Source organism: Paenibacillus sp. WLX2291, assembly GCF_046603665.1.
In the GTDB taxonomy this organism is placed as follows: Bacteria; Bacillota; Bacilli; order Paenibacillales; family Paenibacillaceae; genus Saccharibacillus.
Map to the genome: position 1 here is coordinate 634,384 of NZ_CP176755.1, position 57,671 is coordinate 692,054.

At 48.3% G+C, this 57,671-nt stretch carries 53 protein-coding genes (2 of these 53 only partly in view); 37 read left to right on the top strand and 16 right to left on the bottom strand.

The window, feature by feature from the left end; translation table 11 throughout:
- The 3 genes from ACDE64_RS02630 to ACDE64_RS02640 all read left to right on the top strand — a co-directional run.
- A protein-coding gene (locus tag ACDE64_RS02630; RefSeq protein WP_411348930.1) for a GNAT family N-acetyltransferase crosses the window boundary here: on the top strand, positions 1-160 show its 3' end. The gene continues 1,049 nt to the left of window position 1, outside the view; 160 of the gene's 1,209 nt are visible here — the last part of the coding sequence; its start codon lies beyond the left edge, outside the window; the stop codon is at positions 158-160.
- 36 nt (positions 161-196) lie between these two features.
- Positions 197-1,090, top strand: coding sequence for an SDR family oxidoreductase (locus ACDE64_RS02635; RefSeq protein ID WP_411350217.1), 894 nt, complete (start codon positions 197-199; stop codon positions 1,088-1,090).
- Between the two features lie 540 nt (positions 1,091-1,630).
- Entirely contained in the window at positions 1,631-2,881 is a 1,251-nt protein-coding gene (locus ACDE64_RS02640) for an alpha/beta hydrolase fold domain-containing protein (protein ID WP_411348931.1), read from the top strand.
- A gap of 428 nt (positions 2,882-3,309) precedes the next feature.
- On the opposite strand, the gene ACDE64_RS02645 is transcribed toward ACDE64_RS02640, so the two are convergent.
- The gene (locus ACDE64_RS02645; RefSeq protein ID WP_411348932.1) at positions 3,310-4,464 is read right to left on the bottom strand and encodes an alpha/beta hydrolase; all 1,155 of its coding nucleotides are present in this window, start codon (positions 4,462-4,464) and stop codon (positions 3,310-3,312) included.
- Positions 4,465-4,802: 338 nt separating this feature from the next.
- Between ACDE64_RS02645 and ACDE64_RS02650 the strand changes: the two genes are divergently transcribed.
- Positions 4,803-5,546, top strand: a complete 744-nt coding sequence (locus ACDE64_RS02650) for an IclR family transcriptional regulator (RefSeq protein WP_411345015.1) — start codon at positions 4,803-4,805, stop codon at positions 5,544-5,546.
- A gap of 191 nt (positions 5,547-5,737) precedes the next feature.
- A complete protein-coding gene (locus ACDE64_RS02655; RefSeq protein ID WP_411348933.1) occupies positions 5,738-6,343 on the top strand; it encodes a hypothetical protein in 606 nt (201 codons plus the stop codon).
- 158 nt (positions 6,344-6,501) lie between these two features.
- On the opposite strand, the gene acnA is transcribed toward ACDE64_RS02655, so the two are convergent.
- Both acnA and ACDE64_RS02665 read right to left on the bottom strand, forming a co-directional pair.
- Positions 6,502-9,231 (bottom strand): aconitate hydratase AcnA, encoded by a 2,730-nt coding sequence (acnA, locus tag ACDE64_RS02660; RefSeq protein WP_411348934.1) that lies wholly within the window; start codon positions 9,229-9,231, stop codon positions 6,502-6,504.
- A gap of 497 nt (positions 9,232-9,728) precedes the next feature.
- Positions 9,729-10,109 carry a DUF3139 domain-containing protein gene (locus ACDE64_RS02665; protein WP_411348935.1) on the bottom strand — a complete coding sequence of 127 codons (381 nt, stop codon included), beginning with the start codon at positions 10,107-10,109 and terminating at the stop codon, positions 9,729-9,731.
- A 272-nt stretch (positions 10,110-10,381) separates the two neighbouring features.
- Here ACDE64_RS02665 and ACDE64_RS02670 point away from each other — a divergent pair, with 272 nt between their 5' ends.
- The 5 genes from ACDE64_RS02670 to ACDE64_RS02690 all read left to right on the top strand — a co-directional run bounded on the left by ACDE64_RS02670 (position 10,382) and on the right by ACDE64_RS02690 (position 15,405).
- A complete protein-coding gene (locus ACDE64_RS02670; RefSeq protein ID WP_411348936.1) occupies positions 10,382-11,620 on the top strand; it encodes an MFS transporter in 1,239 nt (412 codons plus the stop codon).
- A gap of 186 nt (positions 11,621-11,806) precedes the next feature.
- A complete protein-coding gene (locus tag ACDE64_RS02675) occupies positions 11,807-12,901 on the top strand; it encodes a D-alanine--D-alanine ligase (RefSeq protein ID WP_411348937.1) in 1,095 nt (364 codons plus the stop codon).
- 194 nt (positions 12,902-13,095) lie between these two features.
- The gene (locus tag ACDE64_RS02680; RefSeq protein WP_367062625.1) at positions 13,096-13,422 is read left to right on the top strand and encodes a hypothetical protein; all 327 of its coding nucleotides are present in this window, start codon (positions 13,096-13,098) and stop codon (positions 13,420-13,422) included.
- Entirely contained in the window at positions 13,422-14,423 is a 1,002-nt protein-coding gene (gene uvsE, locus ACDE64_RS02685) for a UV DNA damage repair endonuclease UvsE (RefSeq protein WP_411348938.1), read from the top strand. Before ACDE64_RS02680 ends, uvsE begins: the two co-directional genes overlap by 1 nt.
- 130 nt (positions 14,424-14,553) lie before the next feature.
- Positions 14,554-15,405: an inositol monophosphatase family protein gene (locus ACDE64_RS02690; RefSeq protein ID WP_411348939.1), complete on the top strand. Its 852-nt coding sequence runs from the start codon at positions 14,554-14,556 to the stop codon at positions 15,403-15,405.
- Here ACDE64_RS02690 and ACDE64_RS02695 read toward each other — a convergent pair.
- Entirely contained in the window at positions 15,402-15,599 is a 198-nt protein-coding gene (locus ACDE64_RS02695) for a hypothetical protein (protein ID WP_411348940.1), read from the bottom strand. The two genes, ACDE64_RS02690 and ACDE64_RS02695, sit on opposite strands and share 4 nt — an antisense overlap.
- 482 nt (positions 15,600-16,081) lie before the next feature.
- Between ACDE64_RS02695 and ACDE64_RS02700 the strand changes: the two genes are divergently transcribed.
- The 4 genes from ACDE64_RS02700 to ACDE64_RS02715 all read left to right on the top strand — a co-directional run bounded on the left by ACDE64_RS02700 (position 16,082) and on the right by ACDE64_RS02715 (position 21,396).
- On the top strand, positions 16,082-16,390 hold the full coding sequence (locus ACDE64_RS02700; protein WP_411345026.1) for a hypothetical protein: 309 nt from the start codon (positions 16,082-16,084) through the stop codon (positions 16,388-16,390).
- Positions 16,391-16,427: 37 nt separating this feature from the next.
- Complete coding sequence (locus ACDE64_RS02705; RefSeq protein WP_411348941.1) at positions 16,428-17,810, top strand: stalk domain-containing protein; 1,383 nt, start codon at positions 16,428-16,430, stop codon at positions 17,808-17,810.
- 276 nt (positions 17,811-18,086) lie between these two features.
- Positions 18,087-19,868, top strand: a complete 1,782-nt coding sequence (locus ACDE64_RS02710; protein WP_411350218.1) for a sensor histidine kinase — start codon at positions 18,087-18,089, stop codon at positions 19,866-19,868.
- Complete coding sequence (locus ACDE64_RS02715) at positions 19,843-21,396, top strand: response regulator (protein WP_411348942.1); 1,554 nt, start codon at positions 19,843-19,845, stop codon at positions 21,394-21,396. The genes ACDE64_RS02710 and ACDE64_RS02715 overlap by 26 nt, the downstream gene beginning before the upstream one ends.
- Positions 21,397-21,525: 129 nt before the next feature.
- On the opposite strand, the gene ACDE64_RS02720 is transcribed toward ACDE64_RS02715, so the two are convergent.
- Both ACDE64_RS02720 and ACDE64_RS02725 read right to left on the bottom strand, forming a co-directional pair.
- The gene (locus ACDE64_RS02720) at positions 21,526-22,941 is read right to left on the bottom strand and encodes a DUF4179 domain-containing protein (RefSeq protein WP_411348943.1); all 1,416 of its coding nucleotides are present in this window, start codon (positions 22,939-22,941) and stop codon (positions 21,526-21,528) included.
- Positions 22,928-23,461, bottom strand: a complete 534-nt coding sequence (locus ACDE64_RS02725; protein WP_411348944.1) for a sigma-70 family RNA polymerase sigma factor — start codon at positions 23,459-23,461, stop codon at positions 22,928-22,930. Before ACDE64_RS02725 ends, ACDE64_RS02720 begins: the two co-directional genes overlap by 14 nt.
- Before the next feature lie 445 nt (positions 23,462-23,906).
- On the opposite strand from ACDE64_RS02725, the gene ACDE64_RS02730 reads away from it, so the two are divergent.
- The 5 genes from ACDE64_RS02730 (at position 23,907) to ACDE64_RS02750 (ending at position 29,888) form a co-directional block, all read left to right on the top strand.
- Positions 23,907-25,208, top strand: a complete 1,302-nt coding sequence (locus ACDE64_RS02730; protein WP_411345029.1) for an ABC transporter substrate-binding protein — start codon at positions 23,907-23,909, stop codon at positions 25,206-25,208.
- A 306-nt stretch (positions 25,209-25,514) separates the two neighbouring features.
- A complete protein-coding gene (locus ACDE64_RS02735) occupies positions 25,515-26,417 on the top strand; it encodes a carbohydrate ABC transporter permease (protein ID WP_411345030.1) in 903 nt (300 codons plus the stop codon).
- Between the two features lie 3 nt (positions 26,418-26,420).
- Entirely contained in the window at positions 26,421-27,323 is a 903-nt protein-coding gene (locus ACDE64_RS02740; RefSeq protein ID WP_411345031.1) for a carbohydrate ABC transporter permease, read from the top strand.
- 152 nt (positions 27,324-27,475) lie between these two features.
- Positions 27,476-28,651, top strand: coding sequence for a rhamnogalacturonan acetylesterase (locus tag ACDE64_RS02745; protein ID WP_411350219.1), 1,176 nt, complete (start codon positions 27,476-27,478; stop codon positions 28,649-28,651).
- Between the two features lie 97 nt (positions 28,652-28,748).
- Positions 28,749-29,888, top strand: a complete 1,140-nt coding sequence (locus ACDE64_RS02750) for a glycoside hydrolase family 88 protein (protein ID WP_411346678.1) — start codon at positions 28,749-28,751, stop codon at positions 29,886-29,888.
- A 237-nt stretch (positions 29,889-30,125) separates the two neighbouring features.
- On the opposite strand, the gene ACDE64_RS02755 is transcribed toward ACDE64_RS02750, so the two are convergent.
- Together ACDE64_RS02755 and ACDE64_RS02760 are read right to left on the bottom strand one after the other, a co-directional pair.
- Positions 30,126-31,274: a hypothetical protein gene (locus ACDE64_RS02755; RefSeq protein WP_411348945.1), complete on the bottom strand. Its 1,149-nt coding sequence runs from the start codon at positions 31,272-31,274 to the stop codon at positions 30,126-30,128.
- Between the two features lie 124 nt (positions 31,275-31,398).
- Positions 31,399-32,373, bottom strand: coding sequence for a DMT family transporter (locus ACDE64_RS02760; RefSeq protein WP_411348947.1), 975 nt, complete (start codon positions 32,371-32,373; stop codon positions 31,399-31,401).
- 256 nt (positions 32,374-32,629) lie between these two features.
- Here ACDE64_RS02760 and ACDE64_RS02765 point away from each other — a divergent pair, with 256 nt between their 5' ends.
- The 3 genes from ACDE64_RS02765 (at position 32,630) to ACDE64_RS02775 (ending at position 35,466) form a co-directional block, all read left to right on the top strand.
- Positions 32,630-33,988, top strand: coding sequence for a PLP-dependent aminotransferase family protein (locus ACDE64_RS02765; protein WP_411348948.1), 1,359 nt, complete (start codon positions 32,630-32,632; stop codon positions 33,986-33,988).
- Positions 33,989-34,195: 207 nt separating this feature from the next.
- Positions 34,196-34,783: a TetR/AcrR family transcriptional regulator gene (locus ACDE64_RS02770; protein WP_411348949.1), complete on the top strand. Its 588-nt coding sequence runs from the start codon at positions 34,196-34,198 to the stop codon at positions 34,781-34,783.
- 74 nt (positions 34,784-34,857) lie between these two features.
- Complete coding sequence (locus tag ACDE64_RS02775) at positions 34,858-35,466, top strand: YjgB family protein (protein ID WP_411345036.1); 609 nt, start codon at positions 34,858-34,860, stop codon at positions 35,464-35,466.
- Positions 35,467-35,611: 145 nt separating this feature from the next.
- Here ACDE64_RS02775 and ACDE64_RS02780 read toward each other — a convergent pair whose 3' ends face one another.
- From ACDE64_RS02780 to ACDE64_RS02790, 3 genes are all read right to left on the bottom strand, one after another.
- On the bottom strand, positions 35,612-36,196 hold the full coding sequence (locus tag ACDE64_RS02780) for a LysE family translocator (RefSeq protein ID WP_411348950.1): 585 nt from the start codon (positions 36,194-36,196) through the stop codon (positions 35,612-35,614).
- 240 nt (positions 36,197-36,436) lie between these two features.
- Positions 36,437-37,759, bottom strand: a complete 1,323-nt coding sequence (locus ACDE64_RS02785) for a glutamate-1-semialdehyde 2,1-aminomutase (RefSeq protein ID WP_411348951.1) — start codon at positions 37,757-37,759, stop codon at positions 36,437-36,439.
- 421 nt (positions 37,760-38,180) lie between these two features.
- Entirely contained in the window at positions 38,181-39,347 is a 1,167-nt protein-coding gene (locus tag ACDE64_RS02790; protein ID WP_411348952.1) for an LCP family protein, read from the bottom strand.
- A 373-nt stretch (positions 39,348-39,720) separates the two neighbouring features.
- On the opposite strand from ACDE64_RS02790, the gene ACDE64_RS02795 reads away from it, so the two are divergent.
- The 5 genes from ACDE64_RS02795 to ACDE64_RS02815 all read left to right on the top strand — a co-directional run bounded on the left by ACDE64_RS02795 (position 39,721) and on the right by ACDE64_RS02815 (position 45,094).
- Entirely contained in the window at positions 39,721-40,746 is a 1,026-nt protein-coding gene (locus ACDE64_RS02795; RefSeq protein WP_411348953.1) for an ATP-binding cassette domain-containing protein, read from the top strand.
- Positions 40,739-41,533, top strand: coding sequence for an ABC transporter permease (locus ACDE64_RS02800; protein WP_411348954.1), 795 nt, complete (start codon positions 40,739-40,741; stop codon positions 41,531-41,533). Before ACDE64_RS02795 ends, ACDE64_RS02800 begins: the two co-directional genes overlap by 8 nt.
- A gap of 10 nt (positions 41,534-41,543) precedes the next feature.
- Complete coding sequence (locus ACDE64_RS02805) at positions 41,544-42,332, top strand: ABC transporter permease (protein WP_411350220.1); 789 nt, start codon at positions 41,544-41,546, stop codon at positions 42,330-42,332.
- A gap of 438 nt (positions 42,333-42,770) precedes the next feature.
- Positions 42,771-43,523: a hypothetical protein gene (locus ACDE64_RS02810; RefSeq protein WP_411348955.1), complete on the top strand. Its 753-nt coding sequence runs from the start codon at positions 42,771-42,773 to the stop codon at positions 43,521-43,523.
- 50 nt (positions 43,524-43,573) lie between these two features.
- Positions 43,574-45,094, top strand: a complete 1,521-nt coding sequence (locus tag ACDE64_RS02815; RefSeq protein ID WP_411348956.1) for a hypothetical protein — start codon at positions 43,574-43,576, stop codon at positions 45,092-45,094.
- Positions 45,095-45,236: 142 nt separating this feature from the next.
- Here ACDE64_RS02815 and ACDE64_RS02820 read toward each other — a convergent pair whose 3' ends face one another.
- Positions 45,237-45,785 carry a GNAT family N-acetyltransferase gene (locus tag ACDE64_RS02820; RefSeq protein WP_411348957.1) on the bottom strand — a complete coding sequence of 183 codons (549 nt, stop codon included), beginning with the start codon at positions 45,783-45,785 and terminating at the stop codon, positions 45,237-45,239.
- Between the two features lie 439 nt (positions 45,786-46,224).
- Here ACDE64_RS02820 and ACDE64_RS02825 point away from each other — a divergent pair, with 439 nt between their 5' ends.
- Together ACDE64_RS02825 and bcp are read left to right on the top strand one after the other, a co-directional pair.
- Complete coding sequence (locus tag ACDE64_RS02825; RefSeq protein WP_411348958.1) at positions 46,225-46,644, top strand: universal stress protein; 420 nt, start codon at positions 46,225-46,227, stop codon at positions 46,642-46,644.
- A gap of 127 nt (positions 46,645-46,771) precedes the next feature.
- Positions 46,772-47,245, top strand: coding sequence for a thioredoxin-dependent thiol peroxidase (gene bcp, locus ACDE64_RS02830; RefSeq protein ID WP_411348959.1), 474 nt, complete (start codon positions 46,772-46,774; stop codon positions 47,243-47,245).
- A gap of 236 nt (positions 47,246-47,481) precedes the next feature.
- Here bcp and ACDE64_RS02835 read toward each other — a convergent pair whose 3' ends face one another.
- From ACDE64_RS02835 to ACDE64_RS02845, 3 genes are all read right to left on the bottom strand, one after another.
- Positions 47,482-48,915, bottom strand: a complete 1,434-nt coding sequence (locus ACDE64_RS02835) for a stalk domain-containing protein (RefSeq protein WP_411348960.1) — start codon at positions 48,913-48,915, stop codon at positions 47,482-47,484.
- Positions 48,916-49,078: 163 nt separating this feature from the next.
- On the bottom strand, positions 49,079-49,732 hold the full coding sequence (locus ACDE64_RS02840; protein WP_411348961.1) for a DedA family protein: 654 nt from the start codon (positions 49,730-49,732) through the stop codon (positions 49,079-49,081).
- 268 nt (positions 49,733-50,000) lie between these two features.
- Positions 50,001-50,669 (bottom strand): alpha/beta hydrolase, encoded by a 669-nt coding sequence (locus tag ACDE64_RS02845; RefSeq protein ID WP_411348962.1) that lies wholly within the window; start codon positions 50,667-50,669, stop codon positions 50,001-50,003.
- Positions 50,670-51,055: 386 nt separating this feature from the next.
- Here ACDE64_RS02845 and guaA point away from each other — a divergent pair, with 386 nt between their 5' ends.
- From guaA to ACDE64_RS02875, 6 genes are all read left to right on the top strand, one after another.
- Entirely contained in the window at positions 51,056-52,594 is a 1,539-nt protein-coding gene (guaA, locus tag ACDE64_RS02850) for a glutamine-hydrolyzing GMP synthase (protein ID WP_411348963.1), read from the top strand.
- A gap of 77 nt (positions 52,595-52,671) precedes the next feature.
- Positions 52,672-53,145, top strand: coding sequence for an SRPBCC family protein (locus ACDE64_RS02855; protein ID WP_411348964.1), 474 nt, complete (start codon positions 52,672-52,674; stop codon positions 53,143-53,145).
- Between the two features lie 222 nt (positions 53,146-53,367).
- Positions 53,368-54,021 (top strand): restriction endonuclease, encoded by a 654-nt coding sequence (locus ACDE64_RS02860; RefSeq protein ID WP_411350221.1) that lies wholly within the window; start codon positions 53,368-53,370, stop codon positions 54,019-54,021.
- A 41-nt stretch (positions 54,022-54,062) separates the two neighbouring features.
- Complete coding sequence (locus tag ACDE64_RS02865) at positions 54,063-54,509, top strand: DUF3290 domain-containing protein (RefSeq protein WP_411348965.1); 447 nt, start codon at positions 54,063-54,065, stop codon at positions 54,507-54,509.
- A 24-nt stretch (positions 54,510-54,533) separates the two neighbouring features.
- On the top strand, positions 54,534-55,169 hold the full coding sequence (locus tag ACDE64_RS02870) for a DUF421 domain-containing protein (protein ID WP_411345054.1): 636 nt from the start codon (positions 54,534-54,536) through the stop codon (positions 55,167-55,169).
- 79 nt (positions 55,170-55,248) lie between these two features.
- Positions 55,249-55,605, top strand: coding sequence for a nucleotide excision repair endonuclease (locus ACDE64_RS02875; RefSeq protein WP_411345055.1), 357 nt, complete (start codon positions 55,249-55,251; stop codon positions 55,603-55,605).
- 340 nt (positions 55,606-55,945) lie between these two features.
- Here ACDE64_RS02875 and rluF read toward each other — a convergent pair whose 3' ends face one another.
- A complete protein-coding gene (gene rluF, locus ACDE64_RS02880; protein ID WP_411348966.1) occupies positions 55,946-56,659 on the bottom strand; it encodes a 23S rRNA pseudouridine(2604) synthase RluF in 714 nt (237 codons plus the stop codon).
- Positions 56,660-56,814: 155 nt separating this feature from the next.
- Here rluF and ACDE64_RS02885 point away from each other — a divergent pair, with 155 nt between their 5' ends.
- The gene (locus ACDE64_RS02885; RefSeq protein ID WP_411348967.1) at positions 56,815-57,405 is read left to right on the top strand and encodes a DUF1349 domain-containing protein; all 591 of its coding nucleotides are present in this window, start codon (positions 56,815-56,817) and stop codon (positions 57,403-57,405) included.
- Positions 57,406-57,459: 54 nt separating this feature from the next.
- On the top strand, positions 57,460-57,671 hold the 5' portion of the coding sequence (locus tag ACDE64_RS02890; RefSeq protein WP_411348968.1) for a hypothetical protein. Its footprint extends 157 nt past the window's final position; only the first 212 of its 369 coding nucleotides appear in the window; its start codon is at positions 57,460-57,462; its stop codon lies beyond the right edge, outside the window.

Here is a 57,671-nt window from a genome sequence, read left to right on the forward strand (position 1 = left end):
TGTCGGTCAGTTCAAACGCAATCGCGGAGCATATGGTGCGCTGGAAGTGTCTGCCGTATATGATGCAGGACGAGCATTGCCGATACGCTGCTGCTGGTGGATGCTGGAGCAGCTACTATACCGGATCGGCGTACCCCTCATTCATAAGCTCAAATTGTAAGCAGTTCACGAAAATGATGTGTCAGGGAGGGATATGATGTCAGCTTCGTCTACACAGCAAGCGATTCGGAATCACTCATCAACCGATAGGAAACGCATTGTACTCATTACTGGCAGTTCCAGCGGCTTCGGACTACTGACAGCGATCACACTGGCACAGCAGGGCTGGCAAGTAATCGCTACGATGCGTGACCTATCCCGTAGAACAGAGCTGGATCAGCAGGCACAGCAAGCAGGCGTACAGAACCATATTCACTGTTTGCGTCTGGATGTCACACAGCCGGAATCTATTGCGGAAGCGATACATGTTGTGAGGCAGCAGTATGGACGGTTGGATGTGCTGATTAATAATGCTGGCTATGCTGTCGGCGGCTTTATCGAGCATGTACCTATGGAAGTATGGCGGGCGCAATTGGAAAGTAATGTGTTTGGACTAATCGCGGTTACTCGTGAAGTGTTGCCGATGATGCGGGAGCAGCGTAGCGGGCAGATTATCAATATGAGCAGCGTGAGCGGCATTGCTGCTTTTCCAGGATATGCGCCGTATGCGACATCCAAATTTGCCATTGAAGGATTTAGCGAAAGTCTGCGTCATGAGATGGCTTCATTTGGCATTGCTGTAGTGCTGGTCGAGCCGGGAGCATACCGAACGGCGATCTGGAACAAAGGATTAGAGGATATTCAGACCGGTGCACAGAATCAATCGTCTCCTTACGAACGACAGCTGAACAAAATACTGGATTATTCTCGCCACTCTGCCCAACACGCTCCGCATCCGCAGCAGGTTGCCGATCTCATCGCTCGCATTGTACAGACGAAACGACCGCGTTTACGTTATTCTGTTGGCAAGGGCAGTGGACTGCTGATCTGGGCGCGTCGCCTATTGCCTGCTTGGTTGCTGGAGTATATTATCCAGCGCGTATTACGTTAAAAATACGTTATTCCGTGATTAGATTACCGCTGCATAGGTTAATACTACAATGGGCCTGAGAAGCTGACTGGCATCAGCATCCCAGTAATCTACCCGATTTGTAAAAACTTCTGTACACAAAGGTGAGAACATTGAATAACACATATAACAGCAAAAAACACGTCGCATGTAACAAGTGTGGACATGAAATTCAAAACGTACTGGAACACGTCAAATACGTATTAAATGGTCACTGCGAGCACTGCGTACAATCTTCCGCTCACGCCGCGATGACACTGAAGCATTCTTCCTGAAATGATCGCAACGACCAAGACGATGCAACGAATACGATGATCACATAATGATCACTACCCAATCAGTTGATTACGCAACACTTTATAAATATATGCCGCTAGATGGCACACATCATGCTTTGATTGCTTCATAGCTGCAATCCTATTGGTGCAGCAGGATATGGATATCCCTATACATCGTACACCCAAGTCTGATGCTGGCTGAAAAGTCGGTATCAGACTTTTTTATATTCAGGAGGAACTTGATATGATCATTCCAGCTCGTCGTACTCATCCATTCACTTCAATACTTCGCATCACTGCACAAACGATAATTTTACTATTTGCTGGATTGCTGGCATTATGGGGAATTGTTGCCCAGCTACTGGCGGTCATCCCGACAACGTGGCTGGTACCTGCTCTACAAATCGGTAGTGTGCAGACCGTCATTCTTACCGTGTCCATTATTCGTGATGGCATGGGCGTCTATAATATCGTGTATACATTCATCCCGCTCGTCCTGTTCGTACTGCTCATGTGGTGGTTCCGACGTCAACATCGCTGGTTACGCATTGTGACGACGTTATGTGCAGTAGCGTTTATCGTTAGTATCATTACGTATGTCAGTCTGGTCGTTACCGTTGCGCGGGAAGGTGGAGGCATGTATGCCTTGGCGCCAGCGAATATGCAGATGCAGTCATGGGGCAAGCCGGATCAGAGCATTACATTTGGTCAGCCGGACGGGACGCCGTTACAGGCAGATCTATATTTGCCAGCGCAGACAGACAATAGCGACGTACCAGTTGTCGTGCGTGTGCATGGCGGTGGATTTACATCCGGTGGCAAAGCACCAACTGCCTACAATCGCTTTTTGGCAGATCACGGGTATGCTGTAATGGATGTGAATTATCGGCTTGCGAATACGCAGCAGCATACATGGAATACCGAAGTGGGCGATGTAGGTTGTGCGCTCACTTGGCTGAATACGAAGGGTGCACAAGAGTACCCACTGGATATGTCCCGAGTCGGTATATTCGGCGATTCAGCAGGTGGTAATCTGGCGATCAATGCGGCGTATATGTCCAACAATGGCACGCTTCAGCCTACCTGCGGCAATAGCAGCGACCTGCCGCATATTCAAGCGGTAACCGGGCTGTATCCAGTCGTCAATATGGTCGTCGCTCAGCAGCAATCTGCGATTGGCTATACGGTTGGGCAGAGTTATGTCGGCGGTACACCGTCACAGTATCCCGACCGCTACACATTTGTCTCCCCATCGACTCATATTAGCAAGGAGGCACCACCGACTCTGATCATTCAAGGCAGTCGGGATCATCTGGTGCTGCCGGGACCTGTGGCGGAATTTGCCACACAGATTGCTGCCCAAGGTATCGTTACCCGCTATATCGAATTACCATTTCTGGATCATCAGACTGGAGATGGATTGTCCACACTCACAGTGGGTACGCTGGCTCAGCAGCGGTTTTTGCTAACTTGGATGGATCAGTATGTAAAATAAAAGTGTAGCTGATACAGCGAATGCTCTCATGTACTGAATATTAGATGTTCTAATATGTCAGATAGAGCAGATACGTTCTTAATACAATAAGCAACACGCTACACACAGTAAGTATCGCAGGAAACATGTCACAAAAAACAATAAGCATTATAGTAAACACAGCAAACACGATAAGCATTACAGCAAACATCATAGCAAACACGATAAGTATATTAGTAAACACAAGCATACTAGAAAAAGCGCTCACTCCCCTCGGGAATGAGCGCTTTTTGCTAATGGATATAAGGTAGGCGACTGATGAATCTTGGGCTACATCGTCCTATTGTATTCTGTAATTCCCTATTAACACTACACTATTAGCTTCATTAGCATGATCCATGCATTCATTTGTCAAAGCAACTGCATCATACGGCGATTACGTCGTAACGTTATTCCGTTGGATTGCTGCTATTTTCCTCTGTGTTCGTACTTTGCTCCGACTGTGATTGTTTTTCCGCTTCGGATGCTGGAATAGGTACAGAGTCAGTTGTTGGGTCCGTATCAGTATTGCCCGAAGAATCGTTCAGCATCGGTTCGTTGTTCACTTCATCCTCGCCTGCCAGATTCAGATTGCTCAGGAAGTTGGATACATTACGCAAATATTCGCGTGGATGTTCCCGGAACTCCAATTCATGATGCGCTCCCGGGATGATCCAGACTTCCGAATTGGGATTGGTCTGGTGCGAGGCGAGCAGTTCGGCAATCTGGTACGGCGCTTTGCTATCCTGTGTCCCGTGAATAAAGAAGATCGGGAACGGATAATCTTTGCTTTTTACCTGCTGATACGGAATCTGGTTCAGACTAGTACCGTTAACGAGCGGCAATAGAAATTCCAAAATCTCAATCGATGGATGCTGCGGCAAATCCAACTGTTGGCGGATATTATAATAGAGCGTATCCGGTTCTAGCAGGAAGGAACTATCCAGAATCATCGCATCCACCTGATCGGTCAGCAGACCCGTTTGCAGTGCGGTTCCGGCTCCCATGGAGAAGCCCCATACGACCAGCTCCTGTGCACCGCGCTGTTTCGCCAGATCAATCGCGCCTAGCAATTGCTGAGATTCTTTTTTGCCACCAGTTGCGACTTCTTTGTTCGTCTTGGCGGCGAAGCCATAGTCGAACATAATGACATTGAAATTCAGACGATGGGCGTAATGGGCGAGATCGTACATCGGAATCCACGTTTCTTCACGATTCGCGCCATACCCATGGCTGAAAATAATCGTTTTGCTGGACTTGGTTTCAGCCGGAATATACCAGCCCTGCATCATCCGGCTGCCATCACGGGCAGGAAATGTAATGTCTTCGTACGCCATGTTTTTCGCTTGCATCGGATTGGAATAGACGCTGGCTACGGTCGGATTGGACAGCACCCACGCAATATACGCATGCAATGCGACAAAGCAAAACAGAAAGAAAAATACGATAGACAGCAAAAAAGCGATAATAATATGCTTGAAGCGTAATTGCCGCGTCAGCACAATCGGCGTTTCTTCGCGTTCGGATGATGGGGTCTCGTTATTCGGCTCGAGAGTTGTAGACATAAGGCCCCTCCTGAAAAATAGTAAAAAGTAATACTCTACAGCATCATATGAAGCAACAGAATTATTTTCATAATCATTCATTGTAGCAAAGACTTGTTTCAGACTCCACTATACCTGATGAAGATTACACTATAATATCGTCCTATTTTTCTTTACCTTTACAGGTAGCTTCGATATAATTTATGTAACCAGGTTTCATTCAGTGAAACTAAATGATATACGACTTTACGGCACAACAGGAATACTTATGATCATACGGCAATCGCAGGAAGATGGCAAAAGGCTGCCGAATCAAGGACAGCCATCACAATAATGAACAGCCAATGGAGGCGAATGCAATGGAAGACCGCAAATTAACCGTACGCGCTGTAGAGCGTGCGCTTGATATACTACTTTGTTTTACCCGCTCCGGCGATCTGGGACTCACCGAAATCTCTTCGGAAATCGGATTGCACAAAAGCACCGTTCACCGTCTGCTCGCTACGCTGGAGGAACGAGGCTTCGTTGTACGTAATAGCGCGACAGATAAATACCGACTGGGAATCAAAATCTGGGAGCTGTCGACCCACCTGTCTCAGAGCGATGATCCTGCGACCATGCTGCTGCCCGATATGGAGCAGCTGCGTGATCGGCTGGGCGAGACGATCAGTTTGTACATCCGCGATGGTGCCGAGCGTCTGCGCATTCAAGCAGTACAGAGCAATCAGGCAATCCGCCGCGTCGCTCCAGTCGGTGCGCGCTTGCCGCTGACTGTCGGCGCATCTAGCAAAGTGCTGGTCGCCTTTTCCGGGGATCAGGAGCGCGAGCAGATTCTAAGTACCGCCGAATGGCCGCCAAGCGTCGATCCGGTGCTATACCGTCAGCAGCTGGAGGAAGTGCAGCAAAGCGGCTATTCCACCAGCTATGAGGAGCGAGAACCGGGAGCAGCAGCAGTTGCTGTGCCTGTATTCGACAGCGCAGGACAACTGCGTGCATCATTATCGCTATCCGGCCCAGTGAGCAGATTATCGCTGGACAAACTACATGAGTATGCGCCCATCCTGATTGAGGTTGCGCATGATATGGGCATTAAGCTGCGATAAGTAACACGGTGAATAGAGTAAGAACTATACCAATGCGTATACCCGCAGATGTAATGATAATACGTATGGATGTAATGCTAACAGCAAGGAATAGAAACATAAATATGTTAAATATTGGATCAAGAGCAACATTTTCGTCTATCATGTGTGTTTAAAGTAAACGTACAAATAGAGGGGAGGTTGCTCTTGTTATGTTCTCAGCTATATATCGAATATGGACGACGCCTATATCATCGCCTATTCTCAAATGGTTCGGCATTCTGATTCTCCTGCTTATCAGCCTATCCCCCCTGTATACTGCCAAGCCTGCATATGCGTGTAGCTGCGCCCAGACCTTGGATGTGGCTGGCAAAATGAAGTACGCAGACACTGTATTTGCTGGTCAGATGACCGATGTGCGGCAAACGATATCGGCGTCTGAACATCAGCCGCTGTTGTATACGTTTAAGGTGAAACAGGCGTGGACGGACAATGTACATGAACAGACTTCCGTCGTAACGAGTGGTGAATCTTCGGCTTGTGGCTATGTATTTGAAAAGGAGAAAAGCTATCTTGTCTACGCCCACACACAGCAAGGCGAGTTGAAAACGGATCTGTGTATCGGTAATGCTGTCTATACGACTGCCGATGCCCAATCCGATCTGGCGCAGCTCGGTGACCCGCGTCCTGTATTGCCCGGCAGCAATCACGTATTGGTCGGACAGCGACTTCGTCTTGTGATTGCCTTGGGTATTGTAGTCAGTCTCGTCGTATGGATCTGGTTGTATCGCCGTCGGCATCATCGACGTGTATCCTAAGTTAAGGACATTTCGTATGTATGCTTTTTATAGTACATTTACTGCTCGTATATAATGTATATGTCATTTTCATAAATAAGCAAATAAAAGCCCGCCGACTCCAAAAGGAGCAGCGGGCTTTTCGTTATTGTATCGTGAATGCCAGAAGGAGCGGTAGATTATACCGTTTCACCTTTGTTGGCGTTCTTCATCATTTGACGCAGAACCGTTTGTAGGATACCACCGTTATGGTAGTAATCAACATCAACCGCGCTGTCCAGACGAACGGTAACAGGGAATTCAAATGTTGTACCGTCTTCGCGTGTCGCGGTAACAGTCAGCGTTTGACCCGGTTTCACATCGTTGTTCAGACCGACGATATCGAATACTTCCGTACCGTTCAGACCGAGCTGCTTCCAGCTGTAGCCTTCTTGGAATTGCAGTGGCATAACGCCCATACCAACCAGGTTACTGCGGTGGATACGTTCAAAGCTTTCGGTAATAACCGCTTTGACGCCCAGCAGGAAGGTACCTTTGGCTGCCCAGTCACGCGAGCTACCTGTACCATACTCTTTACCAGCGATAACGACCAGATTCTGACCTTCTGCTTGGTAACGCATGGAGGCATCGTAGATGGACATGACTTCGTCAGTTGGCAGGTACTTCGTAACGCCACCCTCAGTGCCCGGAGCCACTTGGTTACGGATACGAATGTTGGCAAATGTACCGCGCATCATGACTTCATGGTTACCACGACGGGAGCCGTAGGAGTTGAAGTCTTTGCGTTCGACATTGTGTTCTTTCAGATATTGACCACCCGGGGACGATGGAGAAATGTTACCCGCCGGTGAGATGTGGTCGGTCGTTACGGAATCGCCCATCAGTGCGAGTACGCGTGCTTGACGAATATCCTGAATATCGTTCATGCCTTTTGCCAGACTTTCGAAGAATGGCGGGTTCTGGATGTACGTGGAGTTCGGGTCCCACTCGTACAGTTCGCCCTGTGGTACAGGGATATCGTTCCAGCGTTTGTTAGCAGTGAAGACATTTTCGTAACGGCTGCGGAACATTTCGGGACTGATCGACAGTGCGATTGCGTCGCGAATTTCCTTAGCTGTTGGCCAGATGTCTTTCAGGTAAACTGCTTCACCTTGCGGATCATGTCCGATCGGGTCGGTAGTCAGGTCGATGTCGACAGTACCAGCAAGCGCGTAAGCTACAACGAGCGGCGGCGAAGCCAGATAGTTCATTTTCACCTGAGCATGCACACGACCTTCAAAGTTACGGTTACCGGACAGCACGGAAGCGACGGTCAGATCGTTATCCGCAATTGCCTGACTTACTTCGTCTGGCAATGGACCGGAGTTACCGATACATGTCGCACAGCCGTAGCCAGCGAGGTAGAAGCCGAGTTGTTCCAGCGATTTGTCGACGCCGGCTTTTTGCAGATACTCGGTAACGACGAGCGAGCCGGGAGTCAGACTTGTTTTCACATAGCCTGGCACGGTCAGACCGCGTTCAACTGCTTTTTTGGCAAGCAGACCTGCACCGATCATAACGCTCGGGTTGGATGTGTTCGTACAGCTAGTAATCGCTGCAATCACGACTGCACCTGCGCCCATTTCGCTTGTTTTGCCGTTCGGATGTTGTACTTTGACCTTCTCGGCAATCTTCGCATCGGACAGACCGTAGCCGCCGGATTCAACCGGTGTACGGATTGCAGTGTTGTAGCTCAATTTCATATCAGTCAGTTCGATCCGATCTTGCGGACGTTTTGGACCGGCAAGACTTGGCACAACAGAAGCCAGATCCAGTTCGATGACATCAGTAAAAGTCGGATCAGGTGTTTCCGCTGTACGGAACATGTTTTGTGCTTTGTAGTAAGCTTCTACCAATTCCACCTGATCGTCAGCACGACCGGTGTTGCGCAGATAGAACAGCGTTTCGTCATCGACAGGGAAGAAGCCGATTGTTGCGCCATACTCTGGAGCCATGTTGGCAACCGTCGCACGGTCAGCCAGACTGATGTTACCCAGACCTGGACCGTAGAACTCGACGAATTTGCCGACAACGCCTTTTTTACGCAGCATTTCGGTAACAGTCAGCGCAAGGTCAGTTGCAGTTGCGCCTTCGCTCAGGCTGCCTGTCAGTTTGAAACCGATAACTTCTGGCATAACGAAGTACAGCGGCTGACCGAGCATACCTGCTTCGGCTTCGATACCGCCGACACCCCAGCCAACAACGCCCAGACCGTTAATCATGGTCGTATGGGAGTCCGTACCAACGAGGGAATCTGGGAATACTTGCGTTTCGCCGTCAACCGTTTTGGTTGCTGCGACAGAGGCAAGATACTCCAGGTTTACTTGGTGAACGATACCAGTGGATGGTGGGACGGCACGGAAATTATCGAATGCCGTTTGCGCCCAGCGCAGGAAACGGTAACGCTCTTCATTACGTTCAAATTCAACGTTTACATTATATTCAAGTGCATCCGGTGTACCGAACGCATCTACCATGACGGAGTGGTCAATAACCAGGTCAACCGGTACAAGCGGGTTGATCTGCTTTGGATCGCCGCCCTGACTTTTTACAAAATCGCGCATGGCTGCCAGATCGACTACGACTGGTACGCCAGTGAAATCCTGCAATACGATACGTGCAGGGATAAATGGAATTTCCTTTTCCTCACGGCCTTCAGCCCATCCCGCGAGTTGTTTGACGTGCTCCTCAGTGATCGCGTGCCCATCGAATTGACGAACAGCTGCTTCCAGCAATACGCGAATGGAGAAAGGAAGCTTGTCGATGCTAGTGAAACCTTGATCTTTCAGCGCTTCAATGCTGAAATAACGGTAACTTTTGTCTTTCACTTTCAGTTCACGGCCAACGGAAAATGAATCTTTAACGGACATAGATGAACCTCCTTGAATGAAATACGGCTTTACAAGTTACAGGAAAAAGTAAACATGGGTGAAAAAAGAGTCAATCCGGCGGAAATAATTCTGGATATACAGAATCTAAGTTCCGTAGAATGAAACTTGATTTCAAAATTAACCACTACTACAAGTATACCGTTTACATGGGGGCGCGTAAAGTTATTTTTGGGAAGAAATTGGGATTCCCTGCATCATAAAACAGGCAAAACAAAAACAAGTTCCTCATTCGACAGGAACTTGTTTTTGTTTTGCAGATTGGATACACACAAGGATAGCTGGAAAGGCACATCGAATGACTTTACAGATCGATTGGTTGCGATTGCCAGCTTCTCTGCTTATTATGTAGAGCCGTGATCGGTACGTAGTTGACTATCGTTAACAATCGGCGGCTTATTTTGAAATGAATAACGGTACATGCTGTATTGAATAGTTGGCTCACTGTATAGTGTTGCGCACATATGTATAGGTCTGATCTAATTTTGATCGCCATGTATATGCTTGTTATTCCGAACCTGTTCATTCATGGCATGTTCATTCTCAACGATATGATACTCATAGACATTGTGCGGCTCATCTTGAAAAACAACCATTGCTGTGTACGCATCATGATCTGTTTTGAATGAATACGCACCTTGTACGCTGGTGATGTCCTTCGCGGTATAGCCTTTTTGCTCAATCAGATATTGCTTTACTTCATGCGCAACCGCGTATGTCTTGAACGGATTACCATGCAGACCGACATATACTGCGGAACCGCCGATGATGACAACGGCAACCAATCCACTCAGAAAAGGAAGAAGCCCCTTCGGAATTTCATATTCTTCGTTCCATCTTTTCCAGCTCATCCATTTCATATACCAATCACCTCCCTATGTAAATGGTACAAAAATAGTGTAGGCATATTCAACTTTGCAGGTTAGTTTGGCAAAAGATAGGGTGGATATTGGGTAGTCGGGTAAATAAGAGGATATGCTCATCCAGCATTCTATATTCCATCAAACAGGAGTGACAATCCAGTTTCACATTTCTTCTATCCAGCAACATTATCCAGATAGCAACATTATCAAGCTCTCGATACGACCAGTATGAATCCTTGTAACTTGTAAAAGGAAGCGGAGGCGCACCTATGCAGCAGTCAACAACAGCCAATGGTCATCCACAGGGGAAGCGGCGTGGATGGAAAGCTTTGCTTCAATATATAGTCGCAGCTGTAATATCTCGTGGAGCAGATGCCGGGGCGGGAGTTGGCTTAGTGCTGCTGGCTTCTTCCAATCAGCATCTAGCCCATCCGCAGTTGACTGGGGCGCTGCTGGCAGCGGCATTAACCGCTCCGCACGTATTAGGACCGCTCACGGCACGCATTCTGGATCGCGCCCACGATCAGCGGCGCGTGCTGGCAGCTGCTTCGCTGCTGTATGGGCTGTTTGTGCTGCTCACTGCTTGCACGCTTGGACAGATTCCGCTGTTCTGTTCCATTGTATTGGCTGCCTGTGCAGGATTGTGTGGACCGCTGCTGACTGGCGGACTCAGCAGTGTACTATCTAGACTCGTGGATGAAGATGAGCAGCATCAACGGCGCGCAGAGAGCTGGGATGCGCTCACGTATGGCATGAGTGGCACGCTGGGACCGGCGGCAGTTGCGGTCATTGCGACGGTGTTCAGTCCACTGTTGGCGCTGATCTTGCTTTCGATAAGTGTGATTGTAGCGGTCGTGCTAATCCTGTGGCTACCTTTGCAGATGCGAACATCGCATACAGAGGAAACGGTCGTCTCGGAGCATGGCGTATTGCATATTTTGCTGCATACAGGACAACTGCGGCGGGCGATTGTCGTGATGATGGCGGCGGCATTTCCAGGTGGGGCGATCTCGGTCATTGCGGTTGCTTTTGCCTCGGAGCAGTTGGGCAATTCGGCAGGCGGCGGCTGGCTGGTAGCGGCATTTGGACTTGGGAATCTGGCTGGCTCACTACTGTTAACGCTATTTCCGCTACGCGGAGAGCCGGAGCGCAATATGCTGTTGTATACGGCGCTGGTGGCAGTTACTTTTGGCATTTGCGCGCTGGCGGCGCAGACGTATCTGGCGCTGTTGTTGGCACTGGCGGTAGCTGGCGCGGCAAATGCACCGTTTTTTGCGGCAACGCTTGGCGTACGGTCGAACTATGCACCAGATCATGTGCGGGGGCAAGTATTTACAGGCATGGCGGGCTTCAAAATCGCCAGCAGCTCCGCAGGTACGGCGTTGGCGGGATTGCTGACTGGATTGGGCGCACCGTTGTTACTGCTGGCGGGAGGAATGATCGTTGGTGCGGCGTACGTATATGCAGTGCTTGATCGTAAAGGTGCTAGCAGACTGGCGAGATCATAAGCTACCAAAGTTTTTTTGCAGCCGTCCAGCTGAACATTTATACTAAGAAAGGGCCATAACACAGCCCGTCCGCCTGACTTTCCGATATAGCACATTCTATGTCTGCGGACGATTCCGACTGTACACTTTGACCTTCACTTTTACAGGTATATTCTAAATATGAACAATAGTAACGGGGGTTCCAACATGACAGCAACAAAATTGACCGTAGGCTTGATCTACGGTGGTAAATCCGGCGAACACGACGTATCACTACAAACCGGATTTTCCGTACTGAACGCATTGGATTACAACAAATACGATATCGTACCGATCTATATCGACCGCGACGGACGCTGGAATATGGGACAGACATATACAGCTGCGCCGTCCAAACCGGAAGAACTGCAAATTCAAGGCGGTGAACAAGCGACCTCGGACGCGATGAGTGTACTTTGGCGCAAACTTGGCGGACAGGAGAGCACGATCGACGTGTTATTCCCGCTGCTGCACGGTACATACGGCGAAGATGGCACGATCCAAGGGCTGTTTGAAATGATGGATATTCCTTATGTTGGTGCTGGCGTGCTGGCATCGTCCGCAGGTATGGACAAAGCGATCATGAAAAAGCTATTCGCCCAAGCCGATCTGCCGCAGTGCAAATATGAAACCTTTATCGCTGCCGAATACGAAAGCAATGAACACGAGATTCTGAGCAGCATCGAGCACAATCTCGGTTTCCCTTGCTTCGTGAAACCGGCGAATCTCGGCTCCAGCGTCGGCATTACCAAAGCCAAAGACCGTCATGAGCTGGAACGCGCAATTGAATATGCGCTGCGCTTTGACCTGAAGGTCGTTGTAGAAGAAGCGGTTGATGCGCATGAAGTGGAAGTTGGCGTACTGGGCAACGAATTACCGCTTGCTTCCGTACCGGGCGAGATCGTATCCAGCGGCAGCGACTATTACGATTATCAGGCAAAATACATCGATGGCACATCCCGCATGATTATCCCGGCGGAGATCGACAGCGAGCTGGCAGAGAATCTGCGCGAGATGGCATTGCGTGCATTCAAGGCGATTGACGGTAGTGGGCTATGCCGCGCCGATTTCTTCGTTCGCCGCAGCGATAACGCCGTTATGATCAATGAAGTGAACACGATGCCGGGCTTTACCGCATACAGCATGTACCCGCTGTTGTGGCGTGAAACCGGCAAATCCTATCCAGAGCTGCTGGATCAGCTCATTCAGCTTGGACTGGATCGCTACGCCAAGCGTCACGCACTGCAATTTGGACGTGACTGAATCGTAGCGTGTCTATAACGGTCGTACTGCACAGATTGGGCGGTGCGGCCGTTTCTTCTTGTACCGAATACCGACCAATCCAGTATCTTCACTCTGTATCATCTGCTATTGTTGCATGGAACTGTTAGGATCATGCGTCAAAAGGTTTATAAATGAGACGACACGTCAATTTAACGATCAGGGAGGCGAAAGGGATGGGGTTTCAAACCGAATTCAATTCCGTATGTAAATTCAAAAGCGAACAGGAGCTGCTCGACCTGCTGGAATACGGCAAAGGCAAGATGGTCAAGCAAGGATTTCGCGTCTATCCAACCGGGCAAAAGGTCATCGCCTATAACCCGGAGAACACCGCAATTGCTATCGTCAAAATCACCGGCTGCATCGCAGAGATCAACTTCCAGGGCAACGAGGTCACCGAAGTCGAGATGGAACTGATCCGCAAGCTGACGCCGGAGGAATCCAGCGTGCAAACGCATCTCGCCTACGAAATGTTCTTTGGCGAGCAGGATCAGGACGCCTGATGATCGTCCGTTTCGGGTATGTAGCGATCTCGCTGGAAGTGAAGGATTCATCCCCTTCCAAAACGATGACCATGTCCAATTTTCGCAAGCTTCCGGATCGTGAAGCCGGGCTGCGGAGATTGGAAGAGATCGCTCGTATTAATTTGCAAAATACGCTGCGTTTGCTCAAGCATAATGTGGCGGAAGAGATTCATATGTACCGCATGAGCTCCAAGCTAATTCCGCTCGCTACGCATACTGAGCTAGCGGATTGGGACCCGTTTCCGGCGTTGGCGGACGATTTTGCTGCGATTGGGGAATATGTGCACAAGCATGAGTTGCGGGTGTCGTTTCACCCGGACCATTTTACCGTGCTTAGTACACCGCGCCCGGAAGTACTGGAATCGTCAATTCGCGATCTGCGCTATCATGTGAAGATGCTGGATGCGATGGGATTGGATGCACGCTCCAAGAACAATATCCATATCGGCGGTGCGTACGGAGACAAGCCGACGGCGGCAGACCGATTTGTAGAGCATTTTGCTACATTGGACGACGATATTCGTTGCCGGATCACGCTGGAAAATGACGACAAAACGTTTACCACACCGGAGACGCTTGCGGTAGCACAGCGTACCGGGCTGCCGATGGTGCTGGATATTCACCATCATCTAGTCAATTGTGAAGGTGAGCCAGCGTCATACTGGTGGCCGCAAGTAGCACAAACATGGGAATCGGAGCTGTCTCGTACAGATGTGCCGAATGGCATTCATTTACCACCGAAGATCCATGCGTCCAGCCCGAAAAGTCCAACCGACCGTCGCAGTCATGCCGATGGCGTAGAAGCTGGACCGCTGCTAGACTTTCTGCGCGAAGCGGCACGTACATCCAGCCATCTCGATGTGATGCTGGAAGCCAAGCATAAGGACGCAGCACTGCGACAACTGATGAACGATTTGCGCAATGTTAGCGGGGATGGCGTACGCATCATCGACAACGGAACCATTGAAGTGTTACCTTAATAGTAGGCATATCGAAATAACACATGCGGACATGCCATCGTGTATGTTCGCATCCATACTTAGCATACAGCCATCTGGCTTGCGGCGGCAGGTACACACTGCACGCCCATTATAATCAGGGGGATTGAACATGGAAAAAGACCAAAAGCAACCCTATGTTGTCAGCAGTAAAAGTCGTGTTGCCGTAGCGATTAACGCGGCATCCAAAACCGGCGAATGGATCAAAAGCAAAGTCGGCGATCACCGCCAGCTTAACATCAAAACATCGTCACAAGACCTCGTAACCGAAGTCGACAAAGGCGCAGAACAGATGATTCGCAAGCTTGTCCAAACGTACTGCCCAGGCGACGAATTCCTCGGCGAAGAGAGCGCAGGCATCGGTGCCGAAGCATCGGCTAATGCCGTGGATGCGGTCAAAGACGCCGAATACGTCTGGATTGTCGATCCGATTGATGGCACGACCAACTTTGTGCATGGTTTCCCATACTTTTGTGTATCCATCGCTGTAGCGCACAAAGGCGAAGTGATCGTCGGCGTTATTTACGACCCGACGCATGACGAGCTGTTTGTAGCCGAAAAGGGTAAAGGCGCCTATGTACACGGCAACCTGATGAAGTCCGCCGACCATGCGACATTGAACGAAAGTCTGGTCGCTACCGGCTTCCCACCAAGCACAAGCGTTGAGCTGAAAACGAAAGCGTTGACCGACATCCTGCCGAAAGTCCGCGGCGTCCGCAACGTCGGCTCCGCTGCCTTGCACCTCGCCTATGTCGCCGCAGGACGCATCGACGCCTACTGGGAAATCGGTCTAAACGCATGGGATCTCGCCGCAGGCGCCCTGCTCGTAGCCGAATCCGGCGGCACCGTCACCGACGTCGCCAATAACCCATACGACATCACCGTCCGCAACATCGTAGCGAGCAACGGTCACATTCATAACGAACTCATCCAACAACTACACAATTCCGGCTTAAACGCCTAATAATCGATCCACCAGACACCAGCATCAAACGAATCATGTCCAACGATCACCCAGCTGACCAGAACACCACACCCTACATCCCACTCTAGTCTGGTCAACCACCAACTGATTTTCCAAAACCCAAAACGGGTAAATAACCGACAGGCACCCAGCCCGCCGGTTATTTGCTCATATCCAATAATTTTAACATCCAAACAACCATGCAAACTCAACATAACTTGAAAGAGTACATGCAAATAACCATCTCTACTACCCTAACGTTCAAAACAAAAAATAGAAAACAAACTCATTTCATACGCTCAAACGAATCCAAAATCTGAAAGTCCAAAAGACATTAAACTCAAAACAATCTAAGTCCAAACTATTTTTAAGTTCTAAATTCTTTAAGCTTTAATCCTTTAAGTTCCAACTATTCTAGGTTCTTGTCTTTCAAACCTGCTAAGCCCCCACCCTAGTGCGATGGCGAGCAACGTGACTCATATGCACGGAGCGGAGGGAAGGGAATTTGGCAAAAGGACGACTTTGGAGTGCGGGAATCTTCGTTATTTCCCAATCCAAAGATTCCCGCGGCTCCACCGGAGTCCGTTGCCAAATCCCTTCCCGGAGCGTTCTTAGCATCAATGAGCCAAAGCCTTGCCCCATCCCACTCCAAAAAAATAAAAATGAGGTGCCAACCATGTCATCCGACGAACTTGAACGCGAATTGTCCGAACGTCTGACCGAAGGCGAGATGCAAGAAGAAGACCGTGAAGTCCGCGAACGCCGACTCATTCCGTCCAAATACGAAGTCCGTATCCAAGCCGAACACGACCCCATTGTCGAAGAAACACAGCACTACCGCAAACTCGCCAAAGAACTCGACGACCGCTACGACAAATATTTGGAGCGTACCAAACAAAATAAACCAAACGACGACGCCAACAATAACAGCACCGACCCGAATAGCCCTGTCGAAAACAAAAGCAACAATAATCACACGCAGTAAATACATTCACAAGCATTAACGACAAAGGAGTACCTGAATGCGCCACAAGAACCCCGTCACGTTGGACAATAAGCAACCGAACCAAATCAAAGTAACAAACCAAGCCAGCACGATTCCTACCCCTCATTCCCGCCCGGCGAAGCGCAAGATTCATCAGGTCAGACAGGAGACAACACGCATGATTGCACAATACATGATGATTCTCACCCTGCTGCTTGGCGGCAGCGGTATTACCGGTGGCATGACTACCACTGCTTATGGAGCGGCAGCAACTGGCGCATCCAAGACGCAAGCCTATGAACATATGGTCTTTCTCGGCGATTCCCTTACGGTCGGCTATGAGCCGGGCATAGCGGCAGCTGATTACGATGGCTTTGCTCCGCGATTGGAAGAACAGGAGCTGTTCCGCGGACACGCGCAGGCAGATAATGCTGGCATTCTTGGTCTAACAAGCACCGGTCTGAAACATTACATGGACGCCATTACCGCCGGACGCAGTGTTAGCACTGCTGATATTCAGAGCACATTGCCCGGTGCTACACGTACGCTCGATGGAGCCGCCACCCGTAAGGAGATTCAAGCAGCCGATCTGATCACGATCACGATTGGTGGAAATGACTTTCTGAATGCGCTTGGCTCCCTGACTGCACTGCCGCAGGATTTATCGCAGATCAATTTGCAGCCAGTGCTTAACACGTATCGCACCAATCTCGGTTCGATCCTGGATCAGCTGACGACGCTGAATCCAAACGCGGTCATTGTGATCGCAGATCAGTACCAGCCCGTGCCACTACTGGCAGGTGCAACGCTGTATCATGATCTGAATGAAACAGCCGCGGAGTTCAGCAGCATTATCGACGATACGGTGTCTACCTACACTACCAAAGGAAATGATATTCGCGTCGCTCATGTCTCGCCGTCTTTTCAAGGTAAAGAACTGGCGATGACCCATATTGCCGCCGGTGATATCCATCCGAATGCCACAGGCTATCAGGCGATGGCTGTTGCTTTTAGTATAGCGATCTGGGGCGAAACAGGTTATATGACACCAGCCTCGGCGGTCAATGGAACGGACCAAACGATCCTATATACCAATGGCAAATTGCTGCAAAGTCAGTCCAAGCCGATCATTCGCAGCGGGCGCACATATGTAGCGCTGCGCGACGTAACGACAGCACTCGGTGCCGAAGTAAGCTGGTCAAGCACAACCAAGCAGGCAACCGTCACGAACGGTAGCAGCAAAGTGATGGTGCCGCTGAACAGCAAAATTCTGAAGGTGAACAACCAATCGGTTACGACCGATGCAGCAGCCTTTATGCAGCAAAATAAAGTATATGTACCAATTGCAGTACTTGCCGATCAGTTTGCGTATGATGTACATTATGTGAATCGCTGGAAAGCCGTCTTTATCCGCCAATAAAGATAGGTGAAGATCAAGCACAACGAGTAAAACGTATAGATTGGAACAACCGCTGTATCCATTGGTTTCGACAGATGGAATGCAGCGGTTATTTTGCATTCGCGCAATCCCTTTTTCCACTTCTGGATAAAACAACTGCAATTTTCCACATTCCACGTTATAATATACATTAAATTACAAATGATAAATAAATATGTAAATGAAGATGTGCGGTAAGTAGATAGACAGGAAATAGGAAAACAACGACAGAATGATCTTCTGATGGGGGAAGGCATGATGCTATCTCGTTTTAAAAGCGCTTACATTAATTTGGGCATTCATCGTCAGATGCTGTTGCTGATCTCGGCGTTGATGCTGGTCAGCTTTGCTTCGTACCTGATCGTGCTTAATACTGTGTACAGCACATATGACAATCAGATGTATGAGAAGACCTCTGAGCTGCTCAATATGTCGTCATTTGAGATCGAGAATCAGCTCAAGGATATGGAGAATCTAACGTTTCGCGTTGTGACGGATGAGCAGCTGCAACGGTATTTGTTGCAATTGCAGGAGGAGCCGTCCATTTATGAGAAGAACGTCATCCGTAAAAAGATTACCAATCGACTTGTCGCATTTGCCGGTTCTGAGCAATTTGTGTATTCGATGATGGCAATCGACCGCGAAGGCGAGATTATGTTTGCAGGGAATCGCGAAGGCGTGCCTGTGAATGTGCGTCCAGTATTAACGAAACTAGCGCAGCAGTATAGCGGCTCGAACGCATGGTATGTAGGTGAGCAGGGTGAATTGCTGGCAGTGCGCCAGTTCAAGCAATTCAGCGATTCTACGTTTACCCTGAACGATCTGGGGACGATTATGATTCGCGTACGTATCGACCGGATTGTGCAGGAGCAGGTGGAGAGCAGCGCAGGCAGCCAGCTCATTATCTCGGACGGCAGCAAAATCGTCTACCCGGAGGAACCGCCCTTTTCACGCGGACAGATTGACAACCAGCTGCATAACAGCAAGCCATACGGCGTCATTTCCGAACCGGAGGAAAGTTATTTCTCCGCGCGGATTCAATCGCCATACACAGGCTGGACGTATTTGCATATTACACCGTTTGACCGCATGTTTCAGCGCATTATGTGGATTAAGCAGCTGGTGACGATTATTTTCATCGGTATCTTCCTGCTGGCATTGCTGTTCGGTACACGGCTGTCGCGCAGCATTACCCGCCCGATGGAACGACTATTGCAAAAGATGCGCACCGTCGAAACTGGCAATCTGGATCAACTGGGCGAGCTGCCAGCCGACCCGTCCATTACTCGGGCGCAAAATGAAGTCGGACTGCTGCATCGTACGTTTAACCGGATGCTGCGCCGTATTCGTGAGCTGATCGACGAGAATTATGCCAAGCAGTTGCTCATCCGCGAAACAGAGCTAAAAGCATTGCAGGCGCAGATTGATCCGCATTTTCTATACAATACGCTAGAATCGATCAACTGGATGGCGAAGATGAACAAGCAGCCGGAGATTTCACGTATGGTCGAAGCGCTGGGCTTTCTGCTGCGTAGCTCAGTCAATATGACGGAAAAGGTGATCTCACTGGAGCAGGAGCTGGACATCGTGCGCAGCTATGTGACGATTCAGCGGATGCGGTTTGAGGAACGGCTGAATTTTGAGATTGACGTACCGGAGGAATTGTACGACACGCTCATTCCGAAGCTGACCTTGCAGCCGCTAGTAGAGAATGCGATCCATTATGCGCTAGAGCCGAAGATCGAGGAATGTCATATTCGCATTGCCGCGCGGCTGGAGGGCGAGCAGGTGCATATTACGGTGCAGGATGACGGACCGGGGATGACGGCGGAGTTTCTGGAACGGCTGTATCAGGGGCAGGTGCAGACACGCGGCAAAGGCATCGGGCTGAACAATATTATGGAGCGCATTCGGCTGACCTTTGGACCGGACTATGGGATTCATATTGAGAGCGAACCGGACGTACGGACTGCGTTCCATATTCGTATTCCACATCAGAAAGGGGAGCAAGATCATGTACAAAGTGCTGTTGGTAGATGACGAGCGCATGATTCTGGAGGGCATTTCCAGCGTGGTGGACTGGCAGGGCAGTGGCACGGAGCTGGTCGGTACCGCGCGTAACGGATTGGAAGCGTATGAACGAATCGCCGAGAAGCGACCGGATATTGTGATCAGCGACATTTCCATGCCCGGTCTGGACGGCATTGGGCTGGTGGCGAAGACGTACGAGCAGTTCCCTGATGTGCGCTTCATTATGCTGTCTGGTTACAAGGATTTTGATTATGCGCGCCGGGCGATGCAGTACGGGGTGAAGCATTATTTGGTCAAGCCGTGCAATGAGCAACAGATTCAGGAGGCGATTGCGGAGCTGTTGTCCGAGCGTGCCGCCGAGCAGGAGCGTGAGCTGTTCGTCAGCAGTATGCGCGATCAGTTTATCCGAATGCTGCCGCAGGTGAAAGAGCAATTTCTGAAGGAATTCATCTCCAACAAAATGTACGGCAGCCGCGATCTTGCGTATTACGAAGGATTGTTTCATATGCAGCTGACCGACCGCACCGTGCGCATCGTGCTGATGCGGGTGGAAGATTCGCATGAATATGAGCATCTATTTGCATTGAAAAATATCGCCGAGGATGTGCTGGAGAGCGTGCTGATGGGCACGACGATTCAGTTGCAGGACGAGCTGCTGCTGCTGATTGATGATCCGGCGGAACCGATGCGGCTGATTGAAGGATTGAATCGGGTAAAGGATGTGTTTGCTGGCTTTTACAAGCTGGATGTGACAGTGGCACTCAGTGAGCCAGATGAGCTGGAACAGCTGCGGCGTATGTATCGGGATGCCCAGCAGGTGATGAATCATCGCTTTTACATCGGTGGGGGGAGTCTGATCACCCGTCAGGACATCGCGTTGCACGATTGTCGGACTGGGAGTGGATTTGAGCTGGATGAGGAGCAGTTTACGCTGATTATCAAGTCCGGTCAGGTGGAGCAGGTGGAGACGGAGATTGGGCGGTTATTCGCCACGCTATCGGAATTGCGGCTGGATATTGCCGTGACGCGCTCATATGTATTGCAGCTGTATGCGGTCATGCTGCGATTGTACCCCGAAGATGAGCGCTCCATGCCGACAGCGCGGCTTGCTGAATTGTCGCGATTGGATACGCTGACCGGGCTGCATGACTTTATTCGTCAGGTGGCACTTGAATTGACTGGCAGCTACTACAAAAGCAACATCAATCGCCAATCCTCAGTCGTGAACAAAATGCTGCAAATTATCGAGGAGAACTACACGAACGCCGAGCTATCCTTGAACGGCGTTGCCAATCAGATGCTGTATATGAACCCTGATTACTTGGGCAAAATTTTCAAAAAAGTGACCGGGGATAATTTCTCGCATTATGTGAATCGCTATCGGATTGAGCGGGCGACTGAGCATATTCGCCGTAGCGGGGATGTGAAGGTGTTTGAATTGGCGGAGCTGTTCGGGTTTGGCGGGAATTCGCAGTATTTTAGCCAAGTGTTTAAGAAGGTGACTGGCATGACGCCGACAGAATATCGGCGAGGTTAGAAGATCAAAGAGGATCAGACAGGGGGAATGTAGCGATAAAGCTATGCAAACGATCAAATAACCGCATCTGTCCCATGCCGATCTAATCATCGTGCAGAGATGGATGCGGTTATCCTGTGTTGAAGTCTATTATTGAAGGTTATCAGTGATCGGTTGCTTCAAGGATGAAAAAGTATCCTGACTATCATCAATCGTAAACGTGAGCGGTTGTTGATAATGAGGTTCGGAATCCAGCACCAATCGGTAAGTAATCGTACCCGAACTGGTAAAATGCTGATCTTGCTTTTTGATCGTATAGCTTTGATTGGCGGCATCGTGGAACGTATTGTTCAGCTGCAAATAATATATCGTACGCGACCCTGATTTAGGGATAGAGAGATTAACAATGGTATCTCCTGTATCTGGGTCTATCTGCGTACTAATCTGAGAAGCTTTAGGCAAGGGCGATTGAATGAGTTGAGATCGGGCTGTATTGGCAACCAGCGCAAGCGGCTTTTCCATTTCAAATTTGATTCCTGCCAACTGAATCCATAAACTCTGATCTTGAGAGAAGTAACTACTATCATAATAAAATGTGTACTGAGTGACGCCAAGATTCGGATAAGCGGAAGAACCTTGTACATTCAGCATGGCATTCGCATGCAACGCAGGATCGGCAGCAAAAAGATTTACATTTGCATATTCTATCGTTTTGCCTTGTTGTGTTGTCCACTCCAGATCAGCATCTGTACGCAAAGGAGTACGGGTGATGCGAACCAGCTTTATTTTATATCCATTCACATCATATATCTTGTTCAATACAACAGTATGTTCAAGTTCTTTCAGATGCACGGTATTCAGAGCAAAAGGAATCTGGAGGTTCTCATAGTTCTGATCACTAGATCCACTGTACAGATTGGCGTTCAGAATGACTGAGTTCGGTACGTTCTGCCATTTGGAATAATCAAAGATTAGCGCGCCGTGACTGGTAGATGGCGTAGTTGATGTGACTGTTACGTTGTATGACAATGCTGTATTCATTGACATTGCTCTATCAACCAGACGTGCTTCCTTTTCATCGCTAATGCGAGGAGGATCGCCGCCCTGATTATCAACGGCAGTATACATGACAATGATTCGCTTGCTATCGGCTACAACACCATCGATTGTCATAGTATAGCTGTCCGAACGGTCGCTGAGATGGATCGATTGGTATAGACCATGATCAATAGCGGGTTGAAGAGACTGCTTGAGTATATCCTGCTGGTATAATTTATTAAAATATGATGGCAGGTTCGCTGGTGTCTGATGATCGGCAGGCATGGCGGTATGAGTGGAAGAGGGGAACGAATCATGAACCAATAGTCCGGTGCCGATAAGCAACAGCACAGCAACAGTCGCAGCAGTCATCGTTTTCCAATCGCCGATCCAACGGGTTGTTTTGCGCTTCCTCGCTTGTCGAATGCCGGAACGAATCGCTATATCAAGTTGTGTATCGTCTATTTGCGCAGTTTGGTGCTTGAGTTCTTCCGCTTTCTTTTGCATTGATGATTCAGGTGTGTTCATGTTGGATGATACCTCCTTTATCCAGCTTTTGGCGGATTTGTTTTAAACCTTGATTGAGCCATGTTTTGATCGTTCCCTCGGGACGTTCCATAATGCTTGCAATCTCGGTAAGTGTCAGATCGTTATAATATTTCAGTATCAACACATGCCGATGATTCGGTTTTAGTCGTTGCAGCGCTCGCTCCAGATCCAGTCTGTGTTCCGGATGCATCTCTACAATCTGTCCCTGCATATGATGCTCCATCAGTGGAACACTACGACGCTGGCGCTTCAATTCGTCCATACAGCAATTGATCATAATACGGATCAACCATGGGATAAACCGCTCTGGATTGCGTAGCTTACGGCATTGTAGCAAGCCACGATATACAGTTTCCTGTAGCATATCTAGCGCATCCTGTTCATTGTGCATATATCCGTAAGCAATGCCGTACAGTTTACGGCGATGTGCAGATACAAGCTGATAAAAGGCTTCTTCATTACCTTTGCAGGCAGCGATTGCCCATTCCCTTTCCTCCATACTCTATTCCTCCGTCCATGCGTCTCTTTCTACTATTTGTCGCGATCATTTGCCCAAGTCAAGATATGTACATCTATCTGCTTGTGCCTATCAATAAGACTGTTGAACTGCCCAAACGGTTTTTTTATTTTTATATTATCGCGAATCCGTACGTATCAATCTATGCCCCTCTGTTTTTTACACCAAAACCTCGGATTTGTGTATTCATTTGCGTATGCCCATCTGCGAGAATAAAGACAGAATCAAAATGTAAGCGTTAACAAATTAAACATTGTGATTATCGTTTACAGCTACATATTGTTTGCCAACATGCACCAATCATCCATGCTCTACACGTGCTTTACGATTTGCGATGTATCTTTTATCTCATTACAGATGGCTGTATTCGTCGGCATGATTCTACAGCGAATCTACATCTGTCCATTATCGAAAGGGGAGACTACGCATGAATTTTAAAAAGACAGCTTCTATCCTGACCCTGATCGCCATTCTGCTTACGATTACTGCATGTGGCAATTCTGGCAGCAGTACTTCTGGTTCCAGCAGTGGCGGGCAGGACGGCAAGACGATTCGCATCGCTTGGTGGGGATCGGATACGCGTCACAGCTACACCCAGCAGGTTATCGACATGTACAAAAAGGAAAATCCCGGAGTGAATATCGACATCGAATACGCATCCTTTGATGACTATTGGAAAAAGCTTGCCCCGCAGGCAGCCGCCAACCAGTTGCCCGACATCATTCAAATGGACATCTCCTACATTAGCCAATATGCCAAAAACGGTCAGCTTGAAGACCTCAAGCCGTACATCGGCAACCAGATCAAGCTGGACGATGTGAGCGAAAGCGTCGTTAGCACTGGCGTGATCGGTGGTACACAATATGGCATTCCAACCGGAGTGAACGTGCTCGGCTACCAATACAACCCAGAAACGCTCAAAAAAGCAGGCATCACCGAAATTCCGAAAGACTGGACATGGGATGACTATGAGAAGCTTGCCGGACAAGCCAAAGACAAAGGCATTTACTTTGACGAATCGATGGCACCGGATATTTTCTTCAACTATTTCTTGAGAACAAAAGGCATGTCACTGTACAAAGCTGACGGTACGGCACTCGGCTATGAAGATGACGCGCTGTTCACAGAATTTTTCGGTCGTCTTGCCAAGCTGATCCAAGAAGGCGCGGCACCATCTCAGGAAACGCTGAGCCAAAATAAAGGCATTATCGAGGAATCCACTGTTGTCAAAGGCACGGGAATCGGCACATGGCAGTGGTCGAACCAGTTCGTCGCCCTGCAAAAAGTAGCTGACAAGCCGCTGGAGCTGGCACCGATGCTCGGACCGGATATGCAAAAAGGCATCTACATGCAGCCAAGCATGTACTGGTCCATCTCCAAAAACTCGCAATCCAAAGACGAAGCTGCCAAATTCATTAACTTCTGGATCAACAATCAGGATGCGAACAAGCTGATCAAGGGCGAACGCGGTGTACCAATCTCTGCCGCTGTCAAAGAAGCGGTAACACCGGATCTGACAGAAGCAGAGAAACAGGTGTTTGATTTTGTTAGTCAAATGGAGCCAATCGCATCGCCGATGAGCCCGCCGCCACCGGTAGGTTCCGCGGAGGTTATCGCTACGCTGGCGGATTATGTGGAACAGATTAACTTTGGACAGATTACGGCAGCAGAAGCCGCACCGAAGTTCCGCGCTGATGCCAATTCGATTCTGTCCAACAACCAGCCGTAATGTGATGATGTAATCACTATAGCCGTGATGATCGAGTGCAGTAGCAGTAGGCACAGGCAGAGACGGCGTAGAAGAATGTCTCTGCTCTGTGCCACGGTATCACTGTTCCTGTTTTGATACGGTGATGACGAACACGAACGAAGCAAGTCGGAGTAAATGGGAATCGGGAAAGAGACGCATGGCAGCATATATACGCTGCGATGTGGTCGGCTTTCCTTTTCCCGCTCATGGCTGAGCTATTTTGGAGCATGCCGGATACTATGATAATGCCCAGTTTTGTATTTTCCCAAGGAGGTGTGCGGATTCATGCGGAACAATTATTCGCTAAAAGCCAATTTGACCGGTTACGCGTTTATCAGCCCATTTATTATCGGATTTCTGGCATTTACGCTGATTCCGATGTTTATCTCGCTGTATCTGTCGTTTACGAGCTATAACCTGTTTAGCCCACCGCGCTGGGTCGGATTGAATAATTTTGAGAAAATGTTCACTGGTGATACGAAGTACTGGAATTCGGTCAAAGTCACACTGTACTACGTGTTTATCGGTGTCCCGCTGCGACTGACATTTGCGTTATTCGTAGCGATGATTCTCAACACTGGCTCGCGTATGATCGGTGCATATCGGACGATCTATTATTTGCCGTCCATCATCGGTGGTAGCGTTGCGGTATCCATCATGTGGCGCAACATTTTCAGCGAGCAGGGGATCGTCAACGGTCTGCTGATGGCGCTGGGAGCAGCACCGATTCAATGGTTCGGCGATCCTGGCGCTGCGCTCGGTATGCTGATCACGCTGTCGGTCTGGCAGTTTGGTTCGTCCATGCTCATTTTCCTCGCTGGTCTAAAAAACATTTCCCCGGAAATGTATGAAGCAGCAAGTGTAGATGGTGCGCGTCCGGCACGGAAATTTTTCAGTATTACGCTGCCGCTACTCAGTCCGATCATTCTGTTCAATCTGATCATGCAGACGATTAGCGCCTTTATGACCTTTGTACCGGCGTATATTATTTCCAAAGGCGAAGGCGGTCCGCTGGACGGCACGATGCTGTATTCGCTGTATCTGTTCCGTCAGGCATTCATGTTCAACAATATGGGGTATGCGTCTGCGATGGCGTGGGTCATGCTCATCTTCATCGGGGTGCTGACGTTGATTCTGTTCAAAACGTCGAAATTCTGGGTGTTCTACGAGTCGGAAGGAGGTCGCTGATCCATGGCAGATACCAAAGCAGAACGCTATAACCAAACGATCGCCGGTTCAGCGGCAAGTCAGGGCAGTCTATGGCGGCGCATCAAGTGGCCCGTTTACCATATCTTCGTCGCTGCACTAGCACTGCTCATGCTGTATCCGATCATCTGGATGTTTTTCAGCTCGTTCAAGGAAAGTCGCACGATCTTCACGACAGCGACGACACTGCTGCCAGCGGAATGGATCTGGAGCAACTATGCTTCCGGCTGGAAAGGCATTGGCGGCTACTCGTTCGGTCATTATATCTGGAACTCGCTCGTGATCGTCGTACTGTCCACACTTGGTGTCGTGGTATCGTCGGCATTGATCGCGTTCGGCTTTGCGCGGTTGCAATTTGCCGGTCGTGCATTCTGGTTCGCGGTGATGATGGTTACACTCATGCTGCCGCATGATGTGGTGCTTGTGCCGCAGTATATTATTTTCACGAAACTGGGCTGGCTGAATACGATCTGGCCGATCGTTGTACCGCAGTTTTTCGGCGCACCATTCTTTATTTTCCTGATGGTGCAGTTTATCCGTACGATTCCAAAGGAATTGGATGAAGCGGCGACGATTGATGGCTGTGGGAAGTTCCGGTTGTTTATTCAGATCATCATGCCGCTGATCAAGGCATCGCTGGCAACAGCGGCGATCTTCTCTTTTTACTGGAGATGGGAAGATCTGCTTGGACCGGTGCTGTATCTGAACTCACCGGATAAATACACCGTCTCTATGGGTCTGAAAATGTTCCTTGATAGTGAATCTGCATCCAACTGGGGCGGCATGTTCGCGATGTCGATGGTCAGTCTGCTACCGGTCATTCTCGTGTTCTTCCTGTTCCAGAAGCATATCGTGGAAGGCATTAGCAGCAGTGGGATCAAAGGCTGATCATGGGAGATTCCAAACAGCGTGAGCATGAGCAGCATCTGCTATCACAAGAACAACGTTCTTCATTACACGAGCAACATCCACAACCACAGAAACAAGAGCAATATCATTCATCAGGGCAACAGAAGCAATCGAATGAATATCAAACAAACATGGCGGCTGTACAGCAGGATATAGCGCTGGAAGCAGAGCGGCAAACGCCAGATGGCTGGAAGTTTGATGCTGGGCCTGGTACGTCGGTAGAAGGGTATCTGCCGTTAACGCCGGAAACGGTATACACGTCAGAGTCGGGCTATGGATTTCGATCTGGCAGTGAAGTGTATGGGCGTGATCGCGCTACATCTGACGGTCAGCAATCTGCACCAACACAGCATCTGCAAGCTGCTTTTTGCATTCCGCTGCAAGCAACCTTTGTACTCGATGTGCCGGATGGCTGTTATCTGATCCGTATGCAGCTGGGCGATTGGCAGACTGCTACGCATACGATCATCCGCGCATCAGGTAGCAAAGTGGTGGTGCCGCCGATTCGTACCCAATCTGGGCAGATTCAGGAAGTACTATGCAGCGTTCACGTACACGGCGGACGATTGGAACTGAACTTCAGCGGACAAGCCCCACGGCTCAATACGTTAGACATCACACCCGCACCGCATACACTGCAACTGCTGCTGGCGGGCGATTCGACCGTAACCGACCAGCCAGCGGATGGATATCCCTATGCTGGTTGGGGGCAATTGTTACCGGAGCGATTCAAGCATGATGTGTGCGTGGACAATCATGCGATCTCTGGGCGTAGCTCCAAAAGCTTTGTCGATGAAGGCAGGCTGGAGACGATCCGTCAGCAGCTACGAGCAGGCGATTATCTATTTATCCCATTCGGACATAATGATGCAAAAACGGACGCTGCTCGCCATACCGATCCATTTACAACGTATAAGCAGCAGCTGACCGAGTACATTGTAACCGCTCGTGAGAAAGAAGCGCATCCGGTATTGCTGACGCCGATTCATCGTCGTTATTTTACCGAAGATGGACAGCTGGAAGATACGCATGGCGACTATGTGCTCGCTGTACGTGAACTGGCAGCCGAGCAGCAAGTGCCGCTCATCGATCTGGCGGCGAAGACGGCGATGGTATGGGAGCAGCTTGGACCGGAACAGAGCAAGGCGTTATTCGTCTGGCTATATCCAGGTGAATATATGAATTTCCCAAGCGGCGTGCAGGATAATACACATTTGCAGGAGCAAGGGGCGCGGCAGATTGCCGGGCTAGTTATCGAAGGTATTCGGGAATTGAATCTGCAACCATTGGTCATGTATTTGAGATAGCAGATCAGGTATTGGAGATAACAGGTGGATATTCAAGTGCATCTGTATGTATATCAGTACTTCTATATGTATATTGCAGGAGGAAAGGATGGATCATATGCCAGCATTGCATTTTGACGAGGAACATATTAAACAGGTGATTGATCGGGTCGTAGAGCGTACATTCAATATGGATTTTAGCTGGGATTGGCCGGGCGGCGTAGCCTTTTATGGAGTGTGTGAAGCGTATCAGGCGACTGGCAAGCGTGAATATCTGGATCAGCTGCGACTCTGGGTCGATGAGAATATTGCGGATGGTCTGCCACCGTTATCGGTCAATGGAGTATCGATCGGTCACTGTCTGCTAACGCTGTATGAAGCGACCGGGGAAGAGCAGTATTTGCAGATTGCTACAGAAATGGCGGAGTTTCTGGACAGCAAGGCAGAGCGGTTCGGAGAAGGTATTTTCCAGCATACCGTTAATTCGGTGACAGATGTGTTCCCAGAGCAGGCGTGGGTAGATACGATGTTCATGGCGGGATATTATCTGCTACGTATCGGTCATCTGCTGGGGAACAAGCGGTATTTTGACGACGGACTACGCCAGTATCATGGACATGAAAAGGTATTGCAGGACGAGCAGACGAATCTGTATTATCACGGCTGGGACAATGTGAATCAGAATCATCTGTCCTCAATCTTCTGGGCGCGCGGCAATTCATGGGCATCGTTAACGATGTCGAAGGCACTGGCATTCGTGCCCGTACAGCATCCATCGTATATGATCATCGACGGCTCACTGCGGGATCAACTTAGCTCACTCGTCCGCCTGCAATCGCCAGAAGGCTTATGGCATACCGTGCTGGATGATCCAACCTCGTATCTGGAAACGTCTGGCTCATCAGGTATCGCGACCGCATTGCTCATGCGCGGCAGACTGTATAACAAATATTCGCAAAAAGCGATCGACGGCATTCTGTCCCGCATCCGAGAAGATGGCACCGTAACTGGCGTATCCGCAGGAACCGCGATTATGAATGACATTGACGGCTATCGCGAAGTGCCGGAGAAACGCATTCAAGGCTGGGGACAAGGACTGACACTGGCGTTCCTTGCTCAACTGCTGCGCACGCGAGACGATCTGTATGGACAAACGATGAACCCAACCAACAAAGCCGCCACCCCGGAAACTGCGCAGCCACCTTCACAGCTAGAAGATGATCCTACCAATACGCAGACTGGTGTGGAGACGCTGTAGTTGTAATGGTAAACGGTACTAGCGGTCGACTTGTTTCGTACTATTCAGCTTGTTGTAAATGTGAACTGTACATGGGAAACAGTAAATGCAACATTACGTAACGTCTTGTAACGTACGTAAGCACTGACGTTTACTACACCCGCTCAGATCAAGCAAACTATAATGAAATGAATATAGACAAAGACCGTATTTCCCATATAGGAGATACGGTCTTTGCCATACGATGATATTCTTGCTCTACACCAACGGCTGCTTCACAATTCGAAACTGCCGATTCTGATCCTCCACCAGTAGATACAGCGTGCCCTTTTCATACTTGATAAACCGAAATAATAGCTGATCTGACAATGTTGGCGTGCGCCATAATTCATTTCCAGCTTGATCCCATAAATACAAACGCTGTTCGCTATCCACCTGTACAAATACCTGATGATTGTTGTAATCGGTTCGCCAGTTTTGCTGTGCATCTGTGAAGACACGCGTTCTCTGTACTAGCAGCTTGCCAGTAGTCACATCATAGCGCGAATAGATCGGATACGAGGTGGAGCCGTCCTTTTGCAGCTTATTGCCGGTATCATTGGAAAGGTAGATCACCGCCTGCCCCTGATCCAGCTTGAACTCGCCAATCGTACTTAGCGGCGCACGCACCAGATGCGAACGATGAGAGGCAGAACTCGTATCCAGCAATTCAAATACATACCGCTGATCATGCAGCTCGCCACTACGGTACCGAATGACCAGCTTGTTCGATTCATACTCCATATTCAATACAGTTAGCGCTTCGTTATTGTTGTTGCTGTACGCCTGCAAGGACAATGTACGCACTGGCTTGTTCCACGGGGAACGGTAAATCAACACTTGCTGCCCTGTTTGTAACGCTATACGTTCTGCATTTCCGGCAGTCTGCGCTGACCAACTCAGATGCGACGTCTGGTCATTGCCGCCTGTGTTTAACGTTTGCAGCAGAGCAGTTGGATAGATAAAGGTAGACAGTGTGTTGCCGTTAAGCGATAGTACGATCTTTTGCAGCTTGTGATTCTGGCTAACAATAATAACGATCTTACCGCTGGCATCCAGCACATCATAGCTGTATAGATGATCATACGTATGACTCCACAGCCGCGTACTGCTGGACAGACTCGTCATATATAACGTACCTTCCTCCTGATTCACAAACAAAGTACGCTCATCAGACAGATTCACAATGTCCGTCTGAATATAAAAATCGCGGGGAAAGGATAGATTGTCTTCTGTATCCTGACTCCAATTCATCACATCGTGAAAATCAGGCAATACCGGGGACGCCGCTTCACTGGAAGCAGGCAATAGCGTTACGATCAGCAATAGTAGTGTCACGACCAACAGCAGCAGCTTTTTGAATATCACGTTACATTTCTTCCTCTCCCGTATGAAATGATGGATGTATAGTTAGGTATCCAATGTAATTATCTACTCCTACTATACCTCATTCTCGTACAGAATGATAAGGCAATGATAAAGGAATACTTGCTTATTTGCCCTTCCGTCGTCCGTTCCAATTCGTACCGAGTACGCCGCCGATAATCAGCACCGCGCCGATCACATGATACAATAACAATTGCTCATGTAAAATAATCGTTCCAGCGATCATCGATACAATCGTGGAGATATTGCTGAATACACTCATCTGCGTTGCTTTTAGCCGGGATAGGGCATAGCTTGACAGCAATGTTGTACCGAGTGAGGACAGCATACCAAGATACAGTAATGCCATCATATAACTCGGCTGTGTCAACGGCTGTACATAGTCGATCCAATTGCCTGCCGCGAAATGACGAATCAGCGCGATGCCGTTGAATATGATTGCCGCTGTCAGCATGGTTACCCATGTCAGCTCCAGCGGATTATACACCCGAGTGAGCGGACGCATGAGCACACTATACCCGGCGAATGCCAGTGCCGAGCCGATCAGCAGCACAATACCACCCAGATGATCCGCACGGAATCCGGCATTGCCCTGCATAACGAAGATTAGAATCACTCCGGCAACAGATACGAGTAGCGATATCTTTTGCAGCCAGCGTGTCCGTTCCTTGAGAATATAAGCAGCCAGCAGCAATGTGAACACTGGCACCGTCGCCTGAATGATCCCCGCCTCCGAAGACGAAGCGTACAACAGTCCAAACGCCTGCAAGGTAAAATACAACACCGGTGATAACAGCGCTAGCGGCAATATACGTTTCAGATCTGCTGCCCGCACAGAGATACGAATCCAGCCCAGCCGGATCGGTACCGCCATCACCAAGACGGACAGCAGAAAACGGTGAGCTAGCACATCGAACGGACTGGCAGTATACACCGTCATTTTTACAAATAGAAACGAGAATCCAATAATAAGCGCATAGGCAATCGCCGCTGCGTACGATGTCCATGTACGAGTCGGTGTTGCCTGTAGGTTCGAGGAAGAATGAATTGATGCAGAATCGGAAAACGAATGTGATTTCATAACTAAAAAACCTCCTGCTAACGCACAGCGTAAATGAGAATGAAGGCGATGCCGTGCACAAACATCGTCTCTATGTCCTTCACTATAGTCTTCGCTTGAGGGAAGCAGCAATGCTTATCTATAGCATCTGTACCGGTACAGATGTACAGAACAGTCTAACGGTAAGCCGTAATCATACGGTATAATGAGGTAGTGTAATCATACGGACAAAATAATACTAAGATCGATCCTAACCAAGACAAGGAGGAGCAATCCGATGCCGAGCAAGCACAGCACACTAGCAGCAACGCTGCGCCAGCAGATTATCTCCCGCACCCGCCCGGCAGGTGACAAGTTGCCTTCGATTCGGCAGATGGCGACAGAGCAGCGATGCAGTGCCGCTACGGTTATTCGCGCGTATGAGCAGCTCATTGCGGAGCATTATGTATATGTGCTGGATCGCAGCGGGTATTATGTAGCTGCTCATGGACCACAGCAGGAGGCATTGCAGCAGCAGATGCTTGATCTGGCGTCTGCGGCACCGGCGGCAGAGATTTTTCCGTTTGCCGATTTTCAGAGTTGTCTGAATCAGGCGATGCAGCTGTACCGAGATCAGCTATTCACGTACGGCATGCCGCAAGGATTGCCTGCCTTGCTGAAAGAAGTCCAGCAGCAATTGGCAGAGGTGCAGGTGTTCGCGCCGTTATCGCGGCTGTATATTACGTCGGGTGTGCAGCAGGCGCTGTCGATTTTGACGATGATGCCTTTTCCGGGTGGGCGGCAATCGGTCATGATCGAGCAGCCGGGTTACCATTTGCTAATGGAATTGCTGGAAGCGCTGGATGTTCCGATCGTGCAGATTGAGCGTACAGTCAAGGGACTAGATCTGGCAGAGGTGGAGAGATGGTTCCGCAGTGGAGAGATCAAGTTCTTTTACATCATGCCGCGCTTTCATAATCCGCTCGGTCATTCGCTGCGTCATGCTGATAAGAAGAAGCTCGTTGCGCTGGCAGCACGGTACGATGTGTATCTGGTCGAGGATGATTATCTTGCCGATCTGGTGCAGCATACGAATGCTGATCCGTTGTATGCGCACGATCTGTCCCAGCACGTTATTTATTTGAAAAGCTATTCCAAAATGCTATTCCCCGGACTGCGTATCGGAGCTGCTGTCTTGCCGGAACCACTCCAAGCATCGTTTGCGCGTTACAAAAATCTGCTCGATATCGACAGCTCCATGTTATCGCAGGCGGCACTGCATATGTACATTCATAATGGCATGTTCGCCCGTTATCGGCGTCTGTTACTTGATGCGTATCACCGCAGAAGCAGGCAGCTCCACAAGACGTTGCAGGAGTTGGTGCCCGTATGCGCGTTATTCGCAGATGTGCATCATGTGGATGCAATTCATGCGGTAATCCCGCTACCTGCCCATTTTCCGACGAAGGCGCTCATTCGTCAGTTGGCAGAGCAGCAACTGATTGCCGATTCGCTAGAGCGTTATTTTTTACCGGACAGTCCGTACAGCTGGAACGGATTGCGTATCAATGTATCCAATGTGCCCGAAGAACGCATTCCGACAGCACTACATACTGTTGCGACGCAGATCAACAAACTATGGATCACATCGAACTGACGAGGTAGGTATACACCTGAACATGAAGCTCATACACTGACAATACAGTGTATACGTGCAGAGATGATTCTTCTACATGTGGCAGCGCATATCACCTATCCAACTGCCACATCATATATCTGATTTATATGTCTGATTTGACAAAGCATAGACAAAGGTATAATTTAAATACAGAACGTTTCGTTTCTAAAATAAAGGGGTTACGAAATGAACAACATCAAACGAAAGCCTGGTCGACCGCCGAGCCAGACGTCGCGGCAAGCTGTATTTACCGCTACGATGGCATTGTTACGGGAACAAGGTTTGCGCAAAATGACGATCGACAAAGTTGTCGAACAGGCGGGAGTCAGCAAAGCGACCATTTACCGCTGGTGGAGTGATAAGGTTGAGATGTCGATGGAGGCATTTTTGCACCATGTACAGATAGAAGGCATCATTGAAGACAAAGGCAACTTTGTGGACGATTATGTAGGATGGTTCAGCAAGCTGAATCAATTTTATGATAGTCCAGAAGGTCGGATTCTGGCGCAGATTATTGCGGAGAGTCAGAGCCGTCATGAATTGCTGTTGCCATTTCAGCATACGTTACAGGAGATGCTGGTCAGCAAATGTATGGTTATTTGGGAGCGTGCATTGGCGCGCGGTGAAGTGGATGAACAGGTATCCGCACAGACGGTAATCGAGCTGATCTATTCGCCATCCAGCTACCGCATGCTGTCCAATCAGCCGATTCTAGACGATGTCGCGACAACGGCTATGATTCGGGTTATATATAACGGTATCAAAAAGCGCTAGCGCTTTTTTAGATCACATAGACGATACATTCATGGGGAAATCTCAAGGATTTGTACATCAAGGAGGAATGACCAATGAACATCGCAAAACATATGCAACACACAGGAATCGCCATCGCTGTCACCGGAGCCGCCACACTGGGTTCATTTGCCGCTACTACCGCTATCGTGCCGTCTTCATCGGCATATGCCGCAAGCACGAGTGCAGCGACAAGTCAGCAGCAGAGCGGTGCGACACTGCTGAACACCTTTTACAAGCCCGCGCTAAAAGGACACTTCCCGCAGGCAAACGGCAATCCTGTCGATAAGCTGATCGTAGGCGATACGACGCGTGCTTCAGCAATCGCCATTTATGGCAAACCGACTACTTCGCGCACCAGTGCATCCGGCTACGATGTATATCAAGCCGAGATGGGAACACCGGGTTACGCGCTATCCTATACTAGCTCCAATGTGCTCAAAGAGATTCGCTATCTCGGCACAACCGTCGAGCGTAAGCAGACGATTGGCAGCATCACCATGAGCGTACTAAAGAAAAACTGGTATGCCCCAAGCTCCACCACGACGATCACCAGCGGCGGCACCAAGCAAACGAAGCTCACCTACAACCGTGGTGACTACAAGCTAGAATTCATCTACAACAGCCCGACCGATCTCGATCATATCAATTTGCTCCAAAAATAATTCCGACGTTTGCGATTGTACCTGACTCTTTATCATTCACGCAGCCGTACCGCACAGTGTTTTACTGATGCGGTACGGCTTTTTAACAATCTTGAATGCCTGAATGTGCGAATGTCTATTTTGGCAAAATAGCATGTCGATCATATCAGAGCAATAACAAGATAGCTGTCCAAACAAGCAGGAGAGCCATCGTCCAGTTAAACAGACGACGATGACGTTGAAGCCATGTCTGGAATAGCGCCCCGCCTAGACTCCAGCTAAACGAACTACATACACCGACCGCTCCCAGTAGTACGGCAAAGCCGATATAGTGAATCAGCGACGAATAATACGGCAGGATGAAGGTAGAGACGACCGATAGGCTGAATAGAATGCCTTTCGGATTTAGAAATTGAATCCATAGCCCAGTCCAAAACAGTCTTGGCTGTCGATTCGATTGTGTTGTCGATGTTTCACCGGAATCGGCGACCATTTGATATGCAAGATACAGCATATACACAACGCCAAGCACTGTAAGCGGCAAACGTATGAATGGTATCCACTGCACTAACAGCAGATTGGCTACACTGCACATCATAAGTAATAAGCTGAATCCTGTTCCCACACCGAGACAGAACGGTATCGTCTTGCGCAGCCCATAGCGATTCGCATACGCCATCGCCATTATATTATTGGGTCCGGGCGTAAAGCTGGCAATCAAAATAAACATCCAAAATGAAAATACAGGCATAACCAAGCTCCTTCCCATACTTTGTATGTTATAGTGAACAAAAATTCAATATAACGAAATTAAATCCATCATAACGAATTAGGTGGCTGTTGTACAGTTATTTTCTTTCTATTGCACCGCATAGTAAAAAAGTGCCGATCTACGATACAGTCGAAGGGTATTTCCTTCGCGCTGTACCATGGATCGGCACTTGCACATTATTTATCATTCGCTACATGAGTGATTATCACATTCACGATTTTATTTCCCCTGTGAGACCAGCTTCAGCGCTTCATCCGCCGCTTGCAGTGTCAGATCGATATCGCCATCGGTATGCGCGGTAGTCAGGAACCATGCTTCGTATTTGGAAGCGGCGAGGCAGATGCCGCGATCTAGCATATGGCGGAAGAACGAAGCGAATTGCTCGCCGTCTGTATCCTGCGCCTGATCGTAATTCGTCACCGGATGATCGCAGAAATGAGTCGAGAATGCCCCTTTGATCCGGTTAATCGTCAGCGGGACACCGTAGCGTTCAGCAGACGATTGGATACCGTCGGTCAGACGAATCGCCAGACGCTCCATTTCATCGTACACGCCAGCGCCTTGCAGCACTTCCAGACAGGCGATACCGGATGCGATGGACGCCGGGTTGCCTGCCATCGTACCCGCCTGATAGGCAGGGCCGAGTGGAGCGACCTGCTCCATAATATGCTTGCGCCCGCCATAAGCGCCGATGGGCAACCCGCCGCCGATAATTTTGCCCAGTGCGGTCAGATCGGGCGTAATGTCAGCATGGTTGTCCAGACCGGCATACGTTTGTGCTGAACCGTAGTGGAACCGATACGCAGTAATGACTTCATCGTAAATAACGAGCGCGCCATACTGGTGAGCCAGCTTACACAGCCCTTCCAAAAATCCTTGTTCCGGCATAACCATACCGAAGTTGCCGACAATCGGCTCTACCATCACGGCTGCGACCTCATCGCCCCAGCGTTCCAGTGCTTCTTGTAATCCATCTAAGCTGTTGAACGGTACGGTGATCACTTCGCTCGCGATACTTGCTGGTACACCAGCGCTATCTGGCGTGCCAAGCGTAGAAGGACCGGAGCCTGCCGCCACCAGCACCAGATCGGAATGACCGTGGTAACAACCAGCGAATTTGATAATTTTGCTACGGTCGGTATACGCGCGTGCTACCCGAATGGTGGACATAACCGCTTCTGTGCCGGAATTGACGAAACGGACTTTATCCAGTGAAGGAATGCTGTCTTTGAGCATTTTTGCCATTTGAATTTCTAGCTCAGTCGGTGTGCCGTACAGTATACCATTCTCGGCAGCGCGAGTAATTGCCGCTGTAATATGCGGATGGGCATGACCGGTAATGATCGGACCGAATGCCGCCAGATAATCGATATATTTGTTACCGTCTACATCGAAGAAGTGCGCGCCTTTGGCGGAGGACATGAATACCGGCGCCCCGCCACCTACCGCCTTGAACGAGCGCGAAGGGCTGTTGACCCCGCCGACGATATGCTCCAATGCTTGCTCATATAATTGTTCCGAACGTTTGCGATTGCCATTCATCTTAACCTAGTCTCCTTTTTAACCTGTTGTATGGAAGAAAGCGTCCTTGCTGTCTGGACGCTGTAACCGTGCGATATGCGTATCTATTTTAACACGAGAGCGCAGTCAGGCATATGACGACTGTATGAACAAACCATGCAGCGGCATGAAAAAAGGAAGCTTTCGTGAAGAAAGCTTCCTTGGATATCGCGAAATGAAGCGATGGAATGAATACAATAACAATTCATGATTTACAATGATACGCCCTGTTGAAAAGATAATATGAAGTAGAATGTCATGTATACGCCGTCAGTCTTGTTCTCTCTACATCCTGAGGCATTACGATGATATCGATCTAGCAATACAGTTGCCTTATAGCAGTACAGTCATCTCATATACTGGATTCTTCTTCATTAGTATTGCATTGAATTCCAGTTCTGTTTTAGTTACTGGAAGAACTCGAACTGGAAGACGTGGACGACGATCCACTGCTAGAGCTGGCTGAAGTACCCGACGTGCTGGAAGAACCAGTACTGCTCTCTGGATCGGTTGTACTGCTACTGCTTGAACTTCCAGATGTAGAGCTGCCAGACGAAGTGCTATCTTCGTTAGTGCCAGTTTGACCGTTACTGGATACTGGAGTCGGCTCAGTTGTCGTTTTGTTCAAGCTATCCTGTACGAATTGCTTCAGCTTCTCTTCGCTGCTAACGCCGATCACTTGAGCGCCGCCTACATGCTTCTCAGCAAGCAAGTCATTCGGCGGAAGCTGCTCGCTGCCACTCATATTGCTATCATATGCCACGCTGGCGAGTTTCCACAGATCATCTACACTCAGATTCGTATCGATATACGGATTCACCTGGTTGAGGATGTCTGGCAGATTCATGATCGAAGTAGTCGATTTCAGCTTATCACCGACTGCTGTCAGGAAGGCACGTTGACGCTCGGTACGGGAGAAGTCTGACATCGCATCATGGCGGAAACGTACATATTCCAGCGCCGTTTTGCCATCCAGATGCTGCGCACCAGCTTTCAGATCGATATCGTATTCATGCTTGTCGGCTACACTGGTGTAGTGCATATCTTTTTCAACGGTGTAGTCGATACCGCCTACTGCATCGACCAGCTTAATAAAGCCTTGGAAGTCGGTATAGACGTAATATTGCACCGGAATGCCGAGTAGATCGCTAACCGTCTTCATCGCGGTATCCGGACCGTGCGTAATCGCGGCATTGATACGGCTTTCCCCGTGTCCCGGAATATCCACGTACGTATCACGCAGGATGGAGAACAGATGGATCGTCTTTTTGACTGGATCAAGCGAGGCGACGAGCATCGTATCGGAGCGTGGAATCTCTCCGTCATCCGAACTCCGCGAGTCAACGCCCATCAGCAAAATGTTGACCGGCTCGGTGCCTTCCCATGCCGGCGGCTCAGCAGCCACAGCGGTATTGGTCGGCAGATTTTTGAAGGGAGAAGCGTCTCCCGTTTTTTGGAGAGCGCCAATCTGGTTGTAAACTGCGGTAAAATAGTAAATGGCGTAGCCGATAATCGCCACAGCGACGATAATCAGGCTCCAAAGCAGCGTGCGCTTTGTTTTCAAATTCATGCACGTTCTTCCTTTCAAAGATAAGGTTCACGATGTATAAGGCTGTACCTCATATTCAGTGTTATCGGTTTGTCGATGGTTGTCTGTAGCCATACATTCTGCGCAATGCAGGCGGGTAAAGGCGTGAAGCTTAGCATTGTCTTCACAACACCCGTACATTATAATTTCTTTTCAGACAACAATCAATTGTGACATCTCGATGGAACAAGCAGGTCAGCATCTGTCAATCCCTGCCCCTTTGAATATGATAGTGCGAGGAAATGTCGAAAAAAAGAGCAGAACGGTTACAATCCGGTCTCAATCCGGCAAACAACAGCAATCGCTGTACCCACAAATGACCGGCAAAGAGCCGGTACACAAGAAGGAGAACAACATGCAGGCGATTGAAGTGAACGCATTACGCAAAACGTTTCAGATTCAGCAAAGTCGTGGTGGTTTGAAAGGCGCACTACAGGATTTATTTGCACGTCAGTATCATGAGGTGACAGCTGTTAACGATATTGATTTTAGTATTCCGCAGGGCGAAATCTGCGGATATATCGGCGAAAATGGTGCGGGCAAGTCGACCACCATCAAGATGCTAACCGGCATTCTGGTGCCAACATCCGGTCATATCAAGGTCAACGGCTACGTGCCGTACGAAGAACGCGAGAAATTCGTACAAGGCATCGGCGTCGTATTCGGTCAGCGTAGTCAGCTATGGTGGGACATCGGCGTGATCGAGTCGTTCCAATTGCTGCGCAAAGTGTATCGGGTGTCTGAGCACGACTTCCGTACACGCTTGGATGAGTTGGTGGAGCGGCTGGAATTGCAGGAGCTGCTTAGTCGTCCGGTACGCAAACTTAGTCTCGGTCAGCGGATGCGCTGCGAGCTGGTAGCGGCGCTGCTGCACAATCCATCGATTATTTTCCTCGACGAGCCGACGATTGGACTCGATATCGTCGTGAAATCGGAGATTCGCGAATTTCTCAAAGAATTGAACCGTACGCAGGGCACGACCATTCTGCTGACAACTCATGATTTGCAGGATATCGAAGCGCTCTGCTCACGGGTCATTATGCTGGATGCAGGCAGTATCATTTACGATGGCGGATTGGATGAGTTGAAATCCCGCTGGGGACGTGGACGCGAAGTGCGATTCCAGTTTGGCGAGAATGTGCAGCATGCTCAGCTCCAGCAGTGGACAACGGGCTTGCCGGTAACGTGGACACAGGAGAGTGAACTGGTGGCGACGGCGCTTGTTCCGGCGGAGCTGACCGTGTCGGAATTGTTCTCGCGTGTGCTGTCCGTAACGCAGGTGACGGATGTGCAGATTTCCGAGACGAGCACGGATGAGATCGTGCGTCAGATTTATAGCTCTGGTTCGGCGGAGAAGCCGGGAGGCACGCTGCATGTCTAGTCTGTACTGGGATTTTATCCGTATTCGTTTTCTGACGATGCTGGCGTACCGGGTCAATTATTACTCTGGTATTCTGGTGTATACGCTCAACATCGGAGTGTACTATTTTACCTGGCAAGCGATCTACGGGGGCAAAGAAGAGCTGGCGGGCTTTACCGCTGCTCAGATGACCACATATGTAGCGGTGTCGTGGATGGCGCGAGCGTTTTATTTTAACAATCTGGATCGAGAGATTGCGACCGAGATTCGGGATGGTACGATTGCGATTCAGTTTATCCGTCCGTACAACTACCTGCTGGTGAAGATGATGCAGGGCTTTGGCGAAGGGATGTTCCGGTTTACGCTGTTTATGATTCCGGGTATGATCATTGCAGTATTGCTGTTTCCGGTACAGTTGCCAACCAGTCCGGTATCATGGGTGGGCTTTCTGGTGATGCTATTTTTCAGCTTTTTGATTAATACGCAGCTGAATATTCTCGTCGGGCTGATGGCATTTTTTATCGAAAATAATGACGGTCTGATGCGCATGAAACGGGTCGTGGTCGATCTATTCTCCGGCTTGCTCATTCCGATCAGCTTCTTCCCAGGCTGGCTTGTTTCCATTATGAATTTTTTGCCGTTTCAGGCGATTACGTATTTGCCAGGTTCGGTGTTTACAGGACGCATCGCTGGAACAGGGATATTGGAAGTACTCGGCATTCAGGTGATCTGGTTTGTGATCCTGCTAGTGCCGATGATCATCGTATGGCGCGCCGCCCGGGTGCGACTGTTCGTGCAGGGAGGGTGAGAAGATGCGCATGTCGTATTATACCGGACTGATCTGGGAATACTTTACGAATTATATGAAAACAAGACTAACCTATCGCGCCGACTTCTGGGTGGAAGTGATCTCCGATCTGCTGTTTCAGGCAACCAACCTGATCTTCATCTTCGTTGTGTTTGCGCATACAGAGACGCTGGGCGGATTTACCGAGGCAGAAGTGGTGTTTGTATATGGTTACTTTATGGTGCCGTATGGATTGTATAGCTGCTTTATCAATCTGTGGAATTTTGGCGACCGTTATATTGTCAAAGGGGAGATGGATCGCATCCTCACTCGTCCGGCACATAGCCTGTTCCAGATTTTTCTCGAAAATCTTGATCCGCCATCGCTGATCGGCTCGGCGATTGGACTGATCATCATGATCTGGAGCGGCGGGCAACTCGGTTTGGAGATGGAATGGTGGTATATTCCAGTCCTGATCCTGATGACAATTGGCTCGACGCTGATCTACGCGGGCATTTATATTATTCTGACTTCGGTGTCCTTCTATTCCGATTCACCGACTGGCATTATCCCGCTCATGGTCAATATCCAGACCTACGGACGTTACCCGATTACGATCTACAACCGCATCATTCAGATTCTGCTGACGTGGGTACTTCCATTTGCCTTTGTCGGTATTTATCCGGCAGCTTTATTTTTGGAACGACCGGAGATGATGAACATGGCATGGATGACACCGGTGATGGGACTGATCTTCTTCACGGCGGCGTTGTTGTTCTGGAACAGCGGAGTGAAGCGGTATCGGGGAGCGGGTTCGTAGTTCTGTTACTCTACTTCATAGAACGTATGTCGGCAAAATCTAAGTTCAACATCTACGTTCTGATCATCGACGATCAGAGATGATCTTTATCGCAATATTGCTATATCCCGCCAATCATTTAACAGCATCCTGCATTTCTGCTATGGCATGTTCAACATTTTCGGCTGTCTCACTAGACAGCTATACGTGAGCCGCCAAGCAGGAATACAGGATGTTTTTTGTGTTGCATACAAGCATCTTTACATGCAAAGTTTAATTTCTTCTTTTTCTAAATTTAAAAATAGTTGGAAATCCTGCAAAAGTCATGGTATTATGGACGGCGGGTACGAAATAGATATAAATACCTAGTTCTTAATAACTAATTATGAAAGGGGCAATACCATGGCTTTTTGTACACAATGTGGTACAGAACTACAAACAGATGAGGTACATACTTGCTTGACCAAACAGCAATCTGTAGCAGTGCCAACAGCTTCAACCGCTTCGGCGGCAACCGTATCTACTCCAGCATCATCCGCAGCACCGATGATCGCTAGCGCAAAGGAACAATTCTCCAAAGTAGACAAGCACAAAATCTTAAACCTGCTCAAAAATCCAATGTCCGCCCTTCAACTGCGGGGCGACAGTGACCTGTTGTACGGCATCATGGGCATCGCCGTATCGTTAATCGGCTTTATGTTATGGGCATGGTCGTTCAAGCATCAATTAATCAAAGCAATGATTGGTCAGCTGAGCAGCATCTTCGGCGGCGCTGATCAATATGATGAAACGTACCGTTCTGCGAGCGATTCCATGTCCATCGTCGGGCACTCGCTGATCCTTTGCCTCGTATCGACGCTGATCTTGCTAGCAGCCGTCTTTTTCATTGGCAATAAGCTGGGTACTCAGCGCTTGGATTGGAAAGATGCACTCGTGAAGCTTGGCGGCTTGCAATTTGTAACAGGAGCTGCGTTGATCGTCGCTGCTCTGGTCATGCTAGTAACAATGAAATTTTCATTCGTATTGCTGTTTGCTATACTGATCTCTTCATTGATGCTGACACTGTATGGAGGGGTTGAGATGTTCCGCCTATCGCGCGAGCGTGCCGTATGGTTTATCGGCAGTACCGTATTGATTCAGATTGTCGCTATCTTGCTGGTGTTCAACTCGTTTGGCAATGAGATGGTCAGCAGTCTGCGTAATATGTTCTGATTGCGTACGTATCTATCATTGAACGGATCTAGAGAGGAAGAGACATCCCTATGTATTGTGGCAATTGCGGTACTCCTACCGAGAAAGACTGGGTATTCTGCAAACAATGCGGACACCAGCTTGAGCATGGAACTGAAACAACTGACGACGAACCGGCAATCATGACTGCCGATACACCAGCACCTTCCGATATTCCAGCAACAACTCCTGTGCCACGAGCACCGTTATCCAAAGCAACCAAGCGGAATCTGCTTATCGGCGGTAGTGTACTGGCGCTAGCGCTGGCAGCGTTCCTGATTCTGCGTTTGACGAATGGACCCGGTACACCGGAGCAATTAGCAGATAAACTTAACGCCGCTGTCAATGCAGGCGATGCCAGTCAGCTAGCATCCTATCTGGATGACAAAGATTCACCGCTGCACGATCAGCAGAAAATCGCGTTGCTCACCGAAGCACTCAAAAACGAAGATACACGCGAAGAATATCAGTACGAGATCGCTAACGCATTGGATGAAGCCAAGATAAACGAAGAAGATAGCACCTCCGCTGCCGATGCGATCAAAAAGCAATTGCAAGCAGTACTCAGCAATGATTCTAGCTGGATCACTTTTGCTCCAGAGCAATCGTGGCGCGGCACCCGCTGGTCATTACACATTGAACCAGTAGAGGTAGGAAACGACGTGTCTTATATGCCAGAAGGTGTCAAATCGACCATCCAGATCGGCGATCTAACCTCCAATAGCGATATGTTAAGTGATCTGTGGCCAGCAGCTTACCATTACACAGCTACCATCGATGGCACTTATGCCAGCGTACCGGCGCAAGGAATCGTGAAAGCATTCAAGGTTACTCGTATGAACGAAACGGATCTTGATCAGCAAAAGATTCAATCGATGACGTTGATTATGCCGGATGGCGATGCACAGGTGACGCTGAACGATAAACCGGTAAGTAGCGATCAGGGCGACTATGTTACCATTTTCCCTGCACCTGCCGAAGCCAAATTTACCGTCAGCACTACAGCGCAAGGTGTCGATCTCAAAGGCGATCTGACGATCACACCGACCAATGACCATAATTATGATTTGAATACAGTATTGCAGAAGCCGATTGCTGAGAAAGCGCTAGATCTCGTATATAACGCATCCGAAAGTCTGGCAACTGCGATCAACACCAATAATCCCAAAGCAATCAAGGACGTGAATCCCGATTCGGATTACTACAACCGTGCTACATGGGAAATGAACGAATTCACTTCTTCACCCAAGTACAAACTGCAAAAAGTTGTCATCGATCTCGACTCTGTAGATATACGTAGCGACAGCATCGAGTTAACTGCGACACAAGTATACAAACGTACCAATGAAGACGGCTCTGTCGAAGACAAAAACGTCAATTGGGACTATACCATCACCCAGAAGCCGAATACCGACCAATGGTGGGTACATTCTGGCTACGCTGGTTGGAATAACGCGATTGGTTCCCAGCACACGATTGAAAAGTCAGCTACCGATGCAGCTTCTTCCTCATCGGATACGTCATCCACATCGTCCGACACTGACGCAACGTGACTTCGATACAGTACGTATTGCATTGACCTTCTAAGCAACACAAAAAGCATCCCTTTTTTGACAGGTTTGGCACCAACCGTAATGGTTGTACCAGCTGTTCTGCGAAAGGGATGCTTTGTTTTGCTAGATAGTCAGGTATTCATCAGTCCCGTGGATTCACAATCCCCATCGTCACATGATCCTGCCACACGCCGTTGATCTTCACATTTTTACGAGCCAAGCCTTCACGTTCAAAGCCTGCCTTTTCCAGCACTCGAATCGACCCGATGTTATGCGGCATCACACCCGCTTCCAGACGGTGAAATTGCAGTTCCTCAAACGCATACTCCACCACCATCTTCACCACTGCCGTCATAATGCCTTTACCGTTATGCAGATGATCCAGAAAATACCCAATCCAACAGCTCTGCAAATTGTCCCGCACGACCTCACTCAGCATAATCAACCCAACAATCTGCTCCGTCTCCCGCTGCACAATGACAAACCAATATCCGACATCCTGCGCCGCCCGTTCCATCCGTTTGCGCGCTAAGTCTTGCTGCCCTTCTAACGTATAAAACGTTTCTGCTCGCGCCCCGGTAAACTGCTGGAAAAACTCGCGATTCGCAGTTTCCATATTCAGTAGCTGCGCGGCATCGTCCACCTGTACCAAGCGCACCTGAATGCTTTCATTTTGCATCATTGTCTTCATCGTATATCGCTCCTTTTGCTTGTTGAGAATCAATCTGTACGGCAGAGATGATAGCAATATCCATACACTTTGTTAGCATAATGTACGGTTGAAGCAATATTCCGATCAGTTATTGGCATGATGTGAGGATGAAAATAGTACTTCCATCTTTCTCTGACATTGCTGTAATAGATCCGTTCCGATTGTGTTGCTTGCCTGCTATTATATCGACTCCCGCAGTTCTTTTCAAATGAGTATACAGATTCCTCATCATCGCAAAGCAATTCCCTTTTTCGTCATGTAAGCAAGCTGATGTGTAACATAACCGTTTTGGCGGGTATACAAGTAAGAAGGGTACACGTCATTTCATATTAACTTGTATCGTGCGAATCAGGTGGGTTTAGCTGGCAGATTCGCACGATACAATTCACCTATCATCCTTTGAACAGGAGTGTTGATCATGTACAATCACATTCTGATTGCCGCCGACGGCTCTGATAATTCCCTTCGTGCTGCTGGTGAAGCTGTACAACTGGCGCAATTGAATCCGCAGGCAACCGTAGAGGTGTTATTCGTCGCCGATCCCGATAAAATCAAAGACGAAGTGCTGCAATCCCACAACCACGACGAGATTCAATACCACCGTCAAGAAAAGGTACAGCCGATTCTTGATACGTTCCGTCACGTAGGAATTGAGCCGAAGCTGACTACTGTAAATGGCGAACCCGGTGCGACAATTGTAGATTATGCGCACAAGCACAACGTTGACCTGATCGTGATCGGCTCCCGTGGACTCAATTCCCTGCAAGAACTCGTCCTCGGCAGCGTCAGCCACAAAGTCATCAAGCGCGCCCATTGCCCGGTACTGATCGTCAAATGATTCAGCATTTGGTAGCTCCGCATGTCAGACGGGCAATGGCAGTTGGCTTTTCATCGCGTACCCTTTCTACTATGATTAGAGCATACTATCTTCCATACCCTATTTTATTTCAAAAGGAGCCATAATCATGAGCGAACTGCAACTCGGACAACCCGCACCGGACTTCACACTGGAAGCATCCGGCGGCAACGAAATCTCCCTGAGCGATTACCGCGGCAAAAAAGTCGTACTCTACTTTTACCCCAAAGACAACACTACTGGCTGCACGCAAGAAGCCTGCGATTTCCGCGATAGCACGGCTGGTTACGAACAATACGGCGCCGTCGTACTAGGCATCAGCCCAGACAGCGTAACCTCCCACGACAAATTCGCCGCCAAACACGAGCTACCATTCCCACTACTATCCGACCCCGATCACGCCGTTGCCGAAGCGTACGGTGTATGGCAGTTGAAGAAGATGTATGGCAAAGAATACGAAGGCATCGTACGCTCCACCTTCCTGATCGACGAAGAGGGAAACCTGCAACAGGAATGGCGTAATGTGAAGGTGAAGGGGCATATTGAAAAGGTGCTTCAGGCTGTGCAAGGGCAAGAGGGATAAGAACTCTTAAATACTGTGAAATAGCAAGATAGCAGAATCATTTTCTGAATATTGTCTTGTATGGTCTGGGGTATCATTCAAAAGATAACTTCTCATTCAAAAGAACCTGCCGACAGGAGTAAATCATCGGCAGGTTCTTTTATTTACGGGACAGCAATAGATACTTGCTGCTTTAATTCCTCGTTAATGCCCCTTTCAAACAAGAAATATTAACCTCTACATGCCAAAACAAGATGTTAATTCGTTGTAGTCACGCCATCAGTATGAATGTCCACCTCATAATTGGCACTATTCCAATTCACTTTAGCGCCAATCGTCTCCGAAATGAAGCGTAACGGAATAAAAATACTCTCGTTGGCATATTGAGGCGGAGAAGATAGAGATACCGTTTTACCATTAACAATGGCGGTATTTTTTCCTTTGGTCAGTCGGATAACAGTATCTCCATCTGTAATAGATACATCGTTTTTATTGGTTTTATCCCATACAACTGTTGCATTCATCTTCTCAAACAGTCCGCGTACAGGCACATAGACTGCATTTTTGATTAGCAATGGAGCATTAGGCATTCGAATAGTCGAATTGTTCAATGTTACTATGATTGGTTTTTGGACAATTACAGGTGTTGCACTGGATGAAATAGACGGATCGCTAATTCCCAATTGACCTTTATCATTCATACCCCAGCTATGCACATTTCCGTTTTGATCAAGAGCAAGAGTGAAATTGATTCCTGAAGCAACTTGCGTAATTTGCTGTAAACCGCTAACTTGTGTTATTCCAGTTTGGCTATTTTGAGGATCGATTTTCCATACAGTATGTTTATTGGCAATAGCATAGATGACGCCAGTTGAGCTGTTATCGGTTGCTATGGCTGGTAATTTCAATATATAGGTTTTGGGAGCAACCATATTGGAAGACAAATCCCAATATAATATTTTACCCTGTTTATTAACAGCAACAATCTTCTCATAACTCATTTTGGCAGATATAATCTGTTTCCCGTTTGTCAATAAAGTAGGCGCTGTTATAGTATTATCGACAGATCCCCATCCCCACAATGTGCCATCTTTTTTCAAAGCAATTGAATAATTGTCATAAGCAGCAATAGCTGTGACTTCATTCAAACCAGACAAACGCACAGGCGTATTGTAAAAAGAAGTAGTATTTGTTTTTGTCTTGTCTAATTGTCCGCTCGCGTTCGATCCCCATCCCCATACTTGTCCATCTTTGTCCAGAGCAAGAACATGCTTTGCTCCGGTTGCTGTGGTAACGATACTTGTTAGATCTTGTATCTGTACAGGAGTAGATGTCTTCTGACCACTTGGATCTTCAACTCCCCATGTATACACTTGTCCTTTTTCAGTAACAGCACTTGTATATATGCTTGAACCGGGTGAAATAGCTTTAAACGGTGTACTTGGTGTTGTAAAGGAAAGCGGCGAGAGGTGGATATAATTGTCACCAGTTCCTGCATTTTGCCCAAGTCCCCATGTGAACGTTGTACCATTCTGGTCAATAGCATAAGATGTGCTTGATGAAGCTTGTATGTAGCTAATAGATTGTAGTGCATGGACTGTATTGCTTTTGGCTGCTGTTACATGAATAGGTGTCCAGAGATTTAGACACAAAAAAATGAGTGAAGGTATTACATATCGGCTTGATCGCATCTATTTTTCCTCCTGTTTTATATGGTTATGGTTATATAAAGAGTATATTTTATCTACAATCGTATAGTCGAATCTAATCTTACCCTATTAAAAAAACATAAAAGCAGTGCAGATTGTGGCATTTAAGCCAGATATCTGCACTGCTACTTACATTCATCCTCATTTATTCACTACTCGAATCATCCGACTTCTTCTTCCCAAATTTATTCACTAGATCAATCCCGAGCTGCCTGCGGTACTTCACAATCACTACTGCCAGTACCAGACCAACCAGAATCGCAATCGCTTCGCCCGAATACTCGTGAATCCAGTGAAATACCAAATTCCACTGTGGTCCAAAGATCTTACCCAGCAGCAGAAACACGAGCACCCATAGCATCGCCCCACTATACGCATACGCCGCAAAGCGCCAAAACTTATAGTTCATAATCCCGGAAAAGTACCCCGTAAAATGCCGTACCCCCGGAATAAAATACCCGACAAACACGAGCGTATACCCGTACTTGTTAAACCACTTCTGCGCCTTGTCCAGCTTATGCTCCGGCAACAGAATCCATTTGCCATACTTGCGCATAAACGGCAAGCCCGCCTTTTTTCCGATAAAATACGTAATCGTCATCCCGATCGTCGTTCCGGCAAAGGCGCATACAATCAACCACCCAAAATGCAGATGCTCCAAATACGACAAATAACCTGCATATGCCATCGTCGTTTCACCTGGAAAAGGCAGAGCAACAAATTCCAGCAGCAGCCCTAGAAACAACACCAGATAGCCATGATGGGTAAATAACGATTCCAAATATTCCACAATTCCCATGAGATTGCCTCCACAAGCTAGAATAATCCTTACTATACTACAAGGAAGTGGCGTTTCTGTGCCCATGTTCGAATACGATGGGGCAATCGTTCTCTTCTATAATAATAACAATAGCAAATTCCAGTCAGACATGTATACGATACCATATCTACGTAAAATGAGGTGCTTCTATTCCTAGTTTACATATTGCTCCTACTATATAGTATACGTTTATGCAGTACAAAGGGGGAGTACTCATGGACATTCAAGTATATACCGTTCACTCTCACTACGTAACATGATGAGTATCGATCCAGTCTTGCACAGCTTCGAATACCTCGTGTTTACGCTCTGCATAACAGACCAGATGTCCACTGGCAGGGATTATCACTACGTTCGTATGCGGCGTACCTAGATGCTTTGCCAGATACGAAGCACTTTTTAGTTTAACAAGATGGTCCTGATCGCCTTGCACGATCAGGGTAGGGATTTGGATCTGAGGATAGATGGCAAATGATTCGCGAACGATCCGATAAAATTCGCGTGTTGCTTGGGAAGGCACAACGAAAACATTGCGAATATATGCTGTTACCATTGGCCACTTCGACAGCGTTCGAATGATCTGCCGAGGATTGAGTGGGAAAACGGGTGCAGCCAGCATCGTTAATGAGCGAATCTGATTCGGATATTTTGTTACCAGATGAGCTGCAATGAGTGCGCCTGTTGAGAAGCCGATCAGATGTATGTGAGAAGACGTAGTGAGCAATTGCTTTACTTCGGTCTCAGCGCTATCGATCCAATCATAACGAGTGGCATGTCGAAGCTCGGCTTTCGTGCCACCATGCCCTCGTAAAGTGAACAGTTTGACCATATATCCTTGCGCTTCTAAATGTTCAGCTAATGGAGAGACTTCATGCTCTCCTCCGGTGAATCCGTGAATCAGCAGACATACGTTCACAATAAGCTCCTTTGGTTTTCATAATGATAAGATACGTATACAATACGTTTATTCTTCCAAACGCTAGAATCTTATCATAACGGTTTATGATATCCGATGGAACGTTTGGCAACAGAACAGAGACGACTTCTGTTTCATGGGAGTGATTGCATTTCAATAATGTACGTAAGAACCAGGTCAGGTAGCCCGCTCGTTTGAATCGACCTCCTTCGATACAATGCTCCCTTCCAGCCAGATGTTCCTGCGATATCCGCGCTTCTTATTTATCTGTTATGAAAAAACAATGAAATCATCTGAAAAATGAGCAATTCTAAGTACGACAAGCCTTGACGGTCTCTTTTGCGGGTAGGTATAATTAGACTCATTGAAAAGTGGGAGGCACATGAATGAACAGTCCAAATGAAATAATCGTTGTCCTTGATTTTGGTGGACAATATAATCAGTTGATTGCAAGACGTATCCGCGACCTTGGCGTATACAGCGAACTTTTGCCTTTTAATACCCCTGTTGAACAAATCCGCGAACTGAACCCGAAAGGGATCGTGTTCTCCGGTGGTCCATCCAGCGTGTATGCGGAAGATGCACCGCATGTGGACCCGGCTATCTATGATCTGAATGTGCCAATCTTCGGTATCTGTTACGGTATGCAGTTAATGGCTCAACAATTGTCCGGTAAAGTAGAACGTTCTGCAAAACGCGAGTACGGCAAATCCGATGTGGATTTCATGGCGCATTGCGTACTGAACAAAGGTATGGAAAGCAGTCACACCGTCTGGATGAGTCACGGTGACCACGTAGTCGGTCTGCCGGAAGGCTTTGTACTGGATGCCAGCACCGAGTCCGCACCAATCGCTGCGATGAGCAACGAAGCGCGCCGTCTGTATGCTGTCCAATTCCACCCGGAAGTACGTCACTCCGTATTCGGTAACGAAATGATCCGCAACTTCTTATATGAAGTCTGTCAATGTCACGGCGAGTGGAGCATGCAGACGTTCATCGACGATACAATCGAAGATATCCGCAAACAAGTCGGTAACAAAAACGTACTGTGCGCACTGAGCGGCGGCGTAGATTCCTCCGTCGTAGCGATCCTGCTGCACAAAGCGATTGGCGACCAATTGACTTGTATGTTCATCGACCACGGTCTGCTGCGCAAAGGCGAAGCCGAGAGCGTGATGGAGACATTTGTCGGTAAATTCGATATGAAAGTTGTCAAAATCGACGCACAAGAGCGCTTCCTGTCCAAACTGGCAGGCGTAGACGATCCAGAGAAAAAACGTAAAATCATCGGTAACGAGTTTATCTATGTATTTGACGAAGAATCCAAAAAACTGGGCGACTTTGCTTTCTTGGCACAAGGTACACTGTACACCGATATCGTCGAGAGCGGTACAGCAACAGCGCAAACGATCAAATCTCACCATAACGTCGGCGGTCTGCCGGAAGATATGGACTTTGAACTCGTAGAGCCGCTGAAAACCCTGTTCAAAGACGAAGTACGTAAAGTCGGCGAAGAATGCGGCCTGCCACGCGCCATCGTATGGCGTCAACCGTTCCCAGGTCCGGGTCTGGCGATCCGCGTATTGGGTGAAGTAACCGAAGACAAACTGACCATCGTCCGCGATTCCGACTACATCCTACGCGAAGAAATCGCGAAGGCAGGTCTGGAAAGCGAAATCTGGCAGTACTTCACAGCGCTGCCGAACATGAAGAGCGTTGGTGTTATGGGTGATGCGCGTACTTATTCCTATACGGTAGGTATTCGTGCGGTAACTTCGATTGATGGTATGACTGCGGATTGGGCACGTATTCCGTGGGATGTGCTGGAGAAGATTTCGGTACGTATTGTCAATGAAGTGGATAACGTGAACCGGATTGTGTATGATATTACTTCGAAACCGCCTGCTACGATTGAGTGGGAGTAGGATTAAAATAGTTTGTAGAAAGCAGTCTGGTCGTTGATCAGGCTGTTTTTTATATAATATGGGAAAGGAAACTATATATGCCGATCATTATCCATGAAATCTATATCGAAGCTCCAATTCAACGTTGTTTTGATCTCGCTCGAAACGTGGATATTCATACGCAAACGACTGCAAGCACCGGCGAGAAAGCAGTTGCTGGCAAAACAAGCGGTCATCTAGAACATGGCGATGAAGTAACATGGGAAGCCGTTCATTTTGGCATCAGGCAGCAATTGACTGCGAAGATTATACATATGGAGCCACCGCATCAGTTTGTCGATATTATGGTTAAAGGCGCATTTCATTCCTTCAAGCATACGCATGAGTTCGTAGAGCAAGGTACAGGCACGATAATGAGAGATCATTTTGAATATAAGTCTCCACTAGGGGTACTTGGTAGACTAGCCGATCTATTATTCCTCAAAAGCTACATGACTCGTTTTTTAATTTTGCGTGCCAAAGAATTGAAAGTACTCGCAGAACATACAGTAGATAGAAAGTATATAGAATGATATGGGTAGGTTACTGGGATTGATCGTTTACATACAAAAATGAAGCTCTATATGAAAGGTTGTTCTTTATTGATTATTATTACAATGTGATTCATCGAATTACTCAACGAACGTTCTAAATACATAGAATACATGGTATTATTTTACTACTGTTCTTTATTAAGATAGTCTATAAGATTCATGATTATAAGCAAGATAAAAGCGGAGGTTAATGGTTTGGGAATGATATCAGTTTTAGTTATTCTAGCTATTGTCGTAGTTGGTGCAATCGTATCTGTTGTAGTAAAAAGTTCTAAGAAGAAAGATCGAGCTAAAGACATTCGATCTATAGCAGAAAGCCATGATTTGAAAAAAATCACAATGGAGCATATTGATCAAATGAAAGATGGTTCCGAGTTTGAGATATATTTGTACAGACTATTTGTGAAGTTAGGATATGCTGGTGTGTATAAAACGGTAGGAAGTCGCGATTTCGGTGCAGATGTGGTGTTTACAGATCGCGAAGGTATTCGAAATGTCATTCAGGCTAAACGTTACTCTTCAGAAAATAAGGTCGGAATTGGTGCGGTTCAAGAAGCATTTTCCTGTATGCGATATTACAAAGCGAAAAAATCAATGGTCATCACCACATCTACATTTACAGATTCATGTGAAACATTAGCTGGTATTAATCATGTGAAGCTACTGGATCGCGATGATTTAATCGCCATCATAAAGTGCTTACAAAAGGACGATATTGCAGCCATCAAAAACAGAATTGAAGCAGAACCGCGAATGATTCTGGAATCGTGGAACGAAATGAATCGTTCCGAATTGCATGAAATCAAAAAGGATCACAAAGCAGAGGAGCTTCTCCAAAAGATGAAAAGTAGCTAACCGTATTCCTATGTTTCGCAACCCAAGAAAGGAGCACACCCGTGAACTTCTACACCATCACCTACCTAGAGGGACAATCCACCATCAATCTCTACCTCAAATACATCTTCATCTTCGTCGCGCTCATCATCTTATTGGTCGTATTCTCCCTCTACCTGCGCCACCGCATCCAGACCAAATACCGCGACCTCAGTATCATCCTACTGCTGGTGATCGTCTTCCTACTCGGCGTGCAGTACTCCGACTACACCCAAGACCAGAGCACCTATTCCAAATACTCGCAAATGGTTCAGTTCATGCACCAACTCGCCAAGGATCAGAGTCTTGACGAAACAACGCTCAGCGTCAACGCAACTACACTCAGCGACGGCATCATCGTTAAAACGACAGACACTTATTATTCCGCCCGGTTCAACTCGGATATGAGCGCCTATACGTTGCAGGAAGTACATCTGGTCAATCCCGACATCAAACTTGTCGACAAGTAAACAAGTAGAGGAGATACGCCCCATATGGAAACATACTACCCCGTTATTATCAAACTCGCGCTGGGCATTCTCTGCCTGATTTTTCAGATCAATCTGATGGGCAAGGGCAACCTGGCTCCGACGTCGGCGATGGATCAGGTGCAGAATTATGTGCTCGGTGGCATTATCGGCGGTGTTATTTACAATGAAGCGGTTACGCCACTGCAATTTTTCCTCGTGCTCATTATCTGGACGCTGCTGGTATTCATTATTAAATTCTTGAAGGAGCACAATCGTCATGTTAAACGCATCGTTGACGGTAGACCAGTCACGCTGATCGCTAACGGCAAGGTGGATGTAGGTGAATGTCTACGCTGCGGCATGTCTGCTAATGAGCTGATGTTCAAGCTACGCTCCAACGGCATTTATGAGATTCAGACGGTGAAACGCGCGATGTTGGAGCAAAATGGACAGATCTCTGTCATTCAATACGGTGATGAGACGATCCGTTATCCGATCATCGTGGACGGACAGGCGAATCAGGATGTGCTGGATCTGATCAACAAGGATATGGACTGGCTGCATGAACGTGTGCGGGAGAATAACTTTAGCGGGCTAAGCGACATTTATCTCGGCGAATACATTTCCGGCGAAGTACGATTGCATGGATATGTGAAGTGAATGCGCATTATACCCGTATCTATTCACGATTATTTATGATAGGATGAACACCTATATTGAAAAAGGAAGTGACCACCACTTGATTCAAATTACGATTCCCGAAGCGGATGTATCGATCACGAAGCAAAGCAATCCGCAACTCAGCCATATTTATGGATTTACCGATTTTCACCTGATCACCCGCGAAAAGGGCGGCATTTACATGTTCTACAACGAGCAGGATGAACTGCTGTTCGTCGGCAAAGCGCGTAAGCTCAGACCGCGCATCAAGAAGCATTTTGAAGATACGGTATCGCCGATCAAGAATCATCGCGACGAAGTGACGCGGATCGACGTTTGTGTAGTCGAGGATGCGACCGAGCGTGAGATTTATGAAACGTATATCATCAACAGCTTGCAGGCGCGTTATAACATGGAGAAAGTGTTCTACAAATAAGTGTCTGCTTTGTAGCCAATGGCAGTCGCCGAGCATCTACAATAGCAAGCCCTGCTTTACGACTAGCGGTATAACTGTATAAAAAAAGCTGCCTTCCTCAAAGGGAAAGCAGCTTTTTTCGTGTATATTCTTGTAGCTGTAGTTGATAGAGCTGGTATTGAGATACCGGGTGTTCATATAGCTGATTTTGATTCATTTTGAGAATCGCTAGTCCTTTTAGAAAAGCGAAATTGGAGATTGGATTTGAAATAGTAGTTTTGAAGAAGGTGCTTTGAAATAGCAGACAGCGGCTCATTCATTCGCGATTGTCCGATATTGCCGCATGATCTAGCGATACGCTTTACAGCGGGCGCGGCGTATAATCCAGATCGCTGAACAGCTGCTCCCGTTCCTTGTCCGTCAGATCACGCCACTTGCCGACCGGCAGGCTGCCGAGACGGATGTTCATAATCCGCGTGCGACGCAGTCCGTGTACTTCATAGCCAAGCGCCGAACACATCCGGCGAATCTGGCGGTTTAAGCCTTGCGTTAGAATAATTTTGAATACATATCTGGATTGCTGGGTCACTTTGCAAGGAAGCGTGACCGTATCCAGAATCTCTACACCGGATGCCATTTTGTTCAGAAATGATGGCGTGAGCGGACGATCCACGGTCACGATATATTCCTTCTCATGCTTGTTCTCAGCACGCAAAATCTCGTTGACGATATCGCCGTCATTCGTCAAAAGGATTAATCCGTCGGAATCCTTGTCCAGTCGTCCAATATGGAAAATGCGCAGCGGATGATTGACAAAATCGACGATATTGCCTTTAATATGTCGCTCGGTCGTACTCGTAATGCCGACCGGTTTATTGAGCGCGATGTACACATGCTCTTTTTTCTGCTCGGCACCGATTGTTTTGCCATTGTAGCGCACATCGTCGCCAGGCTGTACCTGACTGCCGAGTTCGGCAATGACGCCGTTGATCGTTACTTTGCCTTCGTTAATCCATTTATCCGCACCACGGCGGGAAGTCGCTCCAGACTCGCTAATATATTTATTGATTCGCACGTATGACACACCTTTAACTCGTTTTTTGGAAATGCAGCACTTGGCTGTTTCCAGTCTATATCTAAGATACCCTTTTTCGTGCTTTTTTGAAAGGTGTCACATCGGTTAATATACATAGTAACTACATCGTAAGCACAAATGAATGAGGTGAGATTATGCAATATATTCCGCAGCATGTAGATCGGTTGCTGACTATGTTTCCGCCGGAAAGTCAGCAGGTGCAGGATGGGCAATTGATCGTGCGCAGTCTACCAGACAGCGACTTTTGGCTGAAAACGCATTATGGATTTGAACGATATAACGGGCATGTGCTGTATGATGAGATCAAGGGCGATTTTGACGTGACGGTGGAGCTGAGTATGAAGCCGCAGAGCACGTTTGACCAGTCGGGGCTGTTTATTGGCATTGACCGGGACAACTGGCTGAAGACGTCGATTGAATACATACCGGATGGACCATGTCATCTGGGCGCGGTCGTGACGCGCTTGGGATTCTCGGACTGGTCGACACGTAATATGGATTCGCAGGTTTTTGCAGGGCGGCTGTTCTTTCGGGTGAAGCGGGAAGGGGAGGACTTTTTCGTGTATTTCCGAAGTGCGGTAGAGCAAGAGTGGGAGCAGCTGCGCATCGCTCATCTGGATTGTTCGGCAGGGCAATTGCTGCGTGTAGGCATGTATACAGCGAGTCCGATGGATCGCGGATTTGAAACGACCTTTTCCAGCTTTGAGATTCAGCGGCTGGATTGAGGAGAATATACCGGAATGGATGAATACGATTGACTGTCGATAGGAGGGAAGAAGATGACTCCGCTCATACTCGTGCTCTGCTGCGCCGGGCTGCTGGTGCTGTTCGCGCTGGCGATTATTGTGCTGCCGGCATTGCAGCGGCGGGGGAATCTGACCGAGCGTATTGTGCAGGAAGGATATGCAGCGCGCGGACTGATTTTGGATTTGACACCTACGGGCAATTATTGCTCTGGACAGCCGGAGCTGGCAATCCACATGCGTATTGA

Excerpts from the sequence above, each read along its gene's own strand:
- ACDE64_RS02745 (WP_411350219.1), top strand. The coding sequence starts at position 27,476 with ATGGCGGCTGTACAGCAGGATATAGCGCTGGAAGCAGAGCGGCAAACG.
- ACDE64_RS02805 (WP_411350220.1), top strand. The coding sequence starts at position 41,544 with ATGTCGTATTATACCGGACTGATCTGGGAATACTTTACGAATTATATG.
- ACDE64_RS02870 (WP_411345054.1), top strand. The coding sequence starts at position 54,534 with ATGGAAACATACTACCCCGTTATTATCAAACTCGCGCTGGGCATTCTC.
- bcp (WP_411348959.1), top strand. The coding sequence starts at position 46,772 with ATGAGCGAACTGCAACTCGGACAACCCGCACCGGACTTCACACTGGAA.
- ACDE64_RS02785 (WP_411348951.1), bottom strand. The coding sequence starts at position 37,759 with ATGAATGGCAATCGCAAACGTTCGGAACAATTATATGAGCAAGCATTG.
- ACDE64_RS02710 (WP_411350218.1), top strand. The coding sequence starts at position 18,087 with ATGCTATCTCGTTTTAAAAGCGCTTACATTAATTTGGGCATTCATCGT.
- ACDE64_RS02820 (WP_411348957.1), bottom strand. The coding sequence starts at position 45,785 with ATGAAGACAATGATGCAAAATGAAAGCATTCAGGTGCGCTTGGTACAG.
- ACDE64_RS02760 (WP_411348947.1), bottom strand. The coding sequence starts at position 32,373 with ATGAAATCACATTCGTTTTCCGATTCTGCATCAATTCATTCTTCCTCG.
- ACDE64_RS02725 (WP_411348944.1), bottom strand. The coding sequence starts at position 23,461 with ATGGAGGAAAGGGAATGGGCAATCGCTGCCTGCAAAGGTAATGAAGAA.
- ACDE64_RS02665 (WP_411348935.1), bottom strand. The coding sequence starts at position 10,109 with ATGAAATGGATGAGCTGGAAAAGATGGAACGAAGAATATGAAATTCCG.
- ACDE64_RS02645 (WP_411348932.1), bottom strand. The coding sequence starts at position 4,464 with ATGTCTACAACTCTCGAGCCGAATAACGAGACCCCATCATCCGAACGC.
- ACDE64_RS02835 (WP_411348960.1), bottom strand. The coding sequence starts at position 48,915 with ATGCGATCAAGCCGATATGTAATACCTTCACTCATTTTTTTGTGTCTA.
- guaA (WP_411348963.1), top strand. The coding sequence starts at position 51,056 with ATGAACAGTCCAAATGAAATAATCGTTGTCCTTGATTTTGGTGGACAA.
- ACDE64_RS02775 (WP_411345036.1), top strand. The coding sequence starts at position 34,858 with ATGAACATCGCAAAACATATGCAACACACAGGAATCGCCATCGCTGTC.
- ACDE64_RS02680 (WP_367062625.1), top strand. The coding sequence starts at position 13,096 with ATGGGGTTTCAAACCGAATTCAATTCCGTATGTAAATTCAAAAGCGAA.
- ACDE64_RS02705 (WP_411348941.1), top strand. The coding sequence starts at position 16,428 with ATGCGCCACAAGAACCCCGTCACGTTGGACAATAAGCAACCGAACCAA.
- ACDE64_RS02765 (WP_411348948.1), top strand. The coding sequence starts at position 32,630 with ATGCCGAGCAAGCACAGCACACTAGCAGCAACGCTGCGCCAGCAGATT.
- ACDE64_RS02690 (WP_411348939.1), top strand. The coding sequence starts at position 14,554 with ATGGAAAAAGACCAAAAGCAACCCTATGTTGTCAGCAGTAAAAGTCGT.
- ACDE64_RS02790 (WP_411348952.1), bottom strand. The coding sequence starts at position 39,347 with ATGAATTTGAAAACAAAGCGCACGCTGCTTTGGAGCCTGATTATCGTC.
- ACDE64_RS02825 (WP_411348958.1), top strand. The coding sequence starts at position 46,225 with ATGTACAATCACATTCTGATTGCCGCCGACGGCTCTGATAATTCCCTT.
- ACDE64_RS02730 (WP_411345029.1), top strand. The coding sequence starts at position 23,907 with ATGAATTTTAAAAAGACAGCTTCTATCCTGACCCTGATCGCCATTCTG.
- ACDE64_RS02675 (WP_411348937.1), top strand. The coding sequence starts at position 11,807 with ATGACAGCAACAAAATTGACCGTAGGCTTGATCTACGGTGGTAAATCC.
- ACDE64_RS02860 (WP_411350221.1), top strand. The coding sequence starts at position 53,368 with ATGATATCAGTTTTAGTTATTCTAGCTATTGTCGTAGTTGGTGCAATC.
- ACDE64_RS02800 (WP_411348954.1), top strand. The coding sequence starts at position 40,739 with ATGTCTAGTCTGTACTGGGATTTTATCCGTATTCGTTTTCTGACGATG.
- ACDE64_RS02780 (WP_411348950.1), bottom strand. The coding sequence starts at position 36,196 with ATGCCTGTATTTTCATTTTGGATGTTTATTTTGATTGCCAGCTTTACG.
- acnA (WP_411348934.1), bottom strand. The coding sequence starts at position 9,231 with ATGTCCGTTAAAGATTCATTTTCCGTTGGCCGTGAACTGAAAGTGAAA.
- ACDE64_RS02650 (WP_411345015.1), top strand. The coding sequence starts at position 4,803 with ATGGAAGACCGCAAATTAACCGTACGCGCTGTAGAGCGTGCGCTTGAT.
- ACDE64_RS02670 (WP_411348936.1), top strand. The coding sequence starts at position 10,382 with ATGCAGCAGTCAACAACAGCCAATGGTCATCCACAGGGGAAGCGGCGT.
- ACDE64_RS02815 (WP_411348956.1), top strand. The coding sequence starts at position 43,574 with ATGTATTGTGGCAATTGCGGTACTCCTACCGAGAAAGACTGGGTATTC.
- ACDE64_RS02700 (WP_411345026.1), top strand. The coding sequence starts at position 16,082 with ATGTCATCCGACGAACTTGAACGCGAATTGTCCGAACGTCTGACCGAA.
- ACDE64_RS02640 (WP_411348931.1), top strand. The coding sequence starts at position 1,631 with ATGATCATTCCAGCTCGTCGTACTCATCCATTCACTTCAATACTTCGC.
- ACDE64_RS02855 (WP_411348964.1), top strand. The coding sequence starts at position 52,672 with ATGCCGATCATTATCCATGAAATCTATATCGAAGCTCCAATTCAACGT.
- ACDE64_RS02740 (WP_411345031.1), top strand. The coding sequence starts at position 26,421 with ATGGCAGATACCAAAGCAGAACGCTATAACCAAACGATCGCCGGTTCA.
- ACDE64_RS02715 (WP_411348942.1), top strand. The coding sequence starts at position 19,843 with ATGTACAAAGTGCTGTTGGTAGATGACGAGCGCATGATTCTGGAGGGC.
- ACDE64_RS02655 (WP_411348933.1), top strand. The coding sequence starts at position 5,738 with ATGTTCTCAGCTATATATCGAATATGGACGACGCCTATATCATCGCCT.
- ACDE64_RS02885 (WP_411348967.1), top strand. The coding sequence starts at position 56,815 with ATGCAATATATTCCGCAGCATGTAGATCGGTTGCTGACTATGTTTCCG.
- ACDE64_RS02735 (WP_411345030.1), top strand. The coding sequence starts at position 25,515 with ATGCGGAACAATTATTCGCTAAAAGCCAATTTGACCGGTTACGCGTTT.
- ACDE64_RS02770 (WP_411348949.1), top strand. The coding sequence starts at position 34,196 with ATGAACAACATCAAACGAAAGCCTGGTCGACCGCCGAGCCAGACGTCG.
- ACDE64_RS02720 (WP_411348943.1), bottom strand. The coding sequence starts at position 22,941 with ATGAACACACCTGAATCATCAATGCAAAAGAAAGCGGAAGAACTCAAG.
- ACDE64_RS02635 (WP_411350217.1), top strand. The coding sequence starts at position 197 with ATGTCAGCTTCGTCTACACAGCAAGCGATTCGGAATCACTCATCAACC.
- ACDE64_RS02840 (WP_411348961.1), bottom strand. The coding sequence starts at position 49,732 with ATGGGAATTGTGGAATATTTGGAATCGTTATTTACCCATCATGGCTAT.
- ACDE64_RS02750 (WP_411346678.1), top strand. The coding sequence starts at position 28,749 with ATGCCAGCATTGCATTTTGACGAGGAACATATTAAACAGGTGATTGAT.
- ACDE64_RS02795 (WP_411348953.1), top strand. The coding sequence starts at position 39,721 with ATGCAGGCGATTGAAGTGAACGCATTACGCAAAACGTTTCAGATTCAG.
- uvsE (WP_411348938.1), top strand. The coding sequence starts at position 13,422 with ATGATCGTCCGTTTCGGGTATGTAGCGATCTCGCTGGAAGTGAAGGAT.